The following is a 57,671-nucleotide window of genomic DNA, read 5'->3' on the forward strand; positions in this document are numbered from 1 at the left end:
CATCGTCGTAGCACAGGCTTTGGCCTGTATCGGGCACGGGGGATGCCGATGAAAGGGAGAAAAAGATGAACAGGAAGCAAGTGGTCAAGAAGAACAGGCGGCTGAAGGGGTTCATGGGGCACCTCCCAAATTTTCGTCCGACATATGTGGATTATGGCCGGTTGCAGTATAAGTGTCTGCAATCGCGGCGTCTCTGTACGCTTTGCCTGGGGGGAGGGGACCTGAGGCAGAGGATATTAAGGCAATACACGACCACACGGTTGCGGTTGCGTCGGTGCTTGCCGAAAGCCTTGGGATGTTCAATGCATTGGCGGCAGTCCGATAGGGTGAATGCGTCTGGGCCAGGTGCAATCCTTTCCGTCTGTCTCGGGTTGTTCAGTGATACCAGAGAACCGAGACGCAACCTTTTAATAATTTGCGGATGATACGGACTTATTTGCTTGGTGGTGCACTTTTTTATGTTGCGCATGGATGGCTTTTACTCCATGGCTTGGGCTCCATAGCGCTCCGGCAGGACCGCCGCGCCATCCTCATCGCGCAGAAAGGTCATCTGCCCCTTGATACCGCCTCCGATTACCAGGGAAAGGGTAATGGCCGGGGCGTCTGTGAAGGTATCCAGATAAACCTGCGCCAGTTCCTGCATGACGGTGGGTATGCCTCGTTCAAACCCTTCCTGACGCGCCATGAATGCCACGTAGCCCCTGCCGTCTGTCTGGCTTGTTTCCACACGTATTTTTTCCGCATCCGTTGTCTTCAGGGCATAGGATGTGAACTCCTCGGACAGGTCTTGAAGCAAGGTCGGCTCAGGGGGGAGAGGGGGGGGGACTTGGACGTGCGTTTTTTCCACAAGGGTTTCTGCTTGGGCCGGAAGGTGGGAATTTTTCTCTGGTTGCTTAGGGGAGGCCTGAACTGTCTCTGTTTCCTTGGTGGTATCATGCTGGGGGGGACTGACGAGCAGAAACCCGGCAAAGCCGAGTACAAGAGCAAAAACAATCAGGGCTGATATACATAGACTGATTTTTTGTGAGATGCAGAATTTCATAAAGTGGACTCCATACATAGAAAAAATATTAACGCTGAATCAATCGGCAAGCATTCAGATTTTTTGGGGGAGAGCTTGTTTATATGGTGCACCCCGTCCGTGATGCGGCAGGGTGCACCCTGTAAACTCGTTGAGCTTATGGTTAGAGTCTGCTCCGAGTGATTTTACCCATTAATAATACGGGGCTTGTGAGGGATTTTTGGCGTCAAAAAGAGTTTGATCTGCCGCGTCAACGGTCCCATCGGAATTCATATCGTACACAGGATTGCTGGTGTTCATGAACAAGCTGAGCAAGCCATTGTCAGTTGAGTTCCAGGACCCGTCGTTATTAAAATCCCCATCCGCCATGTTGCCGTACATATCCAGGTCCGCATCGATCTGGTTGGCGTTGGCCGTGAGGTAGGCGTTGTCAAAGCAGTCCGGGATGCTGTCCGAATCGCTGTTGGCATCGTCGCCGAGCCCGCTCACGACGTCCGGCCCGCCGCTGCCCCAGGCAAAATCCTGGTCCACGTAGAGGCGGTTGCCGGTCATGGATGAGCTGGTGGGGTTGTAATGGCCCCCTGCGGCGAGGTTGGAGGCGCCGTCGTAGGCAAGGCTTTTCTGCCAGTCGGTTTTGGCGGAATCAAAAGAGCCGTTTGCAATTTTCGTCATGGCGGTGGGCGGGTTGTTGATGTCCGTACATGCGTCGATACGGAAGACAAATCCCAGGTCTGAGTTAAAGTTGGCGTTCCATGACCCGTTGGCCGTGACGTAGATGTTGCCGTCGGGATCTCTTTCCAGGTCGTTAGCCCCGAGGTAGGTATCGGCAGAGTTGCCTCCGGCGGGGATGGGAATGGTGCTGATGGCGTCCGAGGCGGTGAGGGTGGTGCTGTTGGTTACTGCGTTTCGAATCTGTGCCGCGGAGTAGAGCCGGACGTATTGCCTGTCCGTGGGGCCGGAGGTCGTGTAGGTGCCGGTGTAAAGGTTGCCCTCGTCGTCAAAGGCAAACCCGCAGGAGTAGCCGCCTACGTCCACGATTTTTTGGAAGGAGCCACCGGAGCGGATGTAGATGGCGTGGGGCTCGGTCCAGGCGTTGGTCTCTTTGCCCGCAAAAAAGGGAACGCTTCCAAGGGTGGAGTCGGTACTCCACTCCACCTCCCAGCACCCCGGCTGGGAGAACTCAGAGGCTGCCGCAACCTGCACCGTGGTGAAATCTTCATCAACGACCACGGAGTACCAGTCTCCATCCCCTGATCCGTTGCCGGTCATGGAGAACCAGACGGTACGGTTGCCGTTGGCAAGGGGGGTGGGGTCGACTTTGACAGCCTGGCAGTAAATGCCTGATCCGTAGGGGTTAACATCGGCAAGGGTCAGAAGGTGGCCACCAAGGTACGAGTACATGTTGACCTGGACGCTTTTGTTGCTTCCGTCCCAGGTGCCGTCTTCACACTTGAGGATGCTTCGGGCCTTGGCAGCAGCCGTGCCGGTTGCCTGCTGGGAGTAGACGATGTCGATACCCCCGGAGTAGGATTTTCCGGTCATGGTCGCCATGGTGGAATCGTAGACATCGTAACCCGTTTGACCGGTAAGGCCGGCAACGGCATGGGATGAGAAGAGAAACACACACGACAGGGCGGCAAGGATCATTCTGGGAATGGCTTTTTGTTTCATACTTTCCTCCGAAATTAGAATGGATTTTTTCGTCACGCGTTTAGAAACGGGTGACATAAACGACGACGCCCGGAGCGTTTCGCCGGTTGTGCAATGGTTTTATTGGTTCGGATCGCCTTGTTTTGCAGTGGTTGCGATGCCCTTTTACGGTCAGGGACAATGCGTCCATGGTGAAGAGGCAAGGATGTGATTCAGAGATACCAGCGCGTCAGAATAAAACCTTTTACTTTGTTGCGGATTCTTAAGAGTTATTTGCTTTTTTTGTCTTGGCAAACATCTTGGAGGAGGTTGGGGGGAAAGGGGCGGTGTTGCGATGTGCGGCTTGGCGTGTGCGGTTTTTTGTCACTATTCAGCGTATATCGCCAGTGGCTAAACGTTTGCCTGATATCATAAAGATGGGTCTAACAAACAGGTCTTAATCGTTTTTCTTGAATGACGTGTGGGCTTGGTATCGTTTGGCCACGACGTTCGAAAAAAACGAGAAAAATCGACCGAAACGGAGCGCCGCACTCCGGTGCGGCTTTTTAGTCCGTCGCGACCCGAGCCGCACAGGAGTGCGGCGCTCCAGGGGACAAGGGGGCGGGGGGAATGTAAACAGGCCGATGGCCAAAGCGCATTGGCGATCGGCTTTCAAGGAGGCATACCTTGCCGCCGGAGGCTGCTTTTTTTGATACGCAGTGACAAGGCATTGCTTTGATCTGGTCGTTTTCGCATGAAATATCCGGGCTAACGACATTCTGGAGGGGGGTAAGTGAGGATGTGCGGCTTCTTGGCTGGGGGCGCTTTTGCCGCACCGGAGTGCGGCGCTCCAGATTTTAGGCTCTAAGTTCGAAGGGGGAGAAAATCGAACAGAAAATAACTTGAATAGATAATGTCTTGAAGGCGAATGTGATTTTCCCCGAGGACTCCGCCTACGCCCTTGTCGACGTTTCACCATGCCTCCGCCGTCTGTGGGCTACGGCGCGACAAGCTATGGGGAAAGCACATTCGCAATTTGCTTTCAAGGTGGCTCACCTTGCCGCCGGAGGCATGTTTTTGGTTTTTTAACGTTCTATGTCACGATCAGCACCTGCACATCGCAGACATTGGTGTTGGTGGGCCCGGTTTTGAGAAGGGCTCCGCTTTTTTCAAGGGCGTTGTAGCTGTCGTTGGTGTCCAGGTACCGCTGGAGGTTGACCCCGGCTTTCCGGGCAGCTTCCAGGCCATGGGCCGAGGCGATGCCCCCTGCAGCATCCGTGGGACCGTCGTTGCCGTCCGTGGCACCGGAGAGGAAGACCACGTGGTCGTGGAGCTCGGGTCGGGCCTTGAGCTCGTTGAGAAAGGCCAGGGCCATCTCCTGGTTGCGGCCGCCTGTGCCGTCTCCTTTCATGGTCACCGTGGTCTCTCCCCCGGCGATGATGCAGGCGGGAGTTGGAGCCAGGGTTCGGTTCCTGTGTTGTTCCGAGGCAATGCCCAGGTAGAATTTGGCCGCTTCACGGGCCTCTCCGGTCATCTGGGAGGAGAGAATGATGGCGTTGTACCCCAGGTCCCGGGCCTTGCTGCGGGCTGCTTTCAGCGCCTGGAAGTTGGAGCCGATGAGCATATTTCGGGTCTTCGCAAAGGCGGGGTCCGAGGCCCCCGGTGTTTCGGGGATTTCTCCCTTGCTCCCTCTGGTCAGGAAGTCGAGGACCTTTGGGGGCAGGGCGTCGTGGATGGTGTATTTGTCCACAATGGCAACGGCCTGGGAAAAGCTGGACGGGTCCGGGGCGGTGAGGCCCGAGGCGATGGCGTCCAGGTGGTCCCCCACCACGTCCGAGAGGATCAGGTTCAACGAGTCCGCCGGGTAAAGGGCCTGGGCCAGGCGGCCCCCCTTGACCCCGGAGAGGTGCTTGCGGATGCAGTTGATCTCCTGGATCTCGGCCCCGCAGGCCAGCAGCGCCTGGGTGACCTGCTGTTTGTCTTCCAGAGAGATCCCGCTGTCCGAATAGGGGCAGCACATAAGGGCAGACCCCCCGCCGGAGATGAGGTTGATGACCAGCGTCTTTTCGTCGGCATCGCGGCAGAGGGAGACGATGGATCGGGCTGCCTCCACGCTTTTTGCATCGGGCACCGGATGTCCGGCCTCAAGCAGGCGCACCCGGGAGGTGGGTTCGGTGTGGCCGTATTTGACGGCCACCAGCCCGTCGGTGATGCGTGTTCCCAGAACCTGCTCCACGCCCAGGGCCATGCGGGCCGACGCTTTGCCCACCCCCACCACCAGAATACGGTGGTATTGGTCCAGGTCGAAGGTGAGGGGCTCGCCATCTGCCTGCACGGTGAGGACGCTTCCTTCAAGGGAGAGTTTCTGGTGGATGAGCCCTTCGGGGTCCACATCGGAGAGGGCGGCCTGGAAGATGGTTTGTGCGTCTTGGATGGTCTGGTTCATGGGTGTGCGGCCTCCATAGTTTTCAGGACTCGGATTTCAGGGCTTTTTTGAGATTTTCAGCATACAGGGGGGCGCCGGACAGGGCCGTAATCTTGCGAAAACAGGCAGCCGCCCCTTCGGGGTCCCGGTTTACCTCCATGCGAAGCACCCCCAGGTTGTTGAGGGCCTGGATGTTGGTGGGATCCTTGGCTACAGCCTTTTCAAAGGCACTCTCGGCCACGGCGCTTTTCTTTTTTGCCATGCAGGCGATGCCCTCCTCAAGGAGGCGCTGAGACTCCTGCAAGGGTGCCATGTCGTTGACGGAAGCGAGCAGGGCCAGGCGGCGATCCAGCCAGGGCGCATCCGGGTGGTCGTCGGAGAGAGCCCGGCATCTTTCATACCATTTGGTGGCGCTTTCCTTTTTTCCCCAGAGGTAACTCAGGTCCCCTAAGGCCCTGCAGCGCTCATGGCTCATGCCGTTTTTTCGCACATCCTCTTTAAAGGCAGCCTCGGCCTCCTCAAACCGTTTGAGCCCCATAAGGCACAGCCCCATGTTGTAATAGGCTCCCGGGGTATCCGGGCAAAGGGCTGCAATCTTACCGAAGTATGTCAGGGCCTTTTCATAGTCTTGCAGCACAAAGGCGTTGAGGGCAAATCGTTTGTAGAAAAACAGACGAATGAATGTCATGCCTTATCCTTATCTTTAGCCTCCGGCGGCCCTGCCGGGGGCCAAACTTTTGATCCGCCTTCGCCCAAGGGCTGCGGCGCGACAAGAAAGTTTGATAAACAGGTTTTAAAGTCCATTCAGGCGAACCATGTAAAAAATCGATCCGCCGGTGTCATCACGGTTAACCCAAAGGCCCTTGCGCTTTTTTCAGATGAACGAAGGAAAAAGCGCAAGGGCAATGAGCTTTCGAGGTGTTTTCGCTATCGTGGCTTCGCCACCCTCGTCGCCGGAGGCTACAACATGACCATGGCCAGGGCCTGGATCACGGTCATGGCCACGATGCCCTGGATCAGGGTGACCCCTGTCTGGCACTTGTAGGCCGTGGAGGTGTCCATGTCCGAGAACTGGGAGACCACCCAGAAGTAGCTGTCGTTGGCGTGGGAGACGGTCATGGATCCGGCTCCGATGGCCAGCACCACCAGCACCTTGGCCAGCTCCGAGGTCATGCCCATCTGCACCATGAGGGGGGCCACCATGGCCGAGGTCAGGATCATGGAGACCGTGGATGCACCCATGGCGGTCTTGAGGAGCATGGCGATGATAAAGGGGATTAAAAGTCCCAGGTGCATCTGGAGCAGGGAGTTGCTCAGCACGTCTGCCAGGGGCAGCTCGCGGAGCACGAGTCCCAGCGCCCCGCCCGCGCCGGTGATGGCCAGGATGGAGGCCGAGTGGTGGATCCCTTCGGAGATCCAGGCAAAGGAGGCGCCCTTTTCTTCTTTGGGGATCAGGGTGGTGGCCAGAAAGACCCCCAACAGAAGGGCGGTGACCGGGTTGCCCAGGAAGTCGAAGAAGGTCTTCACCACGCCGGAGCCAAAGGGGGCTGCGGGAAAGTCGGCAATGGACTTCAAGGCAATGAGCACGATGGGCAGGACAATGGGAGAAAAGCTGTGCACCGCCCCGGGAAGTTTGCCGTATTTGTCCAGGAGGTCTTCAAGGGAGACCTCGGGACTTGCCGCGATCTGGTATTTCACCGCCACTTTCATGGCGTAGATGTAACCGGCCAGCATCACGGGAATGGAGACGAGAAATCCCATGAGGATCACCAGGCCGAGGTCCGCCGAAAGGGTCCCGGCCATGATGATGGGGCCGGGGGTGGGGGGCACCAGGCAGTGGGTGGCGTAGAGGCCAGAACTAAGCGCCGTTGCCATCACCGCAAGGGAGATGCCCGATTTTTCCGCAAGGGCCCGGCTGATGGGGGAGAGGACCACAAAGCCGGAGTCGCAGAAGACCGGGATGCTGGTGACATACCCGGTGAGGCTCATGGTGAGGGGCGCTCTCTTTTTTCCCACCAGGGCCAGGATGGCGTTGGCCATGGTGAGGGCCGCGCCGGTTTTCTCTAAAATGGTGCCGATGATGGTACCGGCGATGATCACGATGCCGATGTTGCCTAAGATCCCTCCAAATCCTTTTTTAATGATCCCGATGGTCTTGTCCACGGGAAGGCCCGCCAGGAGCCCCACAAAATACGCTGCCAGAATGAGCACGATAAACGGGTGCCACTTGAATTTTGAGATAAGCACGATCATGCCCACGATGGCGACAAAAATAATACCGAACAGAAACAAACCGCTTGCCATACTTCAACCTCCCTCATCACCCGGGGCGTTACCCGATCCTCAGGGAACTCCCCGTCCTGTTGTGAAAAAACCGACCGTCCGCCTTCTCAAGGGCTGCCATGGCCTTGGGGCCGGTGCAGTGGGACACGCCGATGGCGGCGCATTCCAGTCCCTTGAGATAGGAAACGGTCGAAGTCATGCGTCGGTCGTCGGCCTCAACGAGGTGCGTTCCACCGACCACCGCATAAATCGTTTTGTGAAGGCGAGCTTTCACCGTGTCGATCATGTTCATGATCCCCGGATGGGCACAGCCCAGTATCAACACAAGGCCCTTGTCGGTTTCCACGGCCACCATGAGCTCATCGGCAAAGGTATCGGAGACGAGCTGCCCTGCTTCCTCGAACACAAAGCGGGGGTTGGCCTGTTCTTCGGGATGGGTTTTGTCGAAATCGGAGATGACATAGACACCCGGGGAGATCTCATCCACGCCCGGGGCTGCGAACCGGATGCTGCCCTTGGACGCTTCCACCTCGGCCCGTGTAAACCCGTTGCCCAAAAATTCGGTGCGCGCCCCGTCCGTGCTGTATTTTGCCCGGAAAAAATGGGGGTGCACCACCAGCTCCACCTCCTTGCGCCGAAAGGGGCTCTTCAGGAAATGGGGGACGCCGCCGCTGTGGTCGTAATGCCCGTGACTTAAAATGATGGTCTGGGCGCGGAAGGGGTCCAGGTTAAGTTGTTTGGCGTTGTTCAGGAATGCATCGGATTTGCCCGTATCAAAGAGGAAGCTCTGCCCCTCTTTTTCGATAAGAAATGAAAGACCGTGCTCACATGTCAGCCCCAGGTGTTCTCCCTGCCCATTTTCTACAAGAGTTGTAATGACTACGCCCATCGGTATTCCTTTTGCGGCCCGGGTGTTACCCCTGGCGCTGCATGTAATCCAGAATCTCTTTTTCTGCGTTCTCCAGGTGGGCCATCATCACCTTTTCGGCGCGTTTTGGGTCCCTTGCCTTGATGGCATCAAAGATCGCCTTGTGCTCGGCAACGGTGCGCTCGGCCCGCCCCGGAATATTCAAACTGGAGATCCACCCTTCGCTCAGGCTCTCGGCCATGGTCTTCATCAGGATATACAGGGGGCGGTTCCGGGTGGATTTGGCCAGGGCCAGGTGAAAGATCCTGTCCTCCTCAATGATCCCCTCCCGTGTTTCCGAGGCCACCTGTCGGGAAAAGGCGTCCAGGGTGCCCTCCATGGCTTCGAGGTCTTTTTCATCGGCCTTTTCCGCAGCAAGGGACGCGGCTTTGGGTTCTAAAATCCGGCGCATCTCAAAATGGTCCCGCAGGTCCGCCTCGTTGGATTGCAGCCAGGCTGCAAAGGTGTTGACCCCTTTGCTGATGGGGTCGCACACAAAGATCCCTTTGCCCTGGCGGACCGTTACCTTGCCCGATATTTCAAGGATGCGAATGGCCTCGCGCACCGAGGCCCGGCTCACATCCAGCTTTTTTGTCAGCACGTTTTCGGAATAGAAACGATCTCCGTCGGAGAACCCTTCATCCCGGATCATCCTCTGGATTTCGTTTACGATTTGCTCTGACAACCTGGCTCGTTTCATGGGGACTCCCATTTTCTGTTGATGGATGAACTTGTATACTTGTCGACTTGTCAGACAGGTTAAGGCTACCACCCTCAACGGCCCCCGTCAAATGAAAATAACAGGATCATATTCGGGGGATAGGGCTATGGGGGAGAGGTTACCGTAACCCTTTGATGTTTCGAATCGGTCATGGCGTTTCCTGCGTTTGGCGTCCCTTCACGCCGCATAATGAGCCTGTTAAATAGTGCGAAAGCACACTCTATGGGGTTCGCATGACCGGATGCGACGGGGGCAAAGGTAGGGTGCGCTTGCGCACCGCCGAATCTCCGAGGTCGGTGATGTAACCTATGTACCGGGAATTTTCTTATCTCTCGCACGTGTGCCGCGAGGTACCGGCTCATGCAACGCGTGATCCAGGTTGAACAAGCCCGGATATTTCATGGATCGAGTGCACCCCTATTCAAGGCATCAGAGCTGCAGATGTCGTGGTTTACCTCAACGCGCTGATAACGCATATGGTGGGCGCAATCAACTGGCCCGAAAGGTGAGAAGATCTCGAAAAATCAAAGAATTACATCCTATATATCTGAGGCTGTCGTTTTTCAGAAACTAGCCGGGTGAGGCTCTTCCACCAGACAGGCGTTGTGTTTCAGGCGCTCTTTGTCACGCACTTAGTCAAACCGCCAGGGTTGGAGAGCGGACTGAAAAATACCTCCTTGCAATTGTTCAATCCAAAGAGTAAGAATTTATCAGTTTGATGAAAAGCAGTCAGCCGTCTTTGGGTTGAGCATTCAGCTGAATGTTTGAATATAGTAGCATAACCCCAAAGGTAACATTGTTAATGGTAGAAAACGATAATTGCTCATGTGCGACTGTCTGAAAATGCATGAAATATAGGAATATACGACACAATTGTCCTGTATTCTGACATGATGCGGATTATGGGACAAGGCTGTCGGTTTTTCCCTGTGAGAAGGTATTATGGGACAGATCGGTTCCCAATAAATGGAATACGGGACATGATGGTCCCATATTCCCAGGGATTGATGGAATATTAGACAATAATGTCCGTATTTCCCTCTGGGAGGGTGTTGTTGGACAAAATTGTCCACTAATAATTGTTAGCTATTAGGATATCAACAATGAGATCTGTGTATATTGACGAGAGTGGATACACTGGTATCGACTTACTAATCGAGATCAACCATTCCAAGGCGCATCAGCTATATATATTTCAGAGGAAGAAGCTAATCTTCTTATCCAAAAATACTTTTCCCATGTCAAATCCAAAGAACTTAAATACCGTGATTTAGCAAAAAGAAAATCAAATTGGAAAAGGCTACTTCAACTTCAGGAAGAAATATTATCAAATTACATCTCAGTTAGCTATGTATGCGACAAAAAGTTTTTGTTAATTCTTCATTTTATTGATTATGCCGTAGAACCATTCTATTATGAAAGAAAAATTAACTTTTATGAGGACGGAACTAATTATTCATTAGCCTCGTTATTGTATTATACTGGAGATGTGTTGCTTAGAGACAACAATTTTACTGAAATATTGTTTTTATTTCAATACGCCATGAAATCGAAAACAATATTATCTATATCTTCACTCATAGAAAAAATTAAAATAACACCTTGGCGGGAACTGCCAGAGGCGTTTGGGCCTTTAGCGCTGGAAAATACATCATGCATAAACGAAATAAAACATAAAGGATCATCAACAGACGGTGCTTTAGTTGTTTTGCTTTCATTAATCAGTAGATTAGAGGCATTAATTGATGATGAATATACTATAATCCATGACAAATCAAAAAATCTTGAACAATATGACAAAGTTTTAAATAAGTTAATAAATCATACTGAAGAAATTGCTTTTAAAGAAACACAGCTTACAACATTAAAATTTCCCCTAAAACTTAATAGCTTTACCCAAGTCGATTCAAAAGCCTCTTCAGGCGTTCAACTTGCTGATATTTTGATAGGTGGTGTTATGGATTCGGCAAAGGCAATAACCGGAAAAAAAGTGAATGAATACAACTCATCTATAGCTGAATTATATAAAGACAACCAATTAATTCATTTGTTACCGAGCTTAGACTTTGAAGAACAAAAACAATTTCGAAAAGATACTCAAGGCAGTGAGCTGATAGATTATTTTTCACAACATTTCAGCTAACAAGTCACTTATACGGACCGCCTACAGCTGCCCGCTGGTTGGTGCAAACGGTGGCGCGGCGGCCGCATAGTTCAACGTTGGGCAACAATCTCAAATTATGTATTTTAATAGCATTTAAGAATGGTCGAAGATATTTTCAAATATGATCCTTCACTTTTTTGGGAAGGATTGAATGAAATAGATCTCAACTCAAAGTTTGTTGGTGCTGATTTATCCGCTTTTCAAAGAATAGAACGTAACTATTCAGCTCACACATAAAATGTATTGAACTGCATTTTTTTCTTGACAGGATTTTTGATCAAATTTTTCATTTTGACCTGCGGATCTCTTACTCCGTTATTCCGGTGCTCAGGCCTGGCTATGAGGACCATAATTCATCTTATATGAAGGGCTATACGACCCGGCACCCTCAAATTTTTAAAGCCTGAAATTCGAAAGCTCAGGAGCCAAAATTCCGTTTTCAAAACCTGTGGTATACTATCCTCGTCAAAAAAAGATGAGGAGACAGGGTGAAGATCGAAAGCATTGATATTCAAGCGGCGACAGACAACGCAAGGAAACTGATTCAGCAGGACGAGGACCTCTCGCCCGCAGTTGCAGCTGTGATCGAATTGCTGCTTACAATCATCACCCTTTTGGCGAACCGTCTAAATCTCAATAGCAAAAACAGCAGCAAACCGCCTTCTACCGATCCCAACAGGAAGAAGGAGAAAAAGCAAAACACCGAAGGAAAAAGCCCGGGGGCCAAAATGGCCACGAGGGAAAAACTCTTGAGCCCGTAGACAAGGCAGATCTCGTATTGCCGTTGAAACTCAATATGACCGAACTGCCACCGGGTGACTATCGCCACGTAGGTTACGAGACCCGGCAGGTCATTGATTTGAAGGTTGCTCAATACGTTACTGAGTATCGATCCGAGATTCTTGAGGATGCCTTCGGCAATCGATATGTTGCTCCTTTCCCGAAAGGAGTAGATCGACGCGTCCAATATGGCACGGGTCTCAAGGCTCACGCGATCTATCTTTCCCAGCATCAGCTGGTCCCCTACGAAAGAATCTGCGAGCACTTTCGGGATCAGGCCGGTATCCCAATCAGCGCAGGGTCGATTTTCAACTTCAACAAAGAAGCGTTTAACGCGCTTGAGGCGTTTGAAGAAATCGTCAAAGCCAGATTGTCCGGCTCGTCCGTCTGCCACGCAGATGAAACCGGCATCAACATGAACGGTAGTCGATTTTGGCTGCACTGTCTGTCGAACGATCTTTTCACTTACTTTTACCCGCACGAAAAGCGTGGCAGAGAGGCTATCGATGAAATGGGAATTATCCCAAGCTTCAAAGGCGTGTTGTGCCACGATCACTGGAAACCCTACTTCAATTACGACTGCCTGCACGCATTGTGCAACGCTCATCACTTAAGAGAGCTGGAGCGGGCTTGGGAGCAGGACAGTCAGCAGTGGGCCAAAGACATGAAGTTCTTGCTCCTTGAGATCAACAAGGTTGTGAACGAACACAGCGGCAAGCTTCCATCGGATATTGCCGGGGGCTTTCGAAAGCGCTACCTGAGCATCCTGGAAAAAGGAAATCTCGAATGCCCGCCCCGGATGAAACGAAAAGGAAGAAGGGACAACGCGGGCGGATGAAACGATCAAAAGCGAGAAACCTTCTCGAACGGATGGAAGACTTCGAGAACGAAACCCTTCGTTTCATGGACGACCCGCTGGTTCCTTTCACTAATAATCAGGGTGAAAACGACATCCGGATGACGAAAGTCCATCAGAAAATTTCTGGGTGCTTCCGATCTATGGAAGGGGCCAAGATCTTCTGCCGAATACGCAGCTACCTTTCTACATGCAAGAAAAACAACGTGCATGCAAGCGACGCATTGCGCCTGTTGCTTCAGGGTGAATTACCCTCCTTTTTTGAAGCTGATTAACCCCTGTCGGCGAACCTACAGCTGAATAGTTACAATAGAACCTGTTTGGGATACAGGGCGAGACGCCATGAATTTCAATCAGCACAACCAAGATTACCTTGAGTCATGCTCATTGTATATTTGTCCATCCAACAGATTGTATGAGCTCATATTTCTTAGGCGCCATTATACTTTTGAGCATTTTTGGGACAACGGTAATCGAAATAAATTCCTTAGGGTAATTGGACATTGGTTAAATGGCCAGATGTTATCTCCGGCAGTTTTAAAACCAGCTGAGAATGGTAAACTTATTAAGCTGGATGGTTTTCATCGGCTTGCTATTGCTTTTATCTCTGGGGCAAAAAACATCCCATTTTATTGTGCTTTTGAAGAACTACCTGTTGGCATTTCTAAAGTGGGGGCATGAGCCCAACATTAAGGATTGCTCGTGACCGAAGGTCACATCAATCCTTTGTTCAAGAAGCCCGGTTTTCGGTACTCGATGGTCTTATAGGGTATTGCTTTTCAGCAAACAGGCGGGAGCCCACCTCTGAGTTGCGAGATGGGCTGCTTCATTGACGTGATGTGGTGACTCGTCGCATCGGTTTCACTGATTTGTCTCGTGTTTTGTGGCTCGGCGTGCTCCCTGTTTTGGCGTGTTCATGCCTCAAGGCGCACCCCAAGGGCTCTGATCCTTGGCATGGAGTCAGCTCTTTGACATTCAGCTTGTCGGCAATACCCCATCACCCGTCATCGTCGGGTGGAAGAACCAGAGCATAAAGACCACAGACGTATTTGAGCACGCCTCCGCAGGATTTGCATAGCGATGGCTTTGCAGGGACCTGGGGTGGTGGAACGATATCCCCACCCTGCAAGGCATCCATGACCTGCTTGCGCACCTCTTTGAGGTCGAGGACCGACGCCGGACTAATAAAGCCGTAATACCGCACTTTCATAAACCCTGTGGGGAGCACATGCTGGAGGTAGCGCCTCATGAACTCCATCACTTCAAGTGTCAGTCGCCTGGGGCGTCGGGAACCTTTCTTTTTGTAAGTGATGGTCACCTCGCGCCCTTCGACCTTTTCGATGCGGCTCTGGCTGATGGCGACTTTAAAGATATAGGGCGTCAGGTATTTGATACACTCCTGGCCACCTCCAGCGGGTTTGACGTCTACATTAAAGCCATCAAACCAGATGTCGGGGCACACGTTGTGAAGCAGGCCAGCCTTTTCCATCAGCCCCCTAAACTTTTTGCGGAACAGGGCGGACAGCGCCTTGTAGGGGAGCAAAAAGCCTTCGCTTGTGGGGTGCCAAGCCTTTCCATCGCCTGAGACAGCGCCTCCAGGGACCAGGTAGTGGATATGGGGATGATATTGAAGTTGGCGTCCCCAGGTATGCAGCACGCCAAAAAATCCCGGTGTCTTACCCGTCATCCATCGTCCCCTGCCCACGAGTTCTGACATGGCTTGGGAGGAGGCCGCGAACATCATGCCATAGCAAGCCTTCTGGTTGGAGCGGATCACATTCCGCAGCTCCTCCGGCACCGTAAAGGTCACCATGAAGTGATGGCCCGGGAGCTGCCGCTTGATCTGACGAGCCATCCACTGGCGGGCCTTATGATTTTGGCACGCCGGGCAATGGCGATTCCCGCAGGAACGATAGAAAGCATGGATTTTACCGCACGCTTCGCACTCATAGTAGAGCAGCCCATGGGCCTGCGTTCGGCAAGAGAGGATGGCGCCGATGGTTTTGCGATGGGTCTTCGGCACGGATGCCCCAAACCGATCCAGATACTCGGGGGCGAACTCCCGGAAGATTTCAGATATCTTGTTCATGGCTGTCCCCCCTCATCACGTGATTGATGATCCGGTACGAATCTTCAATCCCTTTCTGTGTGAGATGGAAGTAAGCCATGGTGGTTTCGAGATTGCTATGCCCCATGTAACGTTGCACGACCCTCGGGTTGACTCCAGCCTCAAGCAGGTGGGTGGCATAACAATGGCGCAATGTATGGATGGATACCCTGCGTTTCTTGATGCCCGCTGCATATCGGGCCTTTCGGAAGGCGCCCTGCACGCCTTCAATGGACATGACCTTATCGGTGGTGGGGGCTTCTGTGTTCCCACGTCCCCGAGCAGGGAAAATCAGGGTGGGGTTGCGGTGATTGCACCAGTATTGCCTCAGGATACCCAGTGTGTGTTCCGGCAAAGGCACATAACGATCCTTGGCCCCCTTGCCGCGATGGACGTGAAGCATCATTCGGGCGCTGTCGATATCTGAAACTCGGAGATTGAGGCCTTCAGATAACCTGAGGCCGCATGCATAGACCGTATGATAAAACGCCAAATTGTGTGGGGTTGTCACATGATTCAATATGCGGAAGACCTCCTCACGGCTGAGGATACACGGCAGGTTTTTTTCCCGCCTGGCCTTCAGGTAAGAAAAGAGATGGAAGTCTTGCTTTAACACATTGGTGAAGAAGAACTTGATTCCGTAATGGGCGATACCCATGGTGGAGGCCGACCACCCGTCAACGTTTCGACGATGAAGAAAGTAGGCTTCAATTTCTTCTTCCGTGATTTTGTCAGGCGTCTTGCCACAATAATCGACAAGCTTACGAACAGCGCGTGTGTATGCCTTTTGGGTGCTTTTTCCCAAACCTGCCAGTTGCAAAGCGCGCATTGATTTTTCATAATAGTCGTGCATCGTAGTCTCCTTTGGTTAGAATTGGTTGAGTTACAGGAAGGCTACGATGTTTTTCTTTCGTTTTAAATATGCTGGTATGTAGGGGTATTGATTTTTGCTATGCCGGCTGAGGAATGATTTGCCGCGTAGCGGCTTTCTTGAACAATCGCTTGCACACCGATCGGGTGCAAGTGCGGCTTTTAGGTTGGCTTCACTGTCCGAAGGTTTTCACATTTCAAATTCTGTCGTGCTACGCGCCCGCCGGGTGAAGCGCGGCGTTAGCTGTTACAAGGAGGGTTTGCCAGAGATGCGGAATGACGTGAGAATAAACAAATCATGGTGGGAGCATTTAGCTCCGAAACCAATGATTTCTCGACGTCGTGAACTCGAAATTCTGCTCAACAACTTCATACGATCATCGAGTTATGGTGAGGAATGGTTCAAAGTAGCGAAGCATCCGAACGGTGTCTTTAGACTCAAGCCGGGTCAAGTAATTCCTGTCGTCCAATTGACGTTTCTCGGTAAGGCTCCTGGCTTTATTGCACCTTTTCGAAAACTAAAAGTTGGCCATCGCACGGTCGGAGCAGCGAATGAGTATTTGTCAGGAAAAAACCTCGAAGAGGAAGAGCGCGCGATTCAGCCGATTATCTCAGTCGACTTTGTAACCGATCCGTTGTTTATTCAAGCAGCGAAGCGAGTTCAAACGACTATAGATGAAAGCCGCATAAAACAGCCGAGCCTGCTCTTTTCAATACCGGCACATTTTTTATTGTCACCGAAGCATTATCCAAAGAAGGCGTATGTCCTTTATCAACATATTTTTGGGCATGGTGGCTCGTATCCAAATGATGGTTTCTTTTATGTTGGTGTAACAACCCGTAGCTGGCAAAAGCGGTGGTCTGAACATAAACGAGCAATTAAAAATAGAAGTCCTTTGCTGTTCCATCGGAAATTTCGTGAAGAAAAAGAGCAAGGACGAGTTACCTATGTTAACCACAAGGTAATGGGTATCACTGACGACCTTGAGGAACTGTATGCTACAGAAGAGTTTCTGGTTGAAGGTCATTGGGAAGATCAACGTCGTCTTAACATGATACCGGGTGGGAAATCCGGTTTGCGTTACCTACGCGAGAATGGCCTGATTCAGCGTTCCGTCGTCCCAATGCCTGATGAACGGGACCCAATCGTATGTGGTTGGCTCAAAGATCATCCGAGGAAAGGCCTTCCTGCACCTTGGGTAGCAGAAAAATGGCGAGACAACGACTGGGCTGTTGCCCAAATTTGCGGTCGAGATGGCAGATTGTCTGCTGATCAAGTGCGAGCGATACGTAAACTTGCCAAAAAATACTCGGCTGAAGAAATTTTTGCCCGAATTGGTGCGAGAAACGTTGCTCAGGTAAAACGTGTCCTCGAAGGTAAGACCTACTCGCGGGTTGAATAACTTGGGGTGTTTTTGATGCAGATGTCGGAGAATGGAAACAAAAAATCAGCTAACAAAAAAATGCAGGGGACGCAAAAAGCCGCGCCCCTGATTTTCAGCGTTAGCCACTAGAGGTTTATTTCAATATGACAATCATTAAGGCAATACTCAAAGTTATGAGAGATGCAGAAAAACCGTTGTCTCCAAAAGAAGCTTATCAAATGATTATTGAAAAAAACCTTTATGACTTCAAAGCACAATATCCTCAGGGGGTAGTTACAGGCCAAATACGTAGGCATTGTATAGGGCTTGATTTCCCAACTGCGGAAACAAAAAAATATTTTAACCTCGAATCTGATGGAAAATTTTCACCACTGGCAGAGCCAGTTCGCACAGGTCCTCCTGGCCGCAGAAAAAGTACAGATTCAAAACAATCAGAGGTTTTGGTAAAAAAACAATCGGCTTTAGCTGTTACCTTAAAGGATATTCAAGATTTACAATCTAAATATCGTGAATTGCTAAAAGAGCGCATAATAAAAGACCTAAAAAGCTTATCGCCTGAGTCCTTCGAGCATTTTTCTAAAAAACTACTTGAAGTATATGGTTTTGAAGATGTTGAAGTTACGTCTATCTCAAATGACGGTGGTATTGATGGTTACGGAAAACTTAAGGTCGGTTTAGCTTTTATGGGAGTAGCATTTCAATGTAAAAGATGGACAAAATCAAACGTTGGGCGTCCAGAAATTGATCGTTTTAGAGGTGCTATTCAAGGAGAGTATGAACAAGGAATATTTTTTACAACTGCAGAATTTTCTAAAGGCGCTAAAAATGTATCAATTAAACCTGGTGCAGTTCCTGTAATTCTCGTAGACGGCCCAGGAATAGTTGATTTTATGATAGAAAAACAGTTTGGTGTACAACAAGAGTCAATGTCAATTCATAGCTATGCTTTAGATACAATTTTGGAAACTGATAATGATATTTAGTGTGGCTAACAATAAAATAAACTCGGACGTCACAAAGCTGCTCCGCTCGTTCCTCGCTCCGCATCTTCGTGACGCCGGTTATTTATGCGTTACCTTCCTGTTTAATGGTAAGGCTATTTGCGCTGACGATGTATTTATTTAATCGGAAGTTAATTTACAAAGGATATAGTTCTTAGTCAGCTAATCCACATAAAAATTTAAGTGTAATATTTGGCAAAATTAAAAAATCGAATCCTTAGGTGATCATTAAATGAAAATTGACTATGGCTCCCTTGTCTGTGGTATCAGCATGGTTTTATTTGGTTTTGATGTATACACTAAGGGTTGGCACTTTTTACACAAATTTCCTGTCTCTAAAGGCTCGAGTTATATTTTTTGGATAGTAGGTATTCTGCTAATAGTTTTTAGCTTTAGAAAAAGAAAATACACATATTATTCATGCCAAGAATGTGGTGAAAAATATGATGCAGAATATGTCGTTATTCATATTTGTCCTAAATGTGATGGAAATCTTTATAAAGCTGACACAACAGAAAAAAACAATAGAAAAAGTATTATATAGTTAGCGTCGGCAGTGTGAGACTATTTTAAATAATTACAATGGTCTTCAAAGGTAACAATTCGCTGTTGTGGGACCGCTGCCGCTGCGCGGCAGGGGATATAGGATATAGGGGACAGGCTCTTTAGAGAGTGTAAATTTATCTGTGTATCTGGCTGTGGTATTAACCTCCTGAAAGGAGAATGTCACCATGGCCAAAAAGCAGAGTCGTATAGATGCACTTTTAGATGAGCTGCTCAAAGATGAAGACCCTAAAGAACTATTTAATAAAGATGGACTTCTTGAGGATTTAACCAAACGCCTTGTGGAACGCGCCTTGGAAGGCGAGCTGACCGATCATCTCGGCTACCAGAAGAATGAACGCCAAAAGAGTCGCTCGACAAACGTCCGTAATGGCAATACAAAAAAGACAATTGTAACGAATCGAGGTTCACTTGATATTGAGGTTCCCAGGGATCGAGATGGTGATTTCGAACCTCAGTTAGTCAGAAAGCGCCAAAAAAGGCTTCCAGGGTTTGATGACAAGGTCATTGCACTATATGCTCGCGGAATGACAGTGAGAGAGATCCAGGGCCATCTCAAAGATCTCTATAGTGTTGAAGTATCCCCGACACTGATCAGCAATGTGACCGACAGCGTCATAGATGATGTTCGCCAGTGGCAGTCTCGTCCGTTGGATACGGTCTACCCCATCGTTTACCTGGATGCAATATATCTAAAAATTCGTAAAGGCAGCCATGTTGAAAATCGAGCTGTTTATCTGGCATTGGGTGTAAACCTTGAAGGTAACAAAGAGCTTCTTGGCCTCTGGATTGGAGAGGCTGAGGGTGCAAAATTTTGGCTTGGCATCCTCACTGAGCTTCAAAGCCGAGGGGTAAAAGATATTTTGGTCGCTTGTGTTGACGGCTTAAAGGGCTTTCCTGAAGCCATTGGGAACGTCTTTCCTCAGACGGAAGTCCAGCTCTGTATCGTTCATATGGTGCGTAATTCTTTGAGATACGTTGGTTGGAAAGAGCGAAAGAACGTCGTAAAGAGTTTAAAGGAAATCTACACTGCACCCACAGAAGAAGCTGGTTTGAGAGCTTTGGATCAATTTGAGCAAGAGTGGGGAGAAAGGTTCCCAATTATCGGCCAAATATGGCGTTCTAAATGGGAAAATATAGCGCCGTTCTTCCGTTACCCAGAACCGATACGTAAAGTCATTTATACGACAAATGCTATCGAATCTTTGAACGCATCATTGAAGAAAATTACAAAGAAACGGGCAGCTTTTCCAACAGAGGATTCAGTGCGAAAGGTTTTGTATCTGGCGATATTAAAGGCTTCTGAGAAGTGGTCGCGCCCCATCAGGGACTGGGCTGCTGCTCTCAACTATTTTTCGATTGTATTTGAGGGGAGAGTCCCTCTTTGATTTAAACGCCAGATACACAGTTTATTTGACAGTCTCGCTCTTTATGCTGGACACCTCAGGCCTCCCCGTGAGATAGTTGGTTAAGCCGATATCATACCTTAATAATTTCAAAAATCATTTCATTTCAAGCCAAACCCGTATCAGATGTCAACGGTCGCGAGGAAGTGTACCATTTTCGGTCGTCAAAAGTGTACCACCTTTGACATTAATTGATTTACTTGTCAGCTCACCTCCCTTCCAGACTTTTTCCGTAATCTGAAGCTCTGTCCCTTGATGTTTACAACGACGCTGTGGTGCAATAAACGGTCTAGTATGGCGGTTACTATAATTGGGTCATGGAAGAGTTCAGCCCAGTCGCCAACAGCCTTATTTGAGGTAATAATGGTTGATGCCTTCTCGTATCTATTGGCGATAAAACGGAAGAAAAGGTTACACTCCTCACGGTCTATCGGGGTGTATCCGACCTCATCAACAACGACCAGCGCGGACTTATGGTAACTTCGGCCTTTGCCTGGTCTCCCCGCTTCATGATCCCGCTTAAGCTTGGCAATAAGGTCTTCCATGTTGGTGAAGTAGATGCTCAAACCCGCCTGACAGGCCTTTATAGCCAGGGATACGGCCAAGTGAGTCTTCCCCACACCAGGAGGGCCAAGGAATATGATATTCCCGTGTTTTCGGATAAATGTCAGATCAAATAGGGACATTACAAGCTGCTTGTCCAGGTGTGGCTGGAAGGAAAAATCGAATTCATCAATGCTCTTGAGGTACGGCAGCCCTGAGATCTTTAACGCCGTATCGACACGCCGTTGCTCTTTTTGGACGACCTCTTCTTCAAGCAACTCAGCAAGGTAGGTCAAGTGGCTCTTTTTCTCATCCATCGCGACTTGTGTTACCGCGTCCAGAACCTCCCGGATTCGAGGTAGTTTCAACCTGTCCAGATTGGCTTCAATCCGTTCTATAACGACGCGATCATTCATGCCACTGCCTCCGACATTGCGAGTTGCTCGTATACGGAGAGGGGCCGAACCTCGACATCCATTTCATACTTGGGTTTGGCTGGGCTGATTGTCTGTTTTGCCCTGCCCTTGGCCTTTCTCAAGTGCGCGTATTTTCGGGCATTCATGGCCCTGTCCTTTTTTAATTCTTCATAGAATTTTTTGTCTTGGACCAAGCACCCACGGCCCTTCGGGATCTCGTAGGAGACAACAAGGGTGTTGTCGTTAAATATTCTTATCGATTTATCTTTCACTCGCAGGGTCAGCAGTTGCCCCACAAGAGTATGGGGGACAACATAGCTGTTACCTTCGAATCGGATTGTACAATCCTTGTAGACAGTTCGGGTGACCCTGTATGACGCGTCAAAGGTTAGGAGGGGCAAGGGCGACAAGTAGGGCTTTTCACGAAGGAATCGTTCGGCAACGACCTCATGCGTGGTGCCATGAACTCTTTGGCTCTTTTCTTTCACCCAGGCTTTCAAGTCACGGTTGGCTGTCTCCAGGCAGGTGTAAGTATACCCTCTCCAAAAACCTTCACGGATGTAGTGATAGGGGCGTTCAACCTTCCCTTTGACCCATGCCGCATAAGCTGGCGCGACCTTTGGCTTGAAGTTGTAGTGAAGAGCAAGCGCCTCAAGGCTGCTGTTGAACTTGGTCTTTCCGGCAAACTTGCCGATGTACACGTTTTTCATTCGATCATAAACAATTTCAGCGGGTACCCCGCCAAAATACGCAAATGCCCGAGTATGGTTTTCAAGAAAAGAGGGCAATGTACAGTTGGACGTCAACTCAACATAGGGTTCCCTTGAATAGCCCAAAATCATGGTAAAAAGATAACGTTTCTTTATCGTCCCGTCTGCTAACTCAACATGAAATTCGCCATAATCGACCTGGGCTTGGAGGCCGGGCTCAGTCTCAAACCGCATATACGCGATTTGAAAACGACGCTTTTTGTGTTCATGGACCCTTCTTTTGACAATCTCATAACTTCCTGTAAAACCGATCTTTGTCAGTTTTTCGTATATCAACGTGGCCTTGTATTCATTGTCCTCTTCGAGCCACGCCTCAATGTGGGCATTGAAGGGATCTAGCTTACTTTTCCGAGGGCAAGATGACTTTGATGAAATGGGGTGGGGATTGTTAAGGTATTTGGTTACTGTATCACGATGGATGCCGAGCTTTTCTGCAATTTTCCGCTTGGAGAACCCTTGCTTGTGAAGGCTATTGATGTCCAAAATTGTCACCGTTTTTTCATTCCGTGTACTCCACTGTCGGTCTCGGGCAAAAGCTTCTTTTTAGCACCCTTCGACCGAACATGTGTCTGGAAAAATTTGTTACCAGACCACTCCTAAGTGGTACACTTTCAAACGACCATTTTTGGTACACTTTATAACGACCATCTACATCAGAGTCTGAAAAACTGGGAAGGAGGGTGCTATGCCGCGAGTTCCCCGTATGGTCGTAACAGATTCAGGGCAGAAAACTGCATATCATGTGATCAGCCGAACAGCATTGGACGGCCTGCCGTTTGGTAAGGTCGAAAAAGATGAGTTGGTGCGCATAATTCGCCACTTTTCAGAGGTTTATTGTGTTGATGTTATCGGGTTTGCCATCATGGGCAACCACTTTCATCTGCTGGTTGTGATGAGCCCTGGAGACAGCATGTCCCATGACGAGGTGCAACGACGGTTTCATTTGCTTTATGGGGAAGAAACCGAATTTCCCGATGGGCGGCTTGAAGGCTATCGGGATCGGTTTTGCAGCTTGTCGGCATATGTTAAGGACATCAAGCAGCGGTTCTCCTGTTTTTATAACAAGAGGAAAAAACGCAAAGGAACCTTGTGGGGGGAGCGCTTCAAGAGCGTGATTGTCGAGGAGGGAAATACCTTGATCCATTGCCTCGCTTATATTGACCTGAATGCGGTGAGGGCGGGCATCGTTAAGCGCCCGGAGGACTATCGCTGGTGCTCCATCGGGTATCATGTCCAGACGGGCAACAAGAGCGGGTTTCTTTCATCGGACCTGGGGACTCCGGATTTCGGCGTGGAGGGTGCCGCCACGCAGCTCAGGGTATACAGGGAGTATCTCTACCATGCCGGGGCCATTGAGAAGAGGGGCAAAGCGAGGATATCCAAGCGTGTTCTTGATGAAGAGACGGTGCGAGGCTTTGAGATGAATCGCGCCAGGCGCCTGCGGTACAGGTCCCGGTACTTCACGGATTCTGGAATTATCGGGTCCAGGGCATTTGTCGAAACCCGGTATGAGATGTTTAAGGGCCATTTTCAGGCAACACGGGAAAAGATCCCCCAGCGTGTCAAAGGAATTGAAGGGATGTATTCTTTAAAGCGATTGACGGAGGGGTGAACATCCCATATGATGATTGCGCCCACCGTGTTTTCGTGGTTTTCCCCAGTTCATTGTCCATAAAGAGCCAGTCCCTTGGTTCACATTATTACAAGTGGTTATCCGAAAAATTTAGGCATTTGAAAAATACAAAATGTTATTCGGCGTTTTCAGGCCGTTTTTCTCACCCTTCGGGCGAGCCGAATGCATCCATCTTCTGTGTCATCAGAAATTTGAGGTAAAACACTATATGTGCATCTCTGATGCCTTGTATATGGGTGCACTCGACTGGTGAAATATCCGGGATATCCCTCGTTGCTCTTGTTTCAAGAAAGCTAAGGATGTCTTGGAGAAGCAACTAAATCGAGTTCCAGGGATCGAAAAATGGGCAGTAAATATTTATAGTTTTAACGATTCGATTGTATAATTATTTTTTGCATGGGCCCTTAAGCATGGTGACCAACCGCCCTATTCTCAGGTTTTGCCTACAGTGACTTTTATGTAGGGCATTACAAAAAAAAACGCGTGTAAAAGCCCCCCTCCATCGGCACAACATCCTAACCCGGATATTTCATGAAAAACAACCGGCCAGAATGAAAAACATATGATTTCGGAAAGCTAAAACAAAAATATTAGCTCTTTTGAAAATGCAAAATGTAAATCAGTGTTTGCTGTTTGATTTTCTCACCATTCGGACGAGCCGGGTTCACTCATCTGCTGCGTTATCAGAGCCTTGAGGTAAAAAACTACATCTGCAGCTCTGATGCCTTGCACATGAGCGCACCCGACTCGTGAAATATCCGGGCTAAAATTTTCAATTTTACTATCGAAAACAAGGAGATCCCAGTGTTCAACCTCAACAACCTCGTACCCGAGGGATTCAGTTCCAACGACAGGTTCTGTAAAAACAAGGTCGTATCCGCGCAGGAAGCCGTTGAGATTATCGGGGATGGTGATGTCGTTGCCATCGGCGGTTTCGGTGGTATTGGCGCTGCAGAAGAGCTTATCATCGCGCTTTCGGATCGCTTTGTAGAGACAGGTCACCCCAAAGACTTGACGCTGTATATCCCGGCAACCGTCGGTGATGGGAAAGAGCGCGGTGTCAACCGGCTCTGTCACGATGGGTTGATTAAAAGGGTCATTGCAGGTCATTACGCCTTTCTGCCGAAGATTGCTCAGCTTGCAGTGGAAAGCAAGGTGGAAGCATACAACCTGCCGATAGGTATTTTGTCTCAAATGCTGCGTGATGCCAGCGCAAAAAAGCCCCGTACACTGACAAAAATCGGGCTGGGTACGTTTGTTGATCCCCGCCTCGAAGGCGGAAAAATAAACGACATCACCACGGAGGACATTGTCGAGCTCATGATGATTGATGGTGAAGAGGTGCTGGCGTTCAAGCCCCCTTGCATCGATGTTGCGATCATCCGCGGGACAACGGCTGAATCTACGGGGAACACCACGCTCGACGACGAAGCGCTGACGCTTGATACGCTCTCAATGGCAATGGCTGCAAAAAACAATGGTGGCATCGTAATCGCACAGGTGGCCGATATTGCTGAGGAAGGCTCGCTGGGCCAGAAGGATGTCCGCATACCGGGTGCTCTCATAGATTGTATCACCATAGCCACCGACCCGTTGAACCACATGCAAACCTATGCCACAGCATATGACAATGCGTTTTCCGGCAGGCTGCGTGCTCCTCAGAAGGCAATCGGTCATTTGCCCCTGAACGCCAGAAAGGTCATCGCACGGCGAGCTGCATTCGAGCTGCTGCCCAACTGCGTGGTGAACCTGGGGGTCGGCATGCCGGAAGGGATTGCCAACATTGCTTCGGAAGAGAAAGTGATCGATCTCATAACCTTTACAACGGAAGCCGGTGTGATCGGCGGGGACCCAGCCGGCGGGCTTGATTTTGGAGCTGCCAGAAACGCCGATGCTATCCTCGACATGCCATACCAGTTTGATTTCTATGATGGTGGCGGGATGGATGTTGCTTTCTTAGGGTTGGCTCAGGCGGATCAACATGGAAACCTGAACGTCAGTAAGTTTGGACCTGTGCTCGCAGGTTGTGGTGGATTTATCAATATCAGCCAGCCCGCCAGGAAGATTGTTTTCATGGGGACCTTTACAGCCGGAGGATTGGCGGTGAAGGTTGAAAACGGTACCCTCCTTATCACCAGGGAAGGGAAAAGCAAAAAGTTCATCGAGCAGGTCGAACAGGTGACATTCTCGGGCAAATTGTCCGCCGCGAATAATCAGCCGGTCCTTTTCATTACGGAACGCTGCGTAATGGACGTCACACCCGAAGGGATTCGGCTGCTCGAAGTCGCGCCCGGTGTGGATGTGCAGAAGGACATCGTGGCCCAAATGGGTTTCGAACCCATCATCGAGGGCACCCCAAAGATCATGGATGAGAGAATATTTTTACCCGGCCCAATGGACCTCAAACGGGACATCCTTTATGTCCCGCTCGAAGACAGGGTGGCCTACAATGGGGAGAAGAATATCCTGTTTATAAATTTCGAAAATTATTCTATTCGCTCTCATGAACAAATACAGACCTTTTGCAAACTCGTGGCTTCAATTCTCGACCCAGTAGGAAAAAAAGTGACGGCCGTCCACAATTATGACGGATTCGATCTTCTCCCGGAACTCTTCGAGGATTTTCTTGATGCGGCCAAAGAGATGGGGGACACGTATTACGAACAGGTCATAAGATACACTACCAGTACCTTCATGCGTATGAAACTGGGCGAGTCGTTCAAAGAGAGAGGTATTGCGCCTCATATTTACGAGTCTGCGATAGAGGCCCATTCAGCTGCGATGGGAGAGGTCAAGAACTGACGATATTCCCATCTTAGCCCAAACCACAGGCCTTGCCGGTTGTTTGGGCTAAGATGACTATGGCCAGGGTTCACAGCATAGTGAAGCTGGCTCGATATGCCTGGTGTTGAGCAACATGACGCTGGCCGAGAATCTCACGACGGTCATCTCAGTGACAGCAAAATGCGATTCTGAACCGGTAAGCGGAGCTATATAAAGTTCAGATATGGTGTGAGTCTCTCCGTTGGCTGAATTCTGATTTCGGCTGAAAAGTTGATTTTAAAATCCGCCCGGAGAGGCATTCCTGATAATGGGGCTATTCTACATGCTCGTTAGGCGATCAAAGGAGAGAAAGTTATGAAATTAAAGGGTGTTGTTTTACTTTCTGCATCGATAGGGATCGGCCTCATAGGTTTGGGGTACTTGATTTCTCCACAGTTCATGTATGGCCTATATGGTATTGAGCTGGAGACCGTTAATGAAGCAAACATGGTGAGATCGGCGTATGGTGGTTTGTTTCTTGGTTTCGCCGCTCTCTTTTTCTTGGGTGCACGTCGGGATCAACTCGCTACGCCTTCCCTCATCGCGTTGTTGACTTTTATGGGTGGGTTCGCAATTGGGCGGGTTATAAGCATCATGGTGGATGGCATGCCTTCTCCACTGATTCTTTCGCTTTTAGTTTTCGAAATCATATATTCAGCATTAGCGGCCTATTTGCTGTCAGCGAAATATGCGTCGAATAACAGCGCCTAACCCAATGCTTTAGCCCGCCGTGCCTATCGCAAGCCCAATGGAGTTCGAGGCGGAGCCTTTAAAGCCTGCCCCTTAATTTGGGTGTCCGCTATTGCCAACAGGGGGGCAATGATCAGAGATCAGGACTATGATCAAATGCTGGCAGCAAGCGGAAGCTAACTCGAGTTGAGCACAGCTGTATCACGGGGCCATGCTCCGCTCTGTAATGTTTCCTGCGCGGGCCGTGTCGCAGAAGTACACGTATCTTGTGTTGTCTTGGGTCGTTCTTACCAACGTTGTTGAGCCTATGGTCGGGCTATAACGTAATTCCAGGGTTTCCCCATTTTTCCTGTCGATCCACGTTGCGGTGATGACGATGGAGCCCAGCTTTTTTTCACAGCACTCCTTGGACCTGTTTTCTGAGACGCCGCATCCCCATCTGTTCTCGGGATCGCTTAAACAGGTGTGCAGGGCCTTTGGGATAAGCATCTGGACGTTGGGCGCGGGTAGTCGGTATACCTCGCTGAATGAACCGTCTATGGCCACCAGTGTGAGTGACTTGAAATCATCCATGACGGTTGAGACCAGCGTGGCGTGGTCTTTCTGGGCCCGTATTTTTATTTTCAATGGGGCGGCCAGGAGGGGCGGGGTGATGAGGTAGCCCCTGGCAGGGGTTCCCTGGAAAAAATATTCTTTGGCATGATTCCCGAATGCCATGTTGGTGTTCCCGCAGATCATGACCCCGTGGTCCAGGCATTCGGCGCATTCCGTTTTTAGTTTCTTAAACGCATCTGCGGGCAGGGGCAGGGTACCGGCCCAACTGATGTGGGTGGTGAAAAGGAATATCAAAAGACAGGCGAGAGCTGTTGGGGCGGTGTGCTTCACGTGCCTCCATGTATCCCGAGCGGTGGTGCAACGAATCCGGTTCATTATTCCTTGGGCCTTTTTTTATGCCTGGGCTGTGACGACATAGCTCTCCATGGGTGCCGCCAGGCCCTGGTCATCGACATAATCCCATATCGATTCACGGATCCATCGGATCATCTCTTCCCGTTTGGCCTTTTCCAATGCGAGAATTTCCCCTGCAAAGGGGGATGCCGCAAAGCCTCCCATGAGAAACTCGTCCAGTGGTGAATAGCGCATCTGTTTGATGACCAGAGAGATGCCCACATCCCGGAATCCGGTGGCGGTAAAGAGCTTTCTCAGGTCGTCGGCGTTGCCCGGGGGGAATGCCGAGGCGAGGGTTGCGGCGGCTTGGCTGCTGACATACCTATGAAGGGCTCGGTGAACTGCCGAATAAAAAGGGAAACAGGAAAGAGGGCGCCACACGCTGAATACAATGCGTCCTTCCGGGACAAGAACGCGTTTGACTTCCCCCAGAGCATGGCAGGGATCACTGAAATATTGCAGGCCTTGCTGGCACAACACAACGTTGAACGTGGCATTTGAATAGGGCAGAGACTCTGCATTGCCGTGGTTCCACTCGATGGGAACGGCGCGCTCCGGGCTCAGGGCACGTGCTTTTTGAAGGACGGCCTCGTTTGCATCCATGCCGATGGTGCAGACCGATTCGCCCATGGCTTTCCATACATGCCTGGAAACAATGCCCGTGCCGCATCCAAGGTCCAGGACCCTGTCCCCGCCCTGCAGCCGGGTCCTGTTCACCATATCCTGTGCCCAGGCCCCGCTGAACGCAGGTACGATATACCTTTCATACGCTTCCGGGCCATCTCCAATCAATGTCCAGCCATCTTTGTTGTTCACGGTGCTCTCCATCCTGGTACCTCGGCTTCATAGCCATTCAGCTCAAACAGGCCTCCGGCAGGATTGCCGGAGGCGACGTTCATGTGGGTTGTTCCTTTCAATGCTTACTCACCGTAAACTTCCACTTCAGCCAGGGAGAGGATACCCGTGCCGTCGAGCTGTATTTTCACGTAACGGCCCTGGGCGGAGACGGGAAGCGTCAGGGTGGTTTCCGACAGGGATTCCTGGTAGTGGCGCGTCACCGAGTCGTCCACCAGCAGGTCGGCAAGGGGGCGGTTGTCCATGGGGGCGTCGGAGATGAAGAGGTAGAAGTGGCTGAGGCGCTCGGCACAGCAGTCGGTGCGGTTGGCAAGCTCAATGCGGGATATGTCGGTCTGGGCACCCAGGTCCACCTGCCACCAGGCGTTGGGGTCGTTGTTCGTGTGGGTGACGGAGCCAGCGGCCCAGTTGCCGTTGGGGTTGCCGTCCACGGCGCGGGAGGCGTGGGCGGTGCCGTTGTAGGTTGAAGATTGGGCGGTGGGCTTGCCCAGGGCGCGGTTGTCGTAAGGATTGGCGACCCACTGGCCTTCGTTGAGGCGGTCGGAGTAGTTGATCCAGACGGCGTCGATGCCGAGGCCGGTTTTGAGGTCCCGAAGCAGGGCGTTTTCATAGCCGTTGACCGGGACGCCGAAGACAAGGCCTTCTCCTGGAAATTCGGTATCGCAGGCGGTGCGGGCCTCAGCCCAGGTGTAGGCACCGTCGGTGATGAACCAGTCTCCGTTTGACGAATCCATGCAGGCCACGCAGCGCATGGTCGAGCAGGGCAGGTCGTTGAACCTTCCGTCGCTGCGCTGCTCGGCGCAGTCTTCGCCCCCGGCGTCGTTGGGCTCGTTTTCTCCCCAGCTCCAGATCTGGGCCTTGAGGCGCGAATCAAAGGGAACCACCTGGTCCAGGCCGATGGCGCCGATGCCGCATTCGGCCATCTGGGCCGCATCGGCCGCGGTAATGGGCGGGCCCGGGTCCCCGAAGAGGGCCGAGAGGGTGGTGGAATCCTCATAGATGCGGACAAGGTGGCTCTGGATATAGGCGACGTCTTTGTTGCCTGCGGTGCAGGTGGGGCAGGGCACGAAGTTCTCCAGTGATTCCGTGGAGGAAAAATGCCCGTTGAAGACGTAGTTGGCCCAGTTGGTGGTGGCGCAGTTGCCGCCGATGAGAAGGATCTGCTTGCCTGCGGCCAGGACATCGGCCTTGGAGAGGTCCATGGGAAGGCGCTTGCATCCGCCGGGTTTGTAAACCAGATCGCCGATGATCCCGTTCATTTCGCCGATGGCTTTGTCGTAGTGGCCTTCCATGTGGTCTTCCAGGTAGATGATGAGGACCTCGTCGGGGTTTACGTTGAGCCAGTTTCTGATCTCCTGGAGCCCCTGGGTGAAGAAGCGGTCGTTGGGGTGGGTGCCGGTGTCCCCGTTGGCGTGGCTCAATTTCAGCTCCTGGGAGAACTTCCATTCCCAGGGCCAGAACCCGCTTGACGAGAAGGTGTGGTGCACATCAAGCTCCAGGGCGCGGATGCCGATCTGGAGCTGGTCGGTGAGGCTGATTTTGTGGTTGGGGTCGATGTAGCTTCCGTTTTGGGAGTAGACCCCGGCGTTGTACGAGTTGTGGGTGGTGAGAAAGCTTGCCTTGCCAAAGGGGGCATTGCGATCGATTTCACCCTGGTAAGACAGGGCGCGATACTCCCAGCTTCCTTTGTAGTCGGAAACATCGGATGCATACACCGCAGGCGCAAAAAGAAACAGTGCCCCTGCAACCAGACCTTTCATTCGTCGTGTCAGCATGGCTACCTCTGTGTTGGTGAACGTGAGGTGGCGGTAAGATATTCCGCCGGGTGAGCGGGCTGTGGGTGCCCGGACGCATCAGCCCAAGGCGTGGGCTGGGTAACATAAAGACGTGATACGATGGTTTTTATTGCACGGCATCCATTCCTGAATTGAATGGATGTAAACAAAGTGTTCTTCCGTAAACCTTCCTGAATTTCTAACGGGGATGAGGGAAGATGTCAATTGTTTTAGTTTTGTTGTAGCAATTCAGCTCAAAAGGCCCTGGGGCGGTCCTGGAAAGGGCCCGCAGACCCTCTGCGAAACCCATGGGATATAGTGGTTGATTTTTGGTTGACGATACGTTAATCTGCACCAAAATACCAATCGCAAATGCCTAAAATTTAAACGCATAGATTGAATTTTCGCCTTCCTGAGCCCATGGGCCCCACGGCCCAAATTCGCTTCCAGAGTCCTTGCCTTTCGCACCCTTGCGACGCGCGCTCACAGCGCCTATACATCCTAGCCCTTAGCCCTTAGCCCTTAGCCTCTTTCCATATATCTGTCTTTCAAGGACAAACCCATGAGGATTACGCTGATAGCACCTCCCCTGATGGATTACCATGGGGGGACACTCACCCCCATTGCCATGGACGCGGTCAGGTCCTGTCCGCCCTACGGCATCTACCTGCTCGCCACGATTCTTCGCAACCATGGCCACGAGGTCATCATCATTGACCTCATCGCCCAGGGGTCCAATGAGCTGTCCCACCACGCCGGGCTGATCATGTCCAGCCATCTTGTGGGCATCGGCACCACCTCCCTTGCCTGGCCCACGGCCCGAACGTGCATCGATCAGGTCCGAAGGTATCACCCCCGTGTCCCCATTGTGCTGGGGGGCATTCATGCCACCATGTTCGACACCTACCTGCTTGCCTCCACATCGGCTGATTACTGCATTCGCGGGGAGGGGGATAAGGCCCTGCCCCTGCTCTGCGAGACGCTGGAGAGCGGAGGAGACCTGGCCCGGGTCCCCAACCTGACCGTCATGGGAGGAGACGGCAGGATTCGCAGGACGCCAACCGCGCCGCTGATGTCGGAAACCGAGATGGCGGCACTTCCCATACCAGATTACGGCTGCCTCCATCCCGGCATTTACCCCAGCCTGGGCATCGAGTCCTCCAGGGGCTGCCCCTTTGACTGCGTCTTCTGCTCCACGGCTTACAGGAAAACATGGCGGGGGCTTTCTCCGGCCGAGTTTGTCCGCCGGGTGGAGCGGCTGACGGGGTACCTCTCCCTTACGACCCAGGGCATCATCCAGATCATCGACGATGAGTTCAGCGTGAAACAGGAGCGGGCCGTGGAGATCTTCCGGGGGTTCCGTGAAAAAAGGCTTCCCGTGCAGGCGATCTTCAGCTCCCGGGCCAACGATATGCTCAACGGGACCTTTGTGGAGTCGGCATTGCCCTATGCCCATCAATTTCTGGTGGGGGCGGAGTGCGGCTACGACGAGGGGTTGAAAAAGGCAGGCAAGGGGACCACCACGGAGAACATCACCAAAGCCGCGGCCCTGCTGAAGGAGTACGGCATTGCGGGCCGGGCCGATTTTTCGTTTATCATCGGCCTGCCCTGGGAGACCCGCGCAGAGGTGATGCAGACCGTGGATTTTGCCGCAGGTCTTTATGAAACATATGGGGTCCGGGTGTTGATCCAGTGGTATTGCCAGATTCCCGGCTCCAGGCTCTGGGAGGAGCAACGCCGAAAGGAGGTCCTCCATGAGGCCCTTTACGACGATTTTGGTTTTTTCGGCAGCAACTATCTTTTTCGAAGCGGGATTCCCCTGGCCCCGTCCGAGGTCCACGAGGTGACCCGACATATCCTTGATCTTCAGGCTCAGGCCCCGCCGGACATGATCCAGAGCTGCACCCCCGAACCTATCCTGAAGTATTACCCGGACATTGCCCATTCGTCTGAGGTATCCGCCCTTGAGAACCTACGCGACGCCTCGGGCATTCCATAACCCAATGAATCAAAGGAGAACTGTCATGTCGCAAGAAAAATGCGTAACGGCTATTGTGGGGCAACCGCTCCAGATTGTCCTGCAGTCCAATGTGGGGTCCACCGGGTACGGGTGGTATCTCTCCTTTCTGGACGGCGGAATCGCACTTTTTGGCTCCTGCGTTACACCAGCCTCCTCTGCCTACGGTGGCCCCTCCAACCATGCCTTTGACTTTGTGGCACTGAAGGAGGGCACTTATAAGGTTGAGTTTATCCTCATTGCCCCGTGGCGAATGGAAGAGCCCGCACAGACCGAGACCTATACCATAGAGATCAAAGCGCCCTCCAAGACCGCGGCCGACGACATCGAAGAGGCCATGAAGTCCCAGCGGTTCACCAGCGCCGATGCCGTAAGCCCGGAGTCCGGCCCCTCCATGGTGCTGAAGTATGCCACCCCCATGGCTTCCCCTGTCCTGAAATACGCTGCCCCCATGGGTGGAATGGATGCTTCGGCCACCATGCTCGCTTACGCGGCGCCCATGGCAAGCGCCGGGCAGGCCACCTGCGCATCCTGCGGCCCGGTCATTCTCTATGCCGCGCCCATGGCCCAGGCAAACATGGCGACGGTGACTAACCTCTACGCCGCCCCCATGGCACAGGCCAACGCCATGACTCAGCCCATGCCCATGTACGCAGCACCCCTCGGCGCGTGCACAACGGATCCGTGCACGGCCGCCGCTTCCGTGAATATGCTCTACCAGGCGCCCATGATGCAGGCCAACGCCATGGCCCAGCCGGTCTATGCGGCGCCCATGACCCAGCCCATGCCCATGTACGCTGCGCCCGTGGGTGCCTGCGCCACGGACCCGTGCACGGCCGCCGCCTCCGTGAGCATGCTCTATCAGGCCCCCATGATGCAGGCCAATGCCATGGCTCAGCCGGTCTATGCCGCGCCCATGCCGCAACCCATGCCCATGTATGCGGCCCCGGCCACCTGCCAGCCCGCAGACCCCAGAATGGGACTGCCGCCCTTTACCATTCTCTATGCCGCTCCCATGATCCGCGGCGGTGCGTCTGCACAACCGTTGTACGCCGCACCCTCCTATACGCCGGTGCAGGCTTTGTACGCTGCGCCCATGGCACAGGCATCCTTTGCCATGCCCCCTTACTCCGCACCCTGTAACCCCGCCACAGGCTGCTGCTGTTAACGGCTTCGGGCTGCAGTCACCGGGAGGACCCCATGGCTGCAGCCCTTGACCCGGAACCCACATACGAAAAGGATCGGAGCATGGATTATTTGCCTGTTACCGCTGTCTGGGAAATCACCATGGGGTGCAACATGCGATGCGACCACTGCGGGTCGTCCTGTGCGGAGCCGTTGCCGGATGAGCTGACCACGGATGAGGCCCTGGCCCTTTGTGACGACCTCAAAGCGGTGGGACTCAAGTGGATTACCCTGTCCGGGGGGGAGCCCCTGACCCGGACCGACTGGCCGAAGCTTGCAGGGCGCCTCACCGCCAACGGCATCAAGCCCAACATCATCACCAACGGCTGGCTGGTCAATGAGGAGATGGTAAAGACGGCCCAGGCCAACGGGGTGGAGACCATCTCCATCTCCCTGGACGGCAACCGTGAAACCCACGACGCCATTCGGAAAAAAGGGGCCTTTGACAAGGTGATCTGCGCCTTTCAGGTGCTTAACGCCTGCAACCATGTGAGCGCCTCCAACACCACGGTGACCAAGCACAACCTCCACCAGCTCGACGAGATCAAAGAGATACTCCTGGAAAACAACGTGGACCTCTGGCAGATCCAGATCGGCCTGCCCATGGGGAACATGGCCGAGGACCGGGAGTCCGTGGTGGAGCCTTCGGTCATCGAATACCTCATCGACTACTCCCACCGGGTTACGATGGAGGGGCGCATCAAGGTCTTTCCCGCCGATTGCCTGGGGTACTACACCGAAAAGGAGAGCATCGTTCGCCAGATCAGCATGAATGTCCCGACAGCCGTGCTGTGGCAGGGGTGCAATGCCGGTAAGCGAAGCTTCGGGATCCTTCACAACGGGGACATCCTGGGGTGCACGTCCATCCGGGATACCGGCATGATCGAGGGCAACATCAGGGAGCGCCCCTTAACGGAGATCTGGAACGCCCCCGATGCCTTCTCCTGGTCCCGCAGCCTTAAAAAGTCGGACCTCGGCGGTCTGTGCGGAGAGTGCGCATACGGCGACGCCTGCCTGGGCGGTTGTCCCAACACCCGGTTGACCCTGAACGGTTCCATCCATGCGGAGAACCAGTACTGCGTCTACCACACCATCATGGAGGCCACCCGGAGCAAGCTGAAGGGCTACAACGATCCGGCGGAACTCATGGAGACGGCCTGGGCCTATGCCAACCAGCAGAAGTGGCAGCTATCCTCCCTCACGTTGAAGCGCGTTCTGGAGCTTGACCCGCAGCGGGTGGATGCCTTGGAGCTGTTCGGGTTCGTGAGCTACAACCTGAACAATTTCACACAGGCCAAGGAGGCCAACGAAGAGGTCCTGAAGATGGATCCGCAGAACCCATATGCCCTCAAAGGCCTTGGCCTGAGCCTTCACCGGCTTAACCGCACCGAGGAGGGCATCGCAAGCCTGCTCAAGGCCACCGAAGCGGCCACGCCCCAGCACATGGACTCTTTTTATGACCTCTCCGTGGTTTACTCGGAACTCAATCAGCCGGGTAAGGCTCGGGAGATTCTGGAAGAGGGTGAAAAAAGATTCCCGGGTTACATCGGGCGGTTCACCGGCGCGGTTCAAGGGGTATACCCGGCGACCTGACGCCACCTGAAGTAAGCCATCAAAGCCTGCGGCATGCTGTTTGAGTGCCGCAGGCTTTTTTATGCACGTTGCCCAGATAAGGCATCACTTTATTTAGTCATCAAAGGCAAAGACCAGGGTGGCCAACTCCCCTGAGACATTGTACCCGCCGTGGCAGGTGACGCGTGAGGTGCCTGCCTTCAACACCAAGGCGTTGTGGGCCTTGTCCGGGTCGGGCTGCATGAGGGGGCCAGGGGCTTCTCCGAAGGAGACCTGTTTTGCCATGCACAGGTCGTGGGTTTTCCGGTCCATGATGCAGAGGGTGCCCGAGGTGATGCAGACCTCGGGGCAGTCGCCTGTCTCTTCATGGGAAAAAGGCGCGGGGTGCCAGCTGGTAACGGCGTCGTTGCTGTACCGGATTTCGCCAAAGGCCATCTTTCGGGTCTCTTTTTGAAAGATGAGACGGACCGAGGGGGTGCCGTTGGGCAGGGGGTGAACCAGGCTGATCGCCTTGTGCGGATGGCTTGCATCGCACACCACGAGCTCTCCAGAAACAAGGTGGAGGGCTCCCGGGGCCTGGATTTCCTCGATCCCAGGGGCGGCGGCCCCTTCGCGGATGATGCGCTCCAGTCCGTCAGGTGCGGCGGCAGGGGCCACCACCCGGAAAGTTTGCGTGAGCAGGGTCTGGGTGTTGTCCGTGTCCCGGATCTCGATGGTCCACATGCCCGGTACGCATTCGGCTGCCGTCTCAAAGGTCCAGCCAGCAAAGATGCGTCCCTGGCCCACACCGTTTTGAGCCCATTCGGTGCTGGTGACGGCCCCCTGTTCACCCGAAAGGGCGGGGTGGAGAATCCGCACGCGATGGGAGAGCACCTCGGGGGCGTCCGCGTCGTTGCAGGTGAACCGGATACCGAAGCTGGTACCGACCTGGGCCGGGATCAGGAGGGTCTCCTCCAGGATCCGTGGGTTGTGGGCCATGACCGAGGCACCCGGTGCAGGTGTTTCGTCGCAGGCGTCAGACTCCAGGACGTAGGGACCGAAGTCCACAAGGGTGAGCCTGGGAAAGGCTTGTGCCTCGGGGGCGGCTTTTTTCGCTCGGGCCACCAGGTCACGGATTTTCCTTGAGCCGTCGTCTTTAAAGGCCAGGAGAAGGGGCAGGGCCGATGGCTCTTCGTCGATCAGCTCAAGGGCCTCAAGGCGTTTTTGGGGCTTGAGGCCTGCAAGGCAGGGAACGAGATCCGCTTCCTTTGCCAGCTCCAGAAGGGTCTTTGCCTCCCCGCAGTCCAGGATAAAGGAAAAGAGGCAATGCACAGGGGGATTCACCTGCTTGATGTAGGCGATATACGCGTCAAAGGAGCCCTGGAACTCTTCCCAGCCCGCTTCAAGGCCTTCGGGGCTGGCCGCTGCCAGGAAGGTGAGGGCGCGGAGGCGCGTGGGCTCGTCCATGGTCCAGATGAAGTCTTTTATCCTGCAGTCGTAGTAACTCTCCATCTCGAAGGAGAGCTTCTCAATGCCGTGGGCGGCAATGGGGGCCACCTCGGCAAAGGGTTTTTCTCCACGGACATAGGCCAGGGCATCGTCGGCCATGGCGGTTTTGAAGGAATCCCGGGTCATCTCCCGGTGCAGGCTCTCAATCAGCTCAGGGGGGCAGGATGCCGAGATCACCGCCACACGGGTGCTGTACAGGAAGGAGCCGTACCCGTTGGCCATTTCCCTGAAGAGGATGGGCACGATCCAGGGGCGGAGAAGGGGGACGTATCCGGTGTCGGTCTCCTGGAGGAGAAGCCATCGGTAACCGTTGCCCCCAGGGTTGGCGGCCTCTTCCAGCGCGGCCTGCTCCAGGGCTTCGGCCTCGGAGGGGACGGGGCTCACCTTCCCAAGGATGGGGGCGCTGGCAGTGGGGTCTGCCACTGACAGGATGGCGCCATGGCTTCGGGCGCGGCTGACAAAGACGCTTTCCGGGCAGGTCAGGCTTGAGTTGAGCACGGTGGCGAGGGTGTCGAAAAAGAGTTCCCGGCCCAGGTCGAACCCGAAGTCGGGAAAGGCTTCCTGGGTGTCTTTGAAAAATTGGAGCTGTGTGGACTTGGGCAACAGCCCGAGCCCGTCCCTGAGGTCCCGCTTGTTGTTGGCGTGGATTTTTCCGAAGAAGGAGCGGTCTTCCTCGGTCTCCCCTTCGGTGAACATCTCCATGAGGCTGTGGTAAAGGGAGGCCTTGTCCTCGTTGTTCTGGCACCGCTCCACCTTCCATGCCCAGATACCGGGTTTTGGAAATTTGAGCCTCTCCAGGTTGTCCTCAAAGGTGATTTCGTCCGTGACGGTGTCCATGAACTCATCGCGGTAGGAGGCCCGGTGGATGAAACTCAGGTTTCGCAGGCTCTTTACCGGGGCCAGATCAGCCATGAGCATCAGGGCGCGAGAAGCGGCTTTGCTGACGGACAGGGGCATGAGGGCCAGGAAATAGGCCGTGATTTGGATTTTCTGGATGTGGTCGGAGACGCCTGTGAAGAGTTCATAATGGGCCTGCCTGGCATGGCTACGGCTGTCACGGACCCCAAGGCGGGTTTTCATGATCTCAAGGGCCTCCTCGTGGGTGAGGCGCTCCCCCTTGGGGGGCTGGAGCTGGGCCAGCTCCTCGGGGGTGAGTCCCTCTTTGCCCACCTTCATGGCTTTCATGATGAGGTCCCTTGGAGGGGCCGCAGGCTTCACCCCGCGGACGTAGGTTTTGACTCGGTTCCAGTCTGCCAGGGCTTTATCCAGCTTTTCTGCCTCCTCCGGTGTGGGGCGCATGTGATCGGGCCGGTTCGGGTCACGGAGCCTTTGGGCTTTTTCTGCGCAGATAAAGCTGGAGTGGTCCTCCACCTCGTCAAAGAAAAAGGGGAGGAAATGGGTCTCCACGTAGGTGACGAGGGTATCGGTGAGGGTGTCGTGGGCGTTTTCGGTGAAGTCGGTGTGAAGCGCGCACGCAGCAAGGGTCATGAGGCCTGGATCTTTGTGGGAAAAGAGATCGGCCAGGAGGGACGTGGCGTCCCCCCGGTGCTCGCGCAGCAGCCTGGTACAGGCGGTGAGGTTTTTGCCGAAGACGTTGTCGTTGTCTCCGGTGAAGGCGTCGAGGTTCTGTTTGAAGGCCTGGCGCCAGTCTGAGCCGTATCGGGTCTGGAAGTCCGCTTCGGATAGCATCTCCCATTCATCGGTGATGAAATCCACCGTGTCCATGGCAAAGGGCTGTTTACCGAAAAATCGGTGGAACACATCCAGAAATCGGAGGATGCACTGTTCTCCCCGGGTGATCTCTGCGGAGGTGAGGTCCTCGTCGCAGTGGTCGTAGACAAGGTCCCGGATGGTGTGGTGGAACTCTTCAAGGAGGCTGTCGAACCCTCCCACATACCAGGTAAAGGTTTTCAGGATCTTGTGATTGCCTTTCCCGGCCAGGTCCATGGGAGCACAGGGCGCAAGGGTGTCAAGGACCTCAGGTTTATGCCCGTGCTCAACATAAGCCCAGATGGCCTCCCCGTTGTCAAAGGCCCCTTCAATGAAAGACTGCCACTGTTCCGTGGCCTCTCCACGGTAGTAGTAACAGTCGTCGTCATCCTCTTCTTCGGCGGGTCGTGGAGAGACCAGGGGACGACCCAGGAATGCCTCGATCTCGTCGTGGAGTTCTGCTGCCTCGTTGTCGGCCTGGTCCCGCACCCCTTTTCGGCTGAGGATTTCAAGGTGGTCGTCTTCATCGACATACTCTTCGCCGCTGGTGAGCATGGTGATGTAAAACGCGTCAATGGGGCGCTCCACATGGTCCCGTTCATCTTCGCTGTACTGGAGGAAAGGCTGGCTGGCAAACCGTTCCTTCATGGCCTCTTTGAAGTAGGCGTGGTCGTCGGGGTGCTTGCGAAGGTGCCGCAGAAGGTCGCGCTCTTCTTCCGATGCGTCGATCATCATCCCTTCGGTGTCCATGCCGTGGGAGGCAAACATCATGGTTCGTACCTCGGCATTGTCGCAGTAACAGAAGGCCTTGATGAGGTCCCGGGTGATGCCGCACCGGCGTACGAGCATGGGGAGGTAGCCCAGAATGTAGTCGGCGTGCTCCGTGTCCCAGTAAGGGATGAAGTAGGCCCCCAGGAGATAGGTGTACTCGGGGAACCTGCGCGCAATGATGTACAGGATGTCCACACCGAACACGGCGACATCGTCAATCCACATGGCCGAGGTGTCGTTCTGCTTGCGGGCGTACTCCACGATGGCCATGGCCGCGTCCAGGATTTCTGCCTTCAGCTCCGGGTGGTCACAGGCTTTGAGAAAGAGGTGGGTCTCGGAATAGAGAAACTCATCGAGGCGGGTGCTCTCCACGGGTGCGGCCGAGCCCCTTTTGAACCGGTAGATCTCCTCGGCAAGGGAGGTGTTATCGATGTCCGAAAGGGTTATGGCCGTCCCGGACTCGGTTTCGACATATATGTTGCAGTAGGAGAACATGTCCTCGGTAAAGGCCTCTTCAGAGCGTATGAGGCGACCGTATGTCCGGAGGCCTGCCTTGATGGACCGGATGTCCTGAGGGTCGAAGGTGATTTTGTTTGTTGTATGAAACTGCTCCATGGAAACACTCCGCAAATGGGCTCAATTCAGATGGCATGACGGTGAGTCATGATGGTTTTTCAATCTCGGGGTAAACGTTTTTTGGTATTCTTCTTGGCAGGTGCTTTTGACCGTGGGGAAAGGGCATGTGAAATGCGTCCGTCAGGTATGGCTCCGGCAAAAAAAACGACGAACTATAGCAGAAATGAACCGGGGGAGCAAAAGAGAAAGGCAGGGTGTGGTTCATGTTGTTTCGACTCCTGATTAAAATAATCCCTTCCTTGCAAATCTATAGAGATATAGCTTAAGTATTATAGGGGTAAGGAATGTGGGCTGGGAAATAAAGGTCCAGGGCTCGATGGCAAGGGCATTTTCAACCCGGCATGTGTGGCGGGGTGGGAATCCGCAGCATCAGAATGGCAGCTCACATCCACTGATTCCAGCCATTGTGTTGTGCCCGGGTCCTGATCATATCAACCTTCGGAGGAGCACATGGAAAAGATTCTGATTGTCGGTTGCAAGAAGGCCATGGATGATGTGTGTATCGGCTGTTCGCGGTGCATGGTGGGGTTCAATCGCCGTGAAGGCGAGTTTCAGCGGTATGAAGAAGACGCCGAGCTGATGGGGCTTTTGAACTGCGGGGACTGCCCCGGGGCCACCATCGTGACGCGGCTGGCCCAGGTGAACCTGTGGAACAAGCCCATGGGTGAGACCCCCACCAAGGTTCATATCGCCCCCTGTATCACCGACCACTGTCCCCACAGCGAGACCCTGATCAAAAAGATCAAGGCCAAGGCCGGGGTGGAGGTGGTTGAAGGCACGCACCCCTACAAGCCCAGCGATATCTTTTCCTGATTCGGGGCCTGGTCCGGGCGTCGCCCGCAACACCGGTTTGCGGGCGATGTGTTTCGCCTCTTTTCAGGGTGTGCCTCGCTTGTGCGGGGAGGCATCAGTAGTTGTCTTCGTCCATGGCATAGGACTCAAAATCCTGTTCGATAAGGAACTTAGTGATCATGTCGCTCACCGCATCCGCGGTGTCCACTCGGTAAATTCCCCTCTCATCTTTCCCGGTTTTGCGTTTGACGTTTGCCACAATGGCCTGCAGGGTGGCTGTGGTGATGCTGATGTTGGCGTTGATGCGCAGTAAATCTTCTCTGTCCGACATTCTGATAATCCTTTTTCCTGGATGAATAGTATTTTTGGCGCCCACAAAAGCGTGTGGGGCGGAACGTGCGCCGTGGCAAAGGAGTATACAGCATCCATGGAAAAAGTCATCCCCACAGGTCTTGGCCCGGCAGGGTCAACGCATGGAACACTTCAGTTGCCTCCGGCGGGTCGCTTTTTGAAAAAAGCTCCGCAAAAACGTTCCGGTAAATAAAATAAAGAAGAGGGCCTATGCCTTGTGCAAAACCTGTTTGTCTAACTTTTCAAAAGGTTGGCGCCCGGCAGGGCCGCCAGAGGCATCTGTTATTGTTTTTCCTGACACAGGGGCAGGGTCAAGATGGCTCGGGCGCCACCGTTGGTTCGGTTTTCAAGGGTGATGTGGCCACGGTGGAGTTCTGCGATCTCTTTGACAAAGTTGAGTCCCAGGCCCGTGCTTTTTTTGTGGTCTCCGGGGCGCTGCAGGGAGAAGAATTTTTCAAAGAGCCGGTCCTGGGCATAGTCGGGAATGCCGGGGCCCCGGTCTTCCACCGAGAATGAGGCCAGGGAGCCCTTTCTGTTTGCAGCGATTCGGATGGTCTCGCCGTGGGCACTGAAATCAAGTGCATTCTGGATGAGGTTGGAGAGGGCCTGCTTCAGGAGAAACGCGTCCCCTGTCACCGTGAGGTCCGTGTCGATGTCCTGGGCAAGGTGGATACTTTTTTGGGCGACAAGGGGCATGAGCCGTTCGGTGACGCTGTTGATGAGGGCTTTTACAGCCAATGGTTCAGGCTCTTTCAGGCCCTTCATGTTCTCGATGGCCGCCAGTTGGAGCATTCTGTCCACAAGTTGCCTGATTCGCCGGGATTCGTTTTGGATGTTGTTAATGAAGCGCTGGCGTTGCGGTCCGGGCATCTCCTCCTCCAGAAGCTCTGCGGCTCCCTGGATGGCTGAGATGGGGCTTTTGATTTCATGGGTGAGGGTCTGGACGTAGGTCTCCACGTATTTGCGCCCTTCAAGGGCGTCTTTCATGCTTTCAAAGGCCCGCCCCATTTCACCGATTTCACTTCGGTCCAGGGTGGGCAGGGCCGTTTTCTTTCCTTTTCGGACGTCGTGGGCATACCGGGTGAGCCTTTTTATGGGCCGCGTGATGAAGAGGATAAGGAAAAAGCCTGCGAAAAGGGCTGCGGTGAGGGCGATGACGCTTCGTTTGATGATTTGCGCTTTGGCAATGCGCAGGAAGCTGTTGATGTTGGTGGTGGGTTTGCCCACGGTGAGGACCCCGGTGATCTGGTCTCCCATGAGGATGGGGGCGGCAACGTACAGCACGGTGGGTGCGTTCGGGTCTTCGCCTTCCCGGGTCGAGCGTGCTCCGTATTTTCCTTCAAGGGTCAGGGAAACGTCCCGCCACTGGGAGTAGTCGGTGCCTGCCGGGGCTTTGTCCAGGGAGTCAAAGAGAAGGCGTCCCCGGCTGTCCGTGATGTAAACCCTCATGTCCACGCTGGTTTTGTTCAGGTGATAGATTTTGGAGGCAAACTCCCGGGCGTAGGCCTTTGTGAAGGTTGCCCGGAGCGTGTCCGGGGCAAAGGCGCCGGTTTCCATGTCTTGGGAGACCATGGCAGCCATGATCCGTGCTCCGTCCACCAGAGACTCTTCCACGCCTTCCAGGTAGCGGACCCGGATGCTCGTCAGGACGTCGTGGGTAAGGTAGTAAAACCCAAGGGAGAGGATCAGGGAAAAGGCGATGAGGATCCGGGCCGCAAGTTTCATAGTGTCTCTTTCAGGGAGTAGCCGATGCCCCGGTGGGTTTGGATGGGGTCGAGGTCCGGCCGGATTTTTTTCAGTTTGGCGCGGATGTTTTTGATGTGCACGTCCACGGTCCTGTCCATGCTCATGCCCGGTTCGTCCCAGACCCTCTCCATGAGCCTGTCCCTGGAAAAGATCTGGCCCGGGCGGGCAATAAAGAGGGACAGCATCCTGTATTCATATCTGGAGAGGTCGAGGGGCTGTGAAAAATAGCTGATTTTATGCCGTGCGTCGTCCACCCGGAAGGCAGCGTTACCCGGTTCTGTTTTGCATTTTACGTCTGCGTCCGGTGTGGTGGCTGCCCCTGTCCTGCGAAGGACGGCCTTGACCCGTGCGGCCAGCTCCCTCGGGCTGAAGGGTTTGACCATGTAGTCGTCCGCCCCGATTTCGAGCCCCACGATCCTGTCCACTTCCTCGGACCGTGCCGTCAGGAAGATAATGGGCACCGTGCGGGTTTTGCGGATGGTTTTGCACAGCTCCATGCCGTTTACATCGGGCAGGCCGATATCCAGGACGATGAGGTCCACAGGCGATTCATCAAGAATCGTTATCACCCCCATGCCCCCGGTTTCCCACAGGGTTTCGAACCCTTCTGTGTCCAGGGCGTATCGTATGTTTTCCGCAATGGCAGGTTCGTCTTCCACGATCAGGACAAGAGAATTCATACTCTTTTCATATCCACTTCATACTGGGTTCATGTCTCCGGGCGAAAAAGAGGCGTGTGTGGGCCCCGGGGCGACCGGGGATCTGCAAGGGGCCGGCGCATGCCTTCAGGTCTTGGTTTATAGCCTTGGCCGGGGATCATATCAATAAAAAAGCACTGCCAGGAGAATGGACCATGAATCAATTATTTCTGAAGAAAACCGGGATTATCGCCGCGTTGATCGTGATGCTGCTTGTGCCGCTCACCGCCATAAAATCGCTTGTGAATGAGCGGAAAATACGGAGCAGGGAGGCCATTCGAGAGGTGTCGCAAACCTGGGGCGGGGCCCAGACGGTCACAGGTCCCGTTCTGACCATCCCCTTTGTGGACGAGGAGAATGCAACCCGGTACGTTCACTTACTCCCCGATGTCCTTGAAGCGGAAGGGGACCTTGTTCCCGAAACGAGGCGTCGGGGAATTTATGAGGTGGTTGTCTATACATCGGAGATTACGCTCAAAGGATCCTTTGCGCTTCCTGCTTTTTTTGAATGCGAACCGGCCGTGGCAAGGATTCTCTGGGACAAGGCGTTTTTGAGTGCGGGCATTTCGCAGCTCCAGGGTGTCCAGAGCAAGGCCCGGTTTCTCTGGCAGGATAAGCCGTGTCGAATTCGCCATGGCAAGACCCCGGGAGCCCCCTTGCAGGGCCTTCATGCCTCGGTGCTACTTGAAAACAGTACCCTGGGACGGGCCCTGCATGCCCAGGGCTCCCCGGATGACAGCGTTCACCCCTTCTCCTTTGAAATTTACCTGCCCCTCCAGGGGGCCGGGAGGTTGAATGTGACCCCCGTGGGCAACACCAATACCGTGGATCTTCGTTCCACCTGGGAGCATCCCGGCTTTCAGGGCCGATATTTTCCCACATCCAGGGAGATCGGCCCGGAAGGATTCACCGCCCACTGGGATGTGACCAGTTACGACGGGACCCTTGCCCGTGCCTGGACGTCGGGCAAGGAGCATACATTCATCTCCTCATCGGCTCTGGACCCCCTTTCCTTCGGGGTGCAACTGGTCCAGCCCGTGGATTTCTATACAAAGTCCGAGCGCTCGGTGAAGTACGCCCTGGTGATCATCACCATCACCTTTTTGACGTTTTTTATTTTCGAGGTGGTGAAAAATCGCCGGATTCATCCCATGCAGTACGTTTTGGTGGGGATTTCCCTCTCCCTGTTTTACCTGCTCCTGCTCTCCCTTTCCGAGCACCTGGGCTTTTCCTGGGCCTACCTTGTTGCCGGGGCCGCGAGCATCTCATCCATCAGCGTTTACTCTGCCGGTTTTCTTTCGGGCAGAAAAGACTCTGCCGGGCTCTTCGCACTGCTTTTTGCCCTGTTCGGGGTCTTTTACGTCATCCTGCAGCTGGAGCGTTTTGCCCTGGTCCTGGGGTCGGCGGGGCTCTTTCTGGTTCTTGTTGCAGTGATGCTCATCACGAGGAAGGTCGACTGGTATGATGCCTTTGGGGGTGCGGACTCACAAGGGGAGGAGGACGCGTGATTCGGTCCTGTCTGGCGGGCACGTTGCCTGAACCGTTCCAGCTTCGCCTGACATAAAATCGCATGATGTGGGCGGGCTGTACCACATAATTGAACAGACAGAGTGGGCTATCGTCGTTTGCCGGTTCGTGGATTTGATCGAAGTGCCTCCTGCAGCCTTGCCTGAGGCACTGGATCGTTTCAGATAAACGAAGGGGATGATTCGTTGAGGGAGCCCGGAGGTCCCGCGGGGCGGTGGCAGGCTATTTACGTAATGGGGGGCATGGTACAGAGCATGGGCTATTCCGTATTTTTTCCCATGGTTTGTTGCAGGTTGATCATCGACTGCTGGCCGACGGTGATGAGGCCGGACTGGGGCCGGTTGAGGTCCACAACGAGTGTGATCAGCACGGCAAAGGCAAGGGGCAGGGGAACCACCGTGATAATGCGCCGCTTGCCGGTCAGTCCGATCTGGGTCCCCAGGGTCAGCATGGTCAGGGCCGTGATGGCGGCAAGGGCAACCCAGACACTTCGTGGAATACGATTGTGAAGGGCAACCGTTATCCGTTTTTCGTGCATGTCGATGACCTCGTTGGTGGCCTGAACCATCAGTGAGGTATTTGTGGTGGGGGCTTCCAGGGCTGCCTCTGCTACCTGTTCCCACAAGAGGTCATGGATTACCACGGATTTTTTCACCGCAATGTCGATGTCTTTGCCGCTTAAGGCTGCCTTTAAACGAATCTCGACATAGTTTTTCAGGAGCCGTTTTACTTCCATGCCATGTCGCGTATCAATGAGGTCGGTTCGCAGGTAGGCTGTGCCGATGGCGTTGGCTTCTTCCAGAACGTTTTGTTTTCGGTGGTCGTGCTGGGACAGGGCCATGGAAAACGTGAAGGCCAGAACAAAAGCAAGCATCCCGAGCAAGCCTCCCACCAGGGTCCCCAGGGAGGTCTGGGTGTCCTCCTCCTGGCGGCTTTGCAGGCGCATACCTATCTGGCAGCCGAGTTCGTAACACAGGATCATGAGTATCGCGGTGCCGACATAGAACCAATGGATTGGAAGGGTTTCAAATTGACCAGGGTTCATTTGGATCTCCCATGCTGTTTGTTGGCTGACGCCTGGGTGAGGAATCCTTTTCTATCGAGGAAGATTTTTGTAGAGCACCCGTTCAAAATCTGTCACCAGGGCCATGACGTTTTCATCGTAGTGGGGGAGCAGCTGGCATAGCAGAACGACTCCTATCTGGTGTGACGGATCGATCCAGAAGTGTGTGTTCTGGATTCCGGACCAGCTCAAAGAGCCTGGAGAACGCCCGTCGTTGCTTTTGCCTTTCAGTACCTGAAATCCCAGGCCGAATCCGTCCCGTCCCGCCCTTGCTGGAAACGGACGCGTCATGCCCGGAAGGGCTGCGGGTTGCTCCTCAATGGTGAAACCGTTCAGCTGGTTGCGAGACATCTCAGCAACGGAGGCGGGCGTTACGATTCGGGTCTTACCCAGTTTCCCCTGCCCGAGGATCATCTGGATGAATCGCCCGTAGTCCCGGGCGGTGGAGAGAAGGCCGCTGTCCCCTTGCTTGATGGGTTTGTAGTCTTTGGGTCGGGCTTGCCCTTCCAGTCCCTCGGCGGTTCGCAGGTAGGTTGCCACCAGTCTGTCGTGTTTTCTTGAGAGCAGCTTAAAGGCGGTGTCGTCCATGTCCAGGGGGCCGGTGATGCGGGTATCGATGAACGCGGAAAGGGATTGCCCGGAAACCCTTTCGATGATCCAGCCCAGGTAGATGGGCCCCATGCCGTAAGTCCATCGGGCTCCCGGGTCGTGGAGCGCAGGGTACTCGTGTGCAGGGGCCGATGTGAGTTGAGAGATGTGGAGCAGCTCGGGGCTGCAGAAGATGTACCCGATTCCTGACGTATGGCATAAAAGGTCCCGGATGGTTATGTCGCGTGAGGCGGGACGGGTCATGATTGTTTTATTTTTATCATCGATTCCCGTGAGAACTTCTAATTCCGATATTTCCGGCAGGTAGTCAGATGCCGGGTCGTCAAGGGACAGGCGCCCCTCCTCGGCGAGAATCATGATCCCCAGGGATGTGACGGGTTTTGTCATGGAAAAGATGCGGAAAATGGCATCGTCCCGCATCTTTTTTTTACCATGGGCATCCATGACTCCTGCGGTGCCGGTGTAAAGGATGTGCTCCGCATCGACCACCATGGCAACCACACCGGGAACGCCGTTGCTTTTCACCGCTTCCTGAAGCACCTCATCTAAGGCAGCCTGGGTATCTGCGTCCAGGCGGCTTAGAGGGGGAGGCTCGGTGCAGCCCGCAAGCAGGAAGATGGTGAGGACGAAGCAAAGTCGTTGCATAATCCCTCTTCTGTTCGGCATTGGCGGGTCGTTGCGGATCAGGCAAGTGAAAGGTGTTGCCAGCGTTTCGTTGGGGTGGTGGCTCCACGGGCATGGGTGAGGCTGGTAACCCGTGGCTGCCGGAAAACCGGGGCGGGCCCTGGTGGACGAAATGCTGATTTTTTACGGAGAAGGTTGTATCGTGTTGAATGTAAACGAATAATATTGCTCATAGTATCACGGGCGATTCGTTGAAGGCAAGGCTGTTGGGCCGCATGGGCGGCTCTTGCCCGACGGCGGCCCGGTTATTTGCCTATGGAGGTTTTCCAGTGGGCGTGCAGGCCTGCTATATCCGAGGAGCACAGCAAGCCCATGGCGGCGTTGACCTGGGCGTCGCTCCAGTCCCACCATCTCATCTCCAGCAACATGTCGATTTGGTCTGTCGTGAACCGATATCGGATATGCCTCGCCGGATTTGACCCCACAACCGAGTAAGGCTCGACATCTTTGGTGACAACGGCCCGGCTTGCGATGATGGCGCCGTCCCCCACCTTCACACCCGCCATGATCATGGCTTCGGTGCCAATCCACACATCATTGCCGATCACTGTATCTCCGGCCCTTTCGAAGCCGTCGACTGCCCCGGAGAAGGCCGGGTTGTCCTGATAAAAAAACGGAAACGTGCTTACCCAGTCGTTTCGATGCCCCTGGTTTCCGGCCATCATGAACACAGCCCCTGATCCGATGGAGCAGTAGCGGCCGATGATCAGCTTGTCGACGTCGTCCCGGTCCGGGGTCAGGTACCGGGCACACTCATCAAAGCTGTGGTGGTGATAGTAGCCGGAGTAGTAGCTGTGGTCTCCGACAATGATATTGGGGTTTGTTACCTGGTCTTTCAGTTGTTTCCCCACAAAGGGGCTTTCAAAATAGTTCTTCACCGGATGATTCCTCAAGGGGATTTGATCTATTGGTACAGGGCGAAAATGGCCCGGCCGATGGACGCGATGGCTTTGTTTCGCTCCTCAAAGGATACCGTGGTCTGGGTTAGGTAGATACAGACCACAAGTGGGGCCTGCGGTGCGGGCCAGACAACGGCGGCAATACCTCTGGACCCATGGCGGCCTGACCCGGACCGGTCGGCAATGTCCCAGCCCTTCGGCAGGACCGAGCGAAGCAGGCTTCCTGAGACCTTGTTTTCCCTCATCCATTTTGTCAGCAGGGCCTTGGATTCGTCTGACAGCTCGTTTCCAAGGAGTAGGGCTCTGAGGTTACCCGTCATGGCGTCGGGGGTGGTGGTATCCCTGAGGTCCCCTTTGCGGGCCTCATTCAGGTCTGGCTCCATGCGGTCCAGGCGCGTGACGGTATCGCCTATGGACCGCGCAAAGGAGGTCAACGCTTCGGGGCCTCCGGTGTGGGTCAGGACAATATTGGCTGCCGTGTTGTCGCTCATGGTCATCATGGCTTCACAGGCCTGTTTCAGTGAAAAGGCCTGCCCGACGTATCGGCTGGTGACGGGCGACCAGGTAACAAGGGCTGTTTTTTCTATGACGACTGAATCGTCGAAGGAGAGCGCCCCGGCTTCGATATCACGAAGTGTTTTGGCGCAGGCCAGGGTCTTGAATGTGCTCATGAGGGGAAAACGCCGATCCCCATGATGGCTCCATGATTTTTTGGCTTGGACATCATAGATCGAGACGCCCACGGGGCTGCCCAGGGCCTGCTCGATGTCAGCGATTGTCTTTGTCAAAGATGTCACGTCGGTTTTATTTTCCAATGCGTTTCGGGAAACAGGCTCATCATGCCTTACACCGATGCATCCCGATAGAATCCCAATAATCAAAAGTGAGACGGTCAATTTTAGAATCTTCACTGATTTTTCCTTTGTGTGTCCTGCATATGAGAGAGGAAAGAGCTGCCGGGGAGGGGCCCGCACAGAGGGTTTTTGTCTGCCCCGAGGGGGGGGGGGCCATTTTGATGTGCATGGCCCCGTAAAGCGAAAAGGTCCGGGCCAGAGCATATATGAGTAAATGGGTTTGGCATAGCCCGGATATTTCACGAGTCGAGTGCGCCCATCGTCAAGGCATCAGAGCTGTAGGCGTCGTTCTCTCCTTCAAGGCTCTGATAACACAGAAAATGGGTGGGGTCGGCTTGCCCGAAGGGGACGAAAAACAAGCCATAGACGGTAAATCACATGTTGCATTTATGAAATATCAAAATTTTCCCCAGTAACCAACAATGATGACATTTTGTTGGCTTCTCATGACCGTTTTCTCATGAAATGTCCGGGATAGGGTATGTTTTTTGACACGGTGGGGTCTGCATGTGGCTTGATGCTTCCGTGCATCCTGATTCTGTTTTGCATCATAGCCATAACGGGTAGGCATTAATGCTTATTGCTGCGAAATCGCTCTGCATTGCGATGCCGTGGTGCATCCGGGGCGGTGGGCATGCCATGGCTGTTCTTTTGATGGGTGAGGCTGGTGTGAAAGGGGGCTCTGTCTTCGACGGGGCTGTTTTTTATGGTGATATAGGAAACACTCTTTCTTTACTTAAGAAAACAATACGGCATGGCACAGTCTTTGGAAATATTTAAGGTTAGTTACTATTTTGCTGACCTGATTTGACTCGTGAGGGAACAGTTGCCCGGGGAAACACGAGACTCTGAGACCGGATGAAAGGTAGACCTGCCATGATCAATGCAACACTGAACAAAAAGATCAGCTTTGCCGTTATTCCCATCGTTTTGTTGTGCCTTTTCGTCTTTGGGGGGACGACGTATGTCTATATGAGCAACCTGATACGGGGGGACTTGTCCGACAATATCCTGAAAACCGTGCAGGAGAAAGCCACGGTGGTGGACGTATGGATCAAGACACATCTCATCGAAACCGAGTCCATCGCCCAGACACCCCAGGCGAAAAACATCAACACGGGGTTTGATGAGATCGATGCCTTGAACCGCAATCGGTATCTCTATTTGAAAAAGGCCTACCCCAACGACTATTCGGATATCTACTCCGCCAACAGCCAGGGCGTTTACCATACCATTCAGCAGGATAAAAACGACCAGTCCCTGAGCAGCTTTGTGGGCAACATTTCGAGCCGGGGGTATTTCAAGGACCTGATGGCAGGTGGGCCCTCCTTTGTTACTCCGCCCCTGATCTCCAAAACCACGGGCAAGGCCACGATTTTCATGGTTGCCCCCATTGCCGATGACCGGGGAACGCCCCAGGGGCTGGTGGGGGCCGGTATCCAGTTGAACTTTGTCTCCGAGACCATCGACGCCCTGGGTTTGACAGGCAAGAGCTACGGCATCGTCCTGGCCCAGGACGGAACCATCATCGTGCATCCGGACGCCTCCGTTGTCATGAAGGAGAAACTTGGCGAGATAAGCGGCGGCCGTCTTGGGGGGCTTGATGAGTACATGAAGGGCAACCGCACCGGTATCTTCGAGTTTTCGGACAGCGGGGAGAGCAAAATAGCGTTTTTTTCCAAGGTGCCGACCACGGGGTGGTCCATTGTGACGGTCATCGATGAGCAGGAGCTGCACTCCAAAGTCTATACCTTGCGGAATTTGCTGCTCGGGTTGACCCTGGCCACCATTGCCCTAGTGGGGCTGGTGATTTTCCTGATCACCCGGTCCATTTCAAAGCCTGTCAAGCAGGTTGTGGCGGGGCTCAGGGACATTGCCGAAGGGGAGGGGGACCTGACCATGCGCCTGGTGGTGGACACCAAGGACGAAGTGGGGGAGATGGCCAGGTGGTTCAACCTGTTCATGGAAAAACTGCAGGCCATTATCAAGGATATCGGGGCTACAAGCACCAAGGTCGACGGCTCCTCGGACACCTTGATCGATATTTCCGGTCGGCTCTCGACAGGGGCGGAAAATACGGCGGATCGCGCCGAGGCCCTGTCCGGGGCGGCGACGGGCATGAGTGAGAACCTGGCCAATATTGTCGCAGCCATTGAGGAGTCGTCATCCAACAGCACCATGGTGGCATCGGCCGCCGAAGAGATGAGCGTGACCATCCACGAGATCGTGGACAACACGGCCAAGGCCAGGGGGATCTCCGATGAGGCGGTGTCACAGTCCAAAGAGGCCGCCGGCAAGATGGTGGCGTTGCGCCATGCCGCCGAAGAGATCGGCCAGGTAACCGAAACCATCTCGGCCATCTCCGAGCAGATCAACCTGCTTGCCCTCAACGCCACCATCGAAGCGGCTCGGGCCGGAGACGCCGGAAAAGGGTTTGCCGTGGTGGCCAACGAGATCAAGGAACTCGCCGCCCAGACGGCCGAGGCCACCGAAGGCATCAAGGGGCAGATCGAAACCGTCCAGGGCACGACCTCGGAAACCGCAGGGGAGATCGATCAGATCGCCGGGATTATCGAGCGGGTCAATGCCATTGTGGCCACCATCACCTCGTCCGTAAACGAGCAGTCCACGGCCACAAAAGATATTGCCAACAATATCTCGTTTGTTTCCCGGGGGATTTCAGACATCAACGAGAACGTAACCCAGAGCTTCTCCGTGTCCAAGGCTTTGACCGAGGATATCTCTCAGATTAATCAGGAAGCAGGGGACATTGCCGGATCAAGCGCTCAGCTGAGTTCCCATGCGGAACAGCTTCGGGAGATGGCCGCCCGGGTGAACGGAATCGTCGGGCGGTTTAAGGTGTAGCTGAAACGGCAGAGCTGTTCAATCGGAAGCAGCGCCATTCCAAAGCCGCTATCATGCGCTCATTCGATCGGTGCCATAGAGATTGAGGAGCTTTGCGCGGGCTATTTTTGCGGCGATGGTTCGCTTGGTCTCCGGGGTCATCTCCATGTCACCCTGTCGGGATATCGGGCCATGGCCGTATGCCTGTTTGACGATCTCTTCATAGGCATGCCTCAACATCTCAAAGGAGTCTTCAATTTCAGGGTACTCCCCCTCCTCGCGAAAGGGTAGGCGGATGACGTTTTTGATCTCATTGTCCTTCAGGTAGGGCGCGCTTGGGATGCAGAGGTAGTGATACCGCTCCGGTACCCATGCCCCGGTCCGTTCATCTTCCCCGGGCAGGCAAAAAGGGCGACGTGCATGGGGGATGCGGGGGATGAGGCTCTTGACGGTCAGGGCATTGACGGCCAGCTCTTTTTCGAAAGGCTCCAGGGTGATGGTGTACGTCAGGGTGGGCCTGAAATTGCCCCTTTTTTTATCGATGCTCCATTGTATACGCACGGTTTTTCCTTTTGGGTTCAGTCACATTTACAACTGGATAACGTCGCCGAAGGGCGCCCGGTTGTCGCTGTTGCCGGTTTTGACCCACAGCACCGGATAGGGCGGCGGCTGGGTTGGGTAGGAGAGGCACTCAAGGTCGGTGAGGTAGATCAGGCACGACGGCATGAGCCCGTTTTTGGCGACCAGCTCAAAGACCGGACGAAAATCCGTGCCACCGCCCCCTTTGGGGCGAAGGGCCACGGGCAGGTCGCAGCGGTTGAAGACGTCGTACCCTGAGACCTTTGCATCACAGTAAATCACATGGAGGGTGGCCGGGTAGCGCTCCATGATGTCGGATACCTCTGCGCTGAACTGGGCCAGCTCAGCCGGTTCGATGCTGCCGGAGGTATCCACGGCAACGACGATGGTGCTCAGCTCCTGGTTCTGGAGCGAGGGCAGGTAGAGCTCCTGGTGAATATACCGCCTGTTGGGGGAGACCCAGGAGTAATCCGAGCGCGCGGACTGCTCGATGAAGCGTGCCAGCAGCTCTCTCCAGTTGAGTTTCGGGTTGATCCGGCGATGGATGAACCGTTCCACTCCGGCAGGCAGCTTGCCCATGCCCCGGGCATTGACAAAGGCCTGGGTAAGGGCCTCATTCCAGTCTGTTTCATGGTCCGGATCTGTTTCTCCTCCCGCAGGGGTGTCACGGACTTCCCCTGATTTTCCGGGATCACCCGAGGGAGAAGCCTCCTGCGACTCTTCCTCTGATTCCTCCTGGCCTCCGGGTAGGGCCGATGCCTCAAGCTCGGATGTGTCATCTCCGGAGGCCGCCGAGTTATCTCCTGCCTCCGGATCTGATTCCTCTTCGCTTTGTTCCGAATCATCCAGGCCGCGCTCAAGAATGGTGTAGACGGCCTCCGCACTTTTTCCCTCATAGGCATCGTTCAGCAAAAAACCGTCGGGAAGGGTGAATCCGGACTCCAGCAGGATGCCGTTGACGGCATAATCACAGGCCCTGTTCCAGAGGTCGTGGTCCCGGTTCTGCCGACGGGTGTGGTGCCCGCAGGCCGGGTGCATAACCGTATGGGCGGTAAGCCCCTCCAGCTTGTCCGGCGAAAGGACCCGAACATACAGGGGGTTGTAGCCAAACACCTTGCCGTCGGTCCAGGCCGTTTCGCATGAATAGTCTTCCCTGACCTTCAACCGCAGGGCCAGGGAAGCAAAAAACGGGTGGTTGATGACCAGGGAGGTGCGCGCCCTCAGAATTTTGGAATACGCGCTGGTGTCTTTGATCTGTGGGTTCATGGTTGCCATGTCGTTGTTCCGGGCGGGATGTTGTAAAAAAGTTGTGCCGATTCAGCTTGCCTTCTATGGGGAAATTGGGGTGGGGAAGCATCCTCCGGCGGCCAGGGGATGATCCCCTGAGCCCCAGGTTGCGGATGCTTTCTCACTCGTTTGTCGGTGAATAACATCCGCGAAGATAGTCATAAAACCACCCCAAACCTGCTTGTCAAACCCAACGCATAAAATGGGTATACGTTAGGCCACCGGCAGGGCCGCCGGAGGCATCGTTAACTTGGCAGTCTTCGGCGGGTCGCTTTCTTTCAGAGGGTTACAGGCCTTACATAAGAACCTCTGCATGGTCTTCCGCCCACCGGGCAAAGCCATCGGTTTCAACGATTCGATTGTTTGCGCGGGCCGCCTCTCGGATGAGCAGAACGCTGAATTCATCGGGCAACCGGGAGGCAAAGGTCAGCAAGGCATCCATGGTGCCGGAATCTGCCGACAGAGCAAGCATTTCGCACAGGGCAAACAGGACCGCAGGGTCTGTGGGGATATCCACAAGGTTGGGGGCGGATAAAATGCTCTCAGGGTCCGGGAGCTGGTGCCGGATGGTGACATACCCGCAAAACTCGGCAGCGGCGCCTTTGCCCACCGTGCCTGCCACCAGCTCGCTTAGCATGCTCTTTTCCATTCCTCCGCCCATGAGGCGAGAGACAAACTCCCAGGACCTGGGAGATGGAAAGGCCTTGTCCGCCCGTTCCGGGTCAAAATCGTGGAGGAGCTTGGGACGAAACCGGATAAAGGAGGTCACCTCCGGGGCGATGTCGTGTGCTTCAGCCCAGGTGAGCCACTCCCCATGGTCCACGCTGAAGTCGATATGCACAAACCGGTTGGCCAGAGCAGATGGCATGCGGTGGGTCACCGCCCGGTCCTGCTCCCGGTTCCCGGCAGCGATGATGGCCCAGCCCTCCGGCAGGGTGTACTCCCCGAGCCGCCGGTCCAGGACAAGCTGGTAACATGCCGCCTGAACCAGGGGAGGGGCCGCGTTGAGCTCGTCCAGAAAAAGAACGCCGGTTCCCGAACGCGGCAGAAAAGACGGCGCGCACCACGTGGACGTGCCGTCATCCCCGATGCGGGGAATACCCCGCAAGTCCACAGGGTCCAGGAGGATGGCCCGGATATCAATGAGTTCCAGTCCCATGGCGTCAGCCGTCTGTCTGACCACCTGGCTTTTTCCAATGCCGGGAGGCCCCCACAAAAACGTGGGTTGACGAATCTGAATGAGGGTTGAGATGGCTGTTGCAATGTGGGACGGTTTCATGGGCTTCCTTTGGTTATTGTAGTGCTTGCGTCACAGTAATGAGATATTTTTCGATAAATCATATATTTATTGACTTGCCTTTAAATTTTAGGAAGCCCTAACAAATCAGATGCTGTGTGATTTTGCAATGCTTTTTTCTCAGGAAATCGAAAAGGGGCCTGTGGGGTAAGCGCTTCAAGGGTGGGCTCGTCGAGCAGGAAACACGTTGATCCACTGCCTCGCCTGTATGGATCTCAATGCGGTTCGGGCTGGAATTATAGAAGGGACTGAGGGTCAGCGCTGGTGCGCCGTCTGACCCTCAATCCCGTTTCCTCAGTTCAAACCGCGCAACATTTAGAGAACTTTTCGTGGCGGACATGATGTGCGTGGTTCATGGTTCTGTTATGCCTTTAACGCCGCATAAAAAATCTGTCTCTTTGATTGGATAATTGCTTGGAAAAAAGAGGAGCCCGAGTCACCGCACAAAGGGGTTGGTTTGCGTGCGATGCTCGGGCAATGGAGGGTTGAATCTTTGCAAGGTGGTGTCTGCCGCTATTGATGTAAGAAAGGGCTACGCGGCTCTGATTGACCTTATTTGTCAGCCCGCCTTATTGGCTGAGGTTTTCTAATAAGGGCTATCGTCATCTGCCTCCTTATTCAATCCCTTGGGATTTTAAAAAATATTTTGCCAGGGTCGGAGACTCCTCCACCATGTTGTCCACATCCCAGAGAGGGATGTCGTTGGGATCGGAAAGTTTGGGGGGATCAGGAGGTGTTTCCTGACAGTTGTCGGGCATCTTCGCGCCTTTGATGAAATTGACGACTTTTGAACCGGTGGCCTTATTGAACCATGTATTTTGAATTTTGAGTGTTTCCATATCAGTAGCCTCGCTTGACTCGGAGTTTGTAGAAACCATCACTCGATCCTGTCGCAGTTACACCACTGGCCCCGGATACAACCTTGATAGCATTTTTCTTCACGTAAACCTTTGCTCCTCTTTCGACATTTTTGCTTCCAGTCCACAGGTTTATAAAACCCGCTTCCTTGACATCACCTTCAATGGTGTCCCGCCACAGAACAGACACGTAAGCTTTGTTTATAAATCTATTTGGTAGAATATAGGTCGTATTGAGAGATACAGGGAACCAAGGCGTATCATACTCATCACCTTCAGAAACCAGATCAATATCCACGATCAGTCCACTCGTGATTCGGCAGGTCCCCAACACCAGTTTTGTATTTTTCCAATGAACGATATCCGTGACATAACTTTTTTCAGGGATCAAATCGACAGTCCCATTATCGAGCAAAACCAGGTCATACCTGCCATCCGGTTCATTTTGAGGGTAGATGGATAACGTGTCTTTGTGGATAATCTTGTCTCGATTTCCTTCGGGGCCGAAACCCTTTGCGAGGGTTGCCACAAAAGGTGCTTCAGGAGTGGCTTTGATTTGGATAGATTTTCCGGTTGCAAAGTTTCCCATCTGTCCAAACGCCATGACGAAATAAGTGTCATCGGTCCAAGACGCAGGCAGGGTGATGGTGTCTCCTGCAACTGATATGGGGTATGTCATTGTCCCTTCAGGGGCGGTGCTGTTGAGCATGGTGAATTTCTCCCACCCACGATCCTTGCACATGACATACCAGTCGCCACCGTTGTCCATAGATCGGACAATAACCGTTTCGGCGGGGAAGCCTATCTTGATAGTTTTGCCGTTAACGGCCTTGACAAAGGCTGTCACACCTCTTTTCCCTCTCATTCCAGGATGAAGGTCATCAAGACGTTCTCCATAAAATGAGTACATCATGTATTGGCCGCTAAGAGCGTTTGCCCATGATGAGCCCCCACCGAGTTCAAAGTCTTTATCGGTGAAGTTTTTTGCTATTGCCCCTGAACCTGTTGTGATTTTTTCTCTGCCATCAAATCGAAGGTAATCCGTCCCATTGAAATCGAATGTTTGAAACGCCCAAGACCCCTCAGCATCAAGACGTTTAATCACACTTACAAGCAATTCCTCGTCCGTGGGGTGTGAAATGACATTATCCCTATCGATCCCACGGAACTTTGTCATTGAAAACCCATTTGCAGGGTTAAAGTTGAATTCAATTTCTTCAAACTTATGGATAGCAGTTGTGCTGAAATAATCGGTTAAAGAGAGACAGTGGTTTGCCACACCAATGTAGTACGAGTTGTCCATTTTGAAAAATCGAGAATCGTGGCAATAAGTTGTCGGAAAAGTTTTCCACTCGACAAATTCTCGTCTATGTCTGTTCCACTTGAAAATATAGGAAATTCCACCGTAAAAGCATGCCACTACGATATAATGCTCACCATGGATCTCTAAATGGTTCGTTTTGAGTGCTCCATGGGTTGTTATATTCTGGTGCGGTACAAACTTTGCTCCATCCCACCTGAGAAGATTGCTATTGGTGTCGTATGACTCAGAGTAATAGTGGTTTACCTTGAAAATGAAACTTTCATCCTCAATTTCAAAATATTCAAAATTCATATCGCCACTGGGGGCTAA

The 57,671-nt window shown here is 53.5% G+C and carries 44 protein-coding genes and 1 pseudogene (2 of these 45 only partly in view); 16 read left to right on the forward strand and 29 right to left on the reverse strand.

The window, feature by feature from the left end; all coding sequences use genetic code 11:
- The 8 genes from ACOYW0_RS20030 to ACOYW0_RS20065 all read right to left on the reverse strand — a co-directional run.
- Positions 1-115 carry the beginning of an Lcl C-terminal domain-containing protein gene (locus ACOYW0_RS20030; RefSeq protein ID WP_482415549.1) on the reverse strand. It extends 2,792 nt beyond the left edge of the window, so the window shows 115 of its 2,907 coding nt (coding positions 1-115); the start codon lies at positions 113-115; its stop codon lies beyond the left edge, outside the window.
- A 363-nt stretch (positions 116-478) separates the two neighbouring features.
- Positions 479-1,042, reverse strand: coding sequence for a hypothetical protein (locus ACOYW0_RS20035; protein ID WP_482415550.1), 564 nt, complete (start codon positions 1,040-1,042; stop codon positions 479-481).
- 171 nt (positions 1,043-1,213) lie between these two features.
- Positions 1,214-2,692 carry a hypothetical protein gene (locus tag ACOYW0_RS20040; RefSeq protein ID WP_482415551.1) on the reverse strand — a complete coding sequence of 493 codons (1,479 nt, stop codon included), beginning with the start codon at positions 2,690-2,692 and terminating at the stop codon, positions 1,214-1,216.
- Positions 2,693-3,743: 1,051 nt separating this feature from the next.
- Positions 3,744-5,096 (reverse strand): glycerate kinase type-2 family protein, encoded by a 1,353-nt coding sequence (locus tag ACOYW0_RS20045; protein WP_482415552.1) that lies wholly within the window; start codon positions 5,094-5,096, stop codon positions 3,744-3,746.
- A 22-nt stretch (positions 5,097-5,118) separates the two neighbouring features.
- Positions 5,119-5,763, reverse strand: coding sequence for a tetratricopeptide repeat protein (locus ACOYW0_RS20050; RefSeq protein ID WP_482415553.1), 645 nt, complete (start codon positions 5,761-5,763; stop codon positions 5,119-5,121).
- Between the two features lie 272 nt (positions 5,764-6,035).
- On the reverse strand, positions 6,036-7,379 hold the full coding sequence (locus tag ACOYW0_RS20055) for a GntP family permease (protein WP_482415554.1): 1,344 nt from the start codon (positions 7,377-7,379) through the stop codon (positions 6,036-6,038).
- A gap of 28 nt (positions 7,380-7,407) precedes the next feature.
- Positions 7,408-8,247 (reverse strand): MBL fold metallo-hydrolase, encoded by an 840-nt coding sequence (locus tag ACOYW0_RS20060; RefSeq protein ID WP_482415555.1) that lies wholly within the window; start codon positions 8,245-8,247, stop codon positions 7,408-7,410.
- 25 nt (positions 8,248-8,272) lie between these two features.
- Positions 8,273-8,965, reverse strand: a complete 693-nt coding sequence (locus ACOYW0_RS20065; RefSeq protein WP_482415556.1) for a FadR/GntR family transcriptional regulator — start codon at positions 8,963-8,965, stop codon at positions 8,273-8,275.
- 1,240 nt (positions 8,966-10,205) lie between these two features.
- Here ACOYW0_RS20065 and ACOYW0_RS20070 point away from each other — a divergent pair.
- The 3 genes and pseudogenes from ACOYW0_RS20070 (at position 10,206) to ACOYW0_RS20080 (ending at position 13,467) form a co-directional block, all read left to right on the forward strand.
- Complete coding sequence (locus ACOYW0_RS20070; protein ID WP_482418849.1) at positions 10,206-11,129, forward strand: DUF3800 domain-containing protein; 924 nt, start codon at positions 10,206-10,208, stop codon at positions 11,127-11,129.
- A 509-nt stretch (positions 11,130-11,638) separates the two neighbouring features.
- Positions 11,639-13,061, forward strand: a pseudogene (gene tnpC, locus ACOYW0_RS20075) (IS66 family transposase).
- 67 nt (positions 13,062-13,128) lie between these two features.
- Positions 13,129-13,467, forward strand: a complete 339-nt coding sequence (locus tag ACOYW0_RS20080) for a hypothetical protein (RefSeq protein ID WP_482415557.1) — start codon at positions 13,129-13,131, stop codon at positions 13,465-13,467.
- Between the two features lie 316 nt (positions 13,468-13,783).
- Here the strand turns inward: ACOYW0_RS20080 and ACOYW0_RS20085 are convergent, their stop codons facing one another.
- Together ACOYW0_RS20085 and ACOYW0_RS20090 are read right to left on the reverse strand one after the other, a co-directional pair.
- Entirely contained in the window at positions 13,784-14,875 is a 1,092-nt protein-coding gene (locus tag ACOYW0_RS20085) for an IS91 family transposase (protein ID WP_482414370.1), read from the reverse strand.
- Positions 14,859-15,746, reverse strand: coding sequence for a site-specific integrase (locus tag ACOYW0_RS20090; RefSeq protein ID WP_482415558.1), 888 nt, complete (start codon positions 15,744-15,746; stop codon positions 14,859-14,861). The genes ACOYW0_RS20085 and ACOYW0_RS20090 overlap by 17 nt, the downstream gene beginning before the upstream one ends.
- A gap of 118 nt (positions 15,747-15,864) precedes the next feature.
- On the opposite strand from ACOYW0_RS20090, the gene ACOYW0_RS20095 reads away from it, so the two are divergent.
- From ACOYW0_RS20095 to ACOYW0_RS20110, 4 genes are all read left to right on the forward strand, one after another.
- Positions 15,865-17,166 carry a hypothetical protein gene (locus tag ACOYW0_RS20095; RefSeq protein ID WP_482415559.1) on the forward strand — a complete coding sequence of 434 codons (1,302 nt, stop codon included), beginning with the start codon at positions 15,865-15,867 and terminating at the stop codon, positions 17,164-17,166.
- Positions 17,167-17,291: 125 nt separating this feature from the next.
- Positions 17,292-18,131: a restriction endonuclease gene (locus ACOYW0_RS20100; protein WP_482415560.1), complete on the forward strand. Its 840-nt coding sequence runs from the start codon at positions 17,292-17,294 to the stop codon at positions 18,129-18,131.
- Between the two features lie 250 nt (positions 18,132-18,381).
- Positions 18,382-18,693, forward strand: a complete 312-nt coding sequence (locus ACOYW0_RS20105) for a hypothetical protein (RefSeq protein ID WP_482415561.1) — start codon at positions 18,382-18,384, stop codon at positions 18,691-18,693.
- A 187-nt stretch (positions 18,694-18,880) separates the two neighbouring features.
- On the forward strand, positions 18,881-20,101 hold the full coding sequence (locus ACOYW0_RS20110; protein ID WP_482415228.1) for an IS256 family transposase: 1,221 nt from the start codon (positions 18,881-18,883) through the stop codon (positions 20,099-20,101).
- A 221-nt stretch (positions 20,102-20,322) separates the two neighbouring features.
- Here ACOYW0_RS20110 and istB read toward each other — a convergent pair whose 3' ends face one another.
- The 3 genes from istB to ACOYW0_RS20125 all read right to left on the reverse strand — a co-directional run bounded on the left by istB (position 20,323) and on the right by ACOYW0_RS20125 (position 22,992).
- Positions 20,323-21,078 (reverse strand): IS21-like element helper ATPase IstB, encoded by a 756-nt coding sequence (istB, locus tag ACOYW0_RS20115; RefSeq protein WP_482415562.1) that lies wholly within the window; start codon positions 21,076-21,078, stop codon positions 20,323-20,325.
- The gene (gene istA / locus ACOYW0_RS20120) at positions 21,075-22,331 is read right to left on the reverse strand and encodes an IS21 family transposase (protein ID WP_482415563.1); all 1,257 of its coding nucleotides are present in this window, start codon (positions 22,329-22,331) and stop codon (positions 21,075-21,077) included. The genes istB and istA overlap by 4 nt, the downstream gene beginning before the upstream one ends.
- Before the next feature lie 340 nt (positions 22,332-22,671).
- Positions 22,672-22,992, reverse strand: coding sequence for a hypothetical protein (locus tag ACOYW0_RS20125; protein WP_482415564.1), 321 nt, complete (start codon positions 22,990-22,992; stop codon positions 22,672-22,674).
- Between ACOYW0_RS20125 and ACOYW0_RS20130 the strand changes: the two genes are divergently transcribed.
- The 3 genes from ACOYW0_RS20130 to ACOYW0_RS20140 all read left to right on the forward strand — a co-directional run bounded on the left by ACOYW0_RS20130 (position 22,984) and on the right by ACOYW0_RS20140 (position 27,015).
- The gene (locus ACOYW0_RS20130) at positions 22,984-23,460 is read left to right on the forward strand and encodes a hypothetical protein (protein WP_482415565.1); all 477 of its coding nucleotides are present in this window, start codon (positions 22,984-22,986) and stop codon (positions 23,458-23,460) included. The two genes, ACOYW0_RS20125 and ACOYW0_RS20130, sit on opposite strands and share 9 nt — an antisense overlap.
- Before the next feature lie 825 nt (positions 23,461-24,285).
- Positions 24,286-26,283 (forward strand): acyl CoA:acetate/3-ketoacid CoA transferase, encoded by a 1,998-nt coding sequence (locus tag ACOYW0_RS20135; protein ID WP_482415566.1) that lies wholly within the window; start codon positions 24,286-24,288, stop codon positions 26,281-26,283.
- Positions 26,284-26,619: 336 nt separating this feature from the next.
- Entirely contained in the window at positions 26,620-27,015 is a 396-nt protein-coding gene (locus ACOYW0_RS20140) for a DUF4345 domain-containing protein (RefSeq protein ID WP_482415567.1), read from the forward strand.
- A gap of 180 nt (positions 27,016-27,195) precedes the next feature.
- Here ACOYW0_RS20140 and ACOYW0_RS20145 read toward each other — a convergent pair whose 3' ends face one another.
- From ACOYW0_RS20145 to ACOYW0_RS20155, 3 genes are all read right to left on the reverse strand, one after another.
- Positions 27,196-27,879 carry a hypothetical protein gene (locus ACOYW0_RS20145; RefSeq protein ID WP_482415568.1) on the reverse strand — a complete coding sequence of 228 codons (684 nt, stop codon included), beginning with the start codon at positions 27,877-27,879 and terminating at the stop codon, positions 27,196-27,198.
- 63 nt (positions 27,880-27,942) lie between these two features.
- Positions 27,943-28,758 carry a class I SAM-dependent methyltransferase gene (locus ACOYW0_RS20150; protein ID WP_482415569.1) on the reverse strand — a complete coding sequence of 272 codons (816 nt, stop codon included), beginning with the start codon at positions 28,756-28,758 and terminating at the stop codon, positions 27,943-27,945.
- A 104-nt stretch (positions 28,759-28,862) separates the two neighbouring features.
- Positions 28,863-30,572 (reverse strand): discoidin domain-containing protein, encoded by a 1,710-nt coding sequence (locus ACOYW0_RS20155; protein WP_482415570.1) that lies wholly within the window; start codon positions 30,570-30,572, stop codon positions 28,863-28,865.
- Positions 30,573-31,134: 562 nt separating this feature from the next.
- Here ACOYW0_RS20155 and ACOYW0_RS20160 point away from each other — a divergent pair.
- From ACOYW0_RS20160 to ACOYW0_RS20170, 3 genes are read left to right on the forward strand one after another with little or no spacing between them, the layout of a single operon-like run.
- The gene (locus ACOYW0_RS20160) at positions 31,135-32,571 is read left to right on the forward strand and encodes a B12-binding domain-containing radical SAM protein (RefSeq protein ID WP_482415571.1); all 1,437 of its coding nucleotides are present in this window, start codon (positions 31,135-31,137) and stop codon (positions 32,569-32,571) included.
- Positions 32,572-32,596: 25 nt separating this feature from the next.
- Positions 32,597-33,757, forward strand: a complete 1,161-nt coding sequence (locus ACOYW0_RS20165; RefSeq protein WP_482415572.1) for a protease inhibitor I42 family protein — start codon at positions 32,597-32,599, stop codon at positions 33,755-33,757.
- 32 nt (positions 33,758-33,789) lie between these two features.
- On the forward strand, positions 33,790-35,367 hold the full coding sequence (locus tag ACOYW0_RS20170) for a radical SAM protein (protein WP_482415573.1): 1,578 nt from the start codon (positions 33,790-33,792) through the stop codon (positions 35,365-35,367).
- A 93-nt stretch (positions 35,368-35,460) separates the two neighbouring features.
- On the opposite strand, the gene ACOYW0_RS20175 is transcribed toward ACOYW0_RS20170, so the two are convergent.
- Positions 35,461-39,930 (reverse strand): DUF3859 domain-containing protein, encoded by a 4,470-nt coding sequence (locus ACOYW0_RS20175; protein ID WP_482415574.1) that lies wholly within the window; start codon positions 39,928-39,930, stop codon positions 35,461-35,463.
- 471 nt (positions 39,931-40,401) lie between these two features.
- Between ACOYW0_RS20175 and ACOYW0_RS20180 the strand changes: the two genes are divergently transcribed.
- A complete protein-coding gene (locus tag ACOYW0_RS20180; protein WP_180143070.1) occupies positions 40,402-40,764 on the forward strand; it encodes a CGGC domain-containing protein in 363 nt (120 codons plus the stop codon).
- Positions 40,765-40,858: 94 nt separating this feature from the next.
- Here the strand turns inward: ACOYW0_RS20180 and ACOYW0_RS20185 are convergent, their stop codons facing one another.
- From ACOYW0_RS20185 to creB, 3 genes are all read right to left on the reverse strand, one after another.
- Positions 40,859-41,074, reverse strand: coding sequence for a hypothetical protein (locus tag ACOYW0_RS20185; RefSeq protein ID WP_482415575.1), 216 nt, complete (start codon positions 41,072-41,074; stop codon positions 40,859-40,861).
- A gap of 302 nt (positions 41,075-41,376) precedes the next feature.
- Positions 41,377-42,819 (reverse strand): two-component system sensor histidine kinase CreC, encoded by a 1,443-nt coding sequence (gene creC, locus ACOYW0_RS20190; protein ID WP_482415576.1) that lies wholly within the window; start codon positions 42,817-42,819, stop codon positions 41,377-41,379.
- Entirely contained in the window at positions 42,816-43,520 is a 705-nt protein-coding gene (creB, locus tag ACOYW0_RS20195) for a two-component system response regulator CreB (RefSeq protein WP_482415577.1), read from the reverse strand. Before creB ends, creC begins: the two co-directional genes overlap by 4 nt.
- Positions 43,521-43,693: 173 nt before the next feature.
- Between creB and creD the strand changes: the two genes are divergently transcribed.
- Positions 43,694-45,046 carry a cell envelope integrity protein CreD gene (creD, locus tag ACOYW0_RS20200; protein WP_482415578.1) on the forward strand — a complete coding sequence of 451 codons (1,353 nt, stop codon included), beginning with the start codon at positions 43,694-43,696 and terminating at the stop codon, positions 45,044-45,046.
- Positions 45,047-45,324: 278 nt separating this feature from the next.
- Here creD and ACOYW0_RS20205 read toward each other — a convergent pair whose 3' ends face one another.
- The 4 genes from ACOYW0_RS20205 to bla all read right to left on the reverse strand — a co-directional run bounded on the left by ACOYW0_RS20205 (position 45,325) and on the right by bla (position 49,135).
- Positions 45,325-46,110 carry a bestrophin-like domain gene (locus ACOYW0_RS20205; RefSeq protein ID WP_482415579.1) on the reverse strand — a complete coding sequence of 262 codons (786 nt, stop codon included), beginning with the start codon at positions 46,108-46,110 and terminating at the stop codon, positions 45,325-45,327.
- Positions 46,111-46,161: 51 nt separating this feature from the next.
- Positions 46,162-47,382 carry a serine hydrolase domain-containing protein gene (locus ACOYW0_RS20210; protein ID WP_482415580.1) on the reverse strand — a complete coding sequence of 407 codons (1,221 nt, stop codon included), beginning with the start codon at positions 47,380-47,382 and terminating at the stop codon, positions 46,162-46,164.
- Positions 47,383-47,666: 284 nt separating this feature from the next.
- A complete protein-coding gene (gene catB / locus ACOYW0_RS20215; RefSeq protein WP_482415581.1) occupies positions 47,667-48,299 on the reverse strand; it encodes a type B chloramphenicol O-acetyltransferase in 633 nt (210 codons plus the stop codon).
- 26 nt (positions 48,300-48,325) lie between these two features.
- Positions 48,326-49,135 carry a class A beta-lactamase gene (bla, locus tag ACOYW0_RS20220; RefSeq protein WP_482415582.1) on the reverse strand — a complete coding sequence of 270 codons (810 nt, stop codon included), beginning with the start codon at positions 49,133-49,135 and terminating at the stop codon, positions 48,326-48,328.
- Between the two features lie 915 nt (positions 49,136-50,050).
- On the opposite strand from bla, the gene ACOYW0_RS20225 reads away from it, so the two are divergent.
- Positions 50,051-52,039 carry a methyl-accepting chemotaxis protein gene (locus tag ACOYW0_RS20225; protein WP_482415583.1) on the forward strand — a complete coding sequence of 663 codons (1,989 nt, stop codon included), beginning with the start codon at positions 50,051-50,053 and terminating at the stop codon, positions 52,037-52,039.
- A 51-nt stretch (positions 52,040-52,090) separates the two neighbouring features.
- Here ACOYW0_RS20225 and ACOYW0_RS20230 read toward each other — a convergent pair whose 3' ends face one another.
- From ACOYW0_RS20230 to ACOYW0_RS20250, 5 genes are all read right to left on the reverse strand, one after another.
- Positions 52,091-52,579: a hypothetical protein gene (locus ACOYW0_RS20230; RefSeq protein ID WP_482415584.1), complete on the reverse strand. Its 489-nt coding sequence runs from the start codon at positions 52,577-52,579 to the stop codon at positions 52,091-52,093.
- 27 nt (positions 52,580-52,606) lie between these two features.
- On the reverse strand, positions 52,607-53,872 hold the full coding sequence (locus ACOYW0_RS20235; RefSeq protein WP_482415585.1) for a vWA domain-containing protein: 1,266 nt from the start codon (positions 53,870-53,872) through the stop codon (positions 52,607-52,609).
- Between the two features lie 307 nt (positions 53,873-54,179).
- Entirely contained in the window at positions 54,180-55,163 is a 984-nt protein-coding gene (locus tag ACOYW0_RS20240) for an AAA family ATPase (protein ID WP_482415586.1), read from the reverse strand.
- A 632-nt stretch (positions 55,164-55,795) separates the two neighbouring features.
- Positions 55,796-56,020 carry a hypothetical protein gene (locus ACOYW0_RS20245; RefSeq protein ID WP_482415587.1) on the reverse strand — a complete coding sequence of 75 codons (225 nt, stop codon included), beginning with the start codon at positions 56,018-56,020 and terminating at the stop codon, positions 55,796-55,798.
- Between the two features lies 1 nt (position 56,021).
- A protein-coding gene (locus tag ACOYW0_RS20250) for a phage tail-collar fiber domain-containing protein (protein ID WP_482415588.1) crosses the window boundary here: on the reverse strand, positions 56,022-57,671 show its 3' end. It continues 1,650 nt past the right edge of the window; 1,650 of the gene's 3,300 nt are visible here — the last part of the coding sequence; its start codon lies off the right edge, out of view — the gene reads right to left on this strand; its stop codon occupies positions 56,022-56,024.

The sequence above is a fragment of the Desulfoluna sp. HI9BLuna genome (assembly GCF_056829775.1).

Coding starts and splice junctions, on each gene's coding strand:
- ACOYW0_RS20035 (WP_482415550.1), bottom strand. CDS start 1,042: ATGAAATTCTGCATCTCACAAAAAATCAGTCTATGTATATCAGCCCTG.
- ACOYW0_RS20040 (WP_482415551.1), bottom strand. CDS start 2,692: ATGAAACAAAAAGCCATTCCCAGAATGATCCTTGCCGCCCTGTCGTGT.
- ACOYW0_RS20045 (WP_482415552.1), bottom strand. CDS start 5,096: ATGAACCAGACCATCCAAGACGCACAAACCATCTTCCAGGCCGCCCTC.
- ACOYW0_RS20050 (WP_482415553.1), bottom strand. CDS start 5,763: ATGACATTCATTCGTCTGTTTTTCTACAAACGATTTGCCCTCAACGCC.
- ACOYW0_RS20055 (WP_482415554.1), bottom strand. CDS start 7,379: ATGGCAAGCGGTTTGTTTCTGTTCGGTATTATTTTTGTCGCCATCGTG.
- ACOYW0_RS20060 (WP_482415555.1), bottom strand. CDS start 8,247: ATGGGCGTAGTCATTACAACTCTTGTAGAAAATGGGCAGGGAGAACAC.
- ACOYW0_RS20065 (WP_482415556.1), bottom strand. CDS start 8,965: ATGAAACGAGCCAGGTTGTCAGAGCAAATCGTAAACGAAATCCAGAGG.
- ACOYW0_RS20080 (WP_482415557.1), top strand. CDS start 13,129: ATGAATTTCAATCAGCACAACCAAGATTACCTTGAGTCATGCTCATTG.
- ACOYW0_RS20085 (WP_482414370.1), bottom strand. CDS start 14,875: ATGAACAAGATATCTGAAATCTTCCGGGAGTTCGCCCCCGAGTATCTG.
- ACOYW0_RS20090 (WP_482415558.1), bottom strand. CDS start 15,746: ATGCACGACTATTATGAAAAATCAATGCGCGCTTTGCAACTGGCAGGT.
- ACOYW0_RS20100 (WP_482415560.1), top strand. CDS start 17,292: ATGACAATCATTAAGGCAATACTCAAAGTTATGAGAGATGCAGAAAAA.
- ACOYW0_RS20105 (WP_482415561.1), top strand. CDS start 18,382: ATGAAAATTGACTATGGCTCCCTTGTCTGTGGTATCAGCATGGTTTTA.
- ACOYW0_RS20110 (WP_482415228.1), top strand. CDS start 18,881: ATGGCCAAAAAGCAGAGTCGTATAGATGCACTTTTAGATGAGCTGCTC.
- istB (WP_482415562.1), bottom strand. CDS start 21,078: ATGAATGATCGCGTCGTTATAGAACGGATTGAAGCCAATCTGGACAGG.
- ACOYW0_RS20125 (WP_482415564.1), bottom strand. CDS start 22,992: ATGGATCAAGGTATTTCCCTCCTCGACAATCACGCTCTTGAAGCGCTC.
- ACOYW0_RS20140 (WP_482415567.1), top strand. CDS start 26,620: ATGAAATTAAAGGGTGTTGTTTTACTTTCTGCATCGATAGGGATCGGC.
- ACOYW0_RS20155 (WP_482415570.1), bottom strand. CDS start 30,572: ATGCTGACACGACGAATGAAAGGTCTGGTTGCAGGGGCACTGTTTCTT.
- ACOYW0_RS20160 (WP_482415571.1), top strand. CDS start 31,135: ATGAGGATTACGCTGATAGCACCTCCCCTGATGGATTACCATGGGGGG.
- ACOYW0_RS20165 (WP_482415572.1), top strand. CDS start 32,597: ATGTCGCAAGAAAAATGCGTAACGGCTATTGTGGGGCAACCGCTCCAG.
- ACOYW0_RS20170 (WP_482415573.1), top strand. CDS start 33,790: ATGGCTGCAGCCCTTGACCCGGAACCCACATACGAAAAGGATCGGAGC.
- ACOYW0_RS20175 (WP_482415574.1), bottom strand. CDS start 39,930: ATGGAGCAGTTTCATACAACAAACAAAATCACCTTCGACCCTCAGGAC.
- ACOYW0_RS20180 (WP_180143070.1), top strand. CDS start 40,402: ATGGAAAAGATTCTGATTGTCGGTTGCAAGAAGGCCATGGATGATGTG.
- ACOYW0_RS20185 (WP_482415575.1), bottom strand. CDS start 41,074: ATGTCGGACAGAGAAGATTTACTGCGCATCAACGCCAACATCAGCATC.
- creC (WP_482415576.1), bottom strand. CDS start 42,819: ATGAAACTTGCGGCCCGGATCCTCATCGCCTTTTCCCTGATCCTCTCC.
- creB (WP_482415577.1), bottom strand. CDS start 43,520: ATGAATTCTCTTGTCCTGATCGTGGAAGACGAACCTGCCATTGCGGAA.
- creD (WP_482415578.1), top strand. CDS start 43,694: ATGAATCAATTATTTCTGAAGAAAACCGGGATTATCGCCGCGTTGATC.
- ACOYW0_RS20205 (WP_482415579.1), bottom strand. CDS start 46,110: ATGAACCCTGGTCAATTTGAAACCCTTCCAATCCATTGGTTCTATGTC.
- ACOYW0_RS20210 (WP_482415580.1), bottom strand. CDS start 47,382: ATGCAACGACTTTGCTTCGTCCTCACCATCTTCCTGCTTGCGGGCTGC.
- ACOYW0_RS20225 (WP_482415583.1), top strand. CDS start 50,051: ATGATCAATGCAACACTGAACAAAAAGATCAGCTTTGCCGTTATTCCC.
- ACOYW0_RS20235 (WP_482415585.1), bottom strand. CDS start 53,872: ATGGCAACCATGAACCCACAGATCAAAGACACCAGCGCGTATTCCAAA.
- ACOYW0_RS20240 (WP_482415586.1), bottom strand. CDS start 55,163: ATGAAACCGTCCCACATTGCAACAGCCATCTCAACCCTCATTCAGATT.
- ACOYW0_RS20245 (WP_482415587.1), bottom strand. CDS start 56,020: ATGGAAACACTCAAAATTCAAAATACATGGTTCAATAAGGCCACCGGT.